The 56,558-nt window shown below is 61.3% G+C and carries 57 protein-coding genes and 1 tRNA gene (2 of these 58 only partly in view); 26 read left to right on the top strand and 32 right to left on the bottom strand.

Annotation, left to right across the window (positions count from 1 at the left end; translation table 11 throughout):
* On the top strand, positions 1-431 hold the end of the coding sequence (gene pncB / locus OIU37_RS18860; RefSeq protein ID WP_180694140.1) for a nicotinate phosphoribosyltransferase. Its footprint begins 874 nt before the window's first position; the window shows 431 of its 1,305 coding nt (coding positions 875-1,305); its start codon lies beyond the left edge, outside the window; the stop codon is at positions 429-431.
* Here pncB and OIU37_RS18855 read toward each other — a convergent pair.
* The 3 genes from OIU37_RS18855 to OIU37_RS18845 form a co-directional block, all read right to left on the bottom strand.
* Complete coding sequence (locus OIU37_RS18855) at positions 413-652, bottom strand: CrpP-related protein (RefSeq protein ID WP_003544454.1); 240 nt, start codon at positions 650-652, stop codon at positions 413-415. The genes pncB and OIU37_RS18855 overlap by 19 nt on opposite strands.
* Positions 653-1,090: 438 nt before the next feature.
* Positions 1,091-1,300 (bottom strand): KTSC domain-containing protein, encoded by a 210-nt coding sequence (locus OIU37_RS18850; RefSeq protein ID WP_129422324.1) that lies wholly within the window; start codon positions 1,298-1,300, stop codon positions 1,091-1,093.
* Positions 1,301-1,541: 241 nt separating this feature from the next.
* Entirely contained in the window at positions 1,542-2,162 is a 621-nt protein-coding gene (locus OIU37_RS18845) for an alpha/beta hydrolase (protein ID WP_264258364.1), read from the bottom strand.
* A 41-nt stretch (positions 2,163-2,203) separates the two neighbouring features.
* On the opposite strand from OIU37_RS18845, the gene OIU37_RS18840 reads away from it, so the two are divergent.
* Positions 2,204-2,680 (top strand): Lrp/AsnC family transcriptional regulator, encoded by a 477-nt coding sequence (locus OIU37_RS18840; protein WP_264258363.1) that lies wholly within the window; start codon positions 2,204-2,206, stop codon positions 2,678-2,680.
* A 101-nt stretch (positions 2,681-2,781) separates the two neighbouring features.
* On the opposite strand, the gene OIU37_RS18835 is transcribed toward OIU37_RS18840, so the two are convergent.
* Positions 2,782-2,871 (bottom strand) — tRNA-Ser (locus OIU37_RS18835).
* A 229-nt stretch (positions 2,872-3,100) separates the two neighbouring features.
* Here OIU37_RS18835 and OIU37_RS18830 point away from each other — a divergent pair.
* The 9 genes from OIU37_RS18830 to deoA all read left to right on the top strand — a co-directional run bounded on the left by OIU37_RS18830 (position 3,101) and on the right by deoA (position 11,809).
* A complete protein-coding gene (locus OIU37_RS18830; RefSeq protein WP_003544459.1) occupies positions 3,101-3,418 on the top strand; it encodes a hypothetical protein in 318 nt (105 codons plus the stop codon).
* A gap of 317 nt (positions 3,419-3,735) precedes the next feature.
* Entirely contained in the window at positions 3,736-4,728 is a 993-nt protein-coding gene (locus OIU37_RS18825) for a BMP family protein (protein WP_029873712.1), read from the top strand.
* Positions 4,729-4,816: 88 nt separating this feature from the next.
* The gene (locus OIU37_RS18820; RefSeq protein WP_264258361.1) at positions 4,817-6,328 is read left to right on the top strand and encodes an ABC transporter ATP-binding protein; all 1,512 of its coding nucleotides are present in this window, start codon (positions 4,817-4,819) and stop codon (positions 6,326-6,328) included.
* Positions 6,329-6,335: 7 nt separating this feature from the next.
* A complete protein-coding gene (locus tag OIU37_RS18815; protein WP_164069448.1) occupies positions 6,336-7,439 on the top strand; it encodes an ABC transporter permease in 1,104 nt (367 codons plus the stop codon).
* A 10-nt stretch (positions 7,440-7,449) separates the two neighbouring features.
* Positions 7,450-8,421, top strand: a complete 972-nt coding sequence (locus OIU37_RS18810; RefSeq protein ID WP_138388476.1) for an ABC transporter permease — start codon at positions 7,450-7,452, stop codon at positions 8,419-8,421.
* A 1-nt stretch (position 8,422) separates the two neighbouring features.
* The gene (locus OIU37_RS18805; protein WP_003544464.1) at positions 8,423-8,812 is read left to right on the top strand and encodes a cytidine deaminase; all 390 of its coding nucleotides are present in this window, start codon (positions 8,423-8,425) and stop codon (positions 8,810-8,812) included.
* A complete protein-coding gene (locus tag OIU37_RS18800; protein ID WP_264258358.1) occupies positions 8,809-9,609 on the top strand; it encodes a purine-nucleoside phosphorylase in 801 nt (266 codons plus the stop codon). Before OIU37_RS18805 ends, OIU37_RS18800 begins: the two co-directional genes overlap by 4 nt.
* 114 nt (positions 9,610-9,723) lie before the next feature.
* Positions 9,724-10,500 (top strand): deoxyribose-phosphate aldolase, encoded by a 777-nt coding sequence (deoC, locus tag OIU37_RS18795; RefSeq protein ID WP_168312735.1) that lies wholly within the window; start codon positions 9,724-9,726, stop codon positions 10,498-10,500.
* 1 nt (position 10,501) lies between these two features.
* Positions 10,502-11,809, top strand: coding sequence for a thymidine phosphorylase (gene deoA / locus OIU37_RS18790; protein ID WP_264258357.1), 1,308 nt, complete (start codon positions 10,502-10,504; stop codon positions 11,807-11,809).
* A gap of 6 nt (positions 11,810-11,815) precedes the next feature.
* Here the strand turns inward: deoA and OIU37_RS18785 are convergent, their stop codons facing one another.
* The 7 genes from OIU37_RS18785 to OIU37_RS18755 all read right to left on the bottom strand — a co-directional run bounded on the left by OIU37_RS18785 (position 11,816) and on the right by OIU37_RS18755 (position 17,421).
* A complete protein-coding gene (locus tag OIU37_RS18785) occupies positions 11,816-12,385 on the bottom strand; it encodes a TIGR02281 family clan AA aspartic protease (RefSeq protein WP_264258356.1) in 570 nt (189 codons plus the stop codon).
* A gap of 125 nt (positions 12,386-12,510) precedes the next feature.
* Positions 12,511-13,140, bottom strand: a complete 630-nt coding sequence (gene upp / locus OIU37_RS18780; protein WP_003544477.1) for a uracil phosphoribosyltransferase — start codon at positions 13,138-13,140, stop codon at positions 12,511-12,513.
* A 149-nt stretch (positions 13,141-13,289) separates the two neighbouring features.
* A complete protein-coding gene (locus OIU37_RS18775) occupies positions 13,290-14,258 on the bottom strand; it encodes an adenosine deaminase (RefSeq protein ID WP_171602018.1) in 969 nt (322 codons plus the stop codon).
* Positions 14,255-15,475, bottom strand: a complete 1,221-nt coding sequence (locus OIU37_RS18770) for a phosphopentomutase (RefSeq protein WP_264258354.1) — start codon at positions 15,473-15,475, stop codon at positions 14,255-14,257. Before OIU37_RS18770 ends, OIU37_RS18775 begins: the two co-directional genes overlap by 4 nt.
* 209 nt (positions 15,476-15,684) lie before the next feature.
* Positions 15,685-16,266, bottom strand: coding sequence for a TadE/TadG family type IV pilus assembly protein (locus OIU37_RS18765; RefSeq protein WP_264258352.1), 582 nt, complete (start codon positions 16,264-16,266; stop codon positions 15,685-15,687).
* Complete coding sequence (locus OIU37_RS18760) at positions 16,266-16,901, bottom strand: TadE/TadG family type IV pilus assembly protein (protein WP_240604322.1); 636 nt, start codon at positions 16,899-16,901, stop codon at positions 16,266-16,268. The genes OIU37_RS18765 and OIU37_RS18760 overlap by 1 nt, the downstream gene beginning before the upstream one ends.
* 115 nt (positions 16,902-17,016) lie before the next feature.
* Entirely contained in the window at positions 17,017-17,421 is a 405-nt protein-coding gene (locus tag OIU37_RS18755) for a pilus assembly protein N-terminal domain-containing protein (RefSeq protein WP_064653455.1), read from the bottom strand.
* 380 nt (positions 17,422-17,801) lie between these two features.
* Here OIU37_RS18755 and OIU37_RS18750 point away from each other — a divergent pair, with 380 nt between their 5' ends.
* The 10 genes from OIU37_RS18750 to OIU37_RS18705 all read left to right on the top strand — a co-directional run bounded on the left by OIU37_RS18750 (position 17,802) and on the right by OIU37_RS18705 (position 27,549).
* Positions 17,802-17,987 carry a Flp family type IVb pilin gene (locus OIU37_RS18750; protein WP_020052412.1) on the top strand — a complete coding sequence of 62 codons (186 nt, stop codon included), beginning with the start codon at positions 17,802-17,804 and terminating at the stop codon, positions 17,985-17,987.
* 124 nt (positions 17,988-18,111) lie between these two features.
* The gene (locus OIU37_RS18745) at positions 18,112-18,624 is read left to right on the top strand and encodes a prepilin peptidase (protein WP_182209123.1); all 513 of its coding nucleotides are present in this window, start codon (positions 18,112-18,114) and stop codon (positions 18,622-18,624) included.
* 110 nt (positions 18,625-18,734) lie between these two features.
* A complete protein-coding gene (gene cpaB, locus OIU37_RS18740) occupies positions 18,735-19,550 on the top strand; it encodes a Flp pilus assembly protein CpaB (RefSeq protein ID WP_264258350.1) in 816 nt (271 codons plus the stop codon).
* 11 nt (positions 19,551-19,561) lie between these two features.
* Positions 19,562-21,061 (top strand): type II and III secretion system protein family protein, encoded by a 1,500-nt coding sequence (locus OIU37_RS18735; RefSeq protein WP_264258349.1) that lies wholly within the window; start codon positions 19,562-19,564, stop codon positions 21,059-21,061.
* Positions 21,058-21,810, top strand: a complete 753-nt coding sequence (locus OIU37_RS18730) for a CpaD family pilus assembly protein (protein WP_264258348.1) — start codon at positions 21,058-21,060, stop codon at positions 21,808-21,810. Before OIU37_RS18735 ends, OIU37_RS18730 begins: the two co-directional genes overlap by 4 nt.
* Positions 21,811-21,824: 14 nt before the next feature.
* Positions 21,825-23,102, top strand: a complete 1,278-nt coding sequence (locus OIU37_RS18725) for a CpaE family protein (RefSeq protein WP_077977208.1) — start codon at positions 21,825-21,827, stop codon at positions 23,100-23,102.
* A 132-nt stretch (positions 23,103-23,234) separates the two neighbouring features.
* Positions 23,235-24,710: a CpaF family protein gene (locus OIU37_RS18720; RefSeq protein WP_264258346.1), complete on the top strand. Its 1,476-nt coding sequence runs from the start codon at positions 23,235-23,237 to the stop codon at positions 24,708-24,710.
* Positions 24,711-24,715: 5 nt separating this feature from the next.
* On the top strand, positions 24,716-25,723 hold the full coding sequence (locus tag OIU37_RS18715; RefSeq protein WP_264258345.1) for a type II secretion system F family protein: 1,008 nt from the start codon (positions 24,716-24,718) through the stop codon (positions 25,721-25,723).
* 15 nt (positions 25,724-25,738) lie between these two features.
* Positions 25,739-26,725, top strand: a complete 987-nt coding sequence (locus tag OIU37_RS18710) for a type II secretion system F family protein (protein ID WP_171602008.1) — start codon at positions 25,739-25,741, stop codon at positions 26,723-26,725.
* A 191-nt stretch (positions 26,726-26,916) separates the two neighbouring features.
* Positions 26,917-27,549 (top strand): LysE family translocator, encoded by a 633-nt coding sequence (locus OIU37_RS18705; protein WP_240604314.1) that lies wholly within the window; start codon positions 26,917-26,919, stop codon positions 27,547-27,549.
* A gap of 109 nt (positions 27,550-27,658) precedes the next feature.
* Here the strand turns inward: OIU37_RS18705 and OIU37_RS18700 are convergent, their stop codons facing one another.
* Positions 27,659-28,495: a tetratricopeptide repeat protein gene (locus OIU37_RS18700; RefSeq protein ID WP_240604313.1), complete on the bottom strand. Its 837-nt coding sequence runs from the start codon at positions 28,493-28,495 to the stop codon at positions 27,659-27,661.
* A gap of 144 nt (positions 28,496-28,639) precedes the next feature.
* Here OIU37_RS18700 and OIU37_RS18695 point away from each other — a divergent pair, with 144 nt between their 5' ends.
* The 3 genes from OIU37_RS18695 (at position 28,640) to OIU37_RS18685 (ending at position 31,428) form a co-directional block, all read left to right on the top strand.
* Positions 28,640-30,031 (top strand): M17 family metallopeptidase, encoded by a 1,392-nt coding sequence (locus OIU37_RS18695; protein WP_171602006.1) that lies wholly within the window; start codon positions 28,640-28,642, stop codon positions 30,029-30,031.
* Positions 30,032-30,208: 177 nt separating this feature from the next.
* Positions 30,209-30,559: a MarR family transcriptional regulator gene (locus OIU37_RS18690; RefSeq protein WP_017962816.1), complete on the top strand. Its 351-nt coding sequence runs from the start codon at positions 30,209-30,211 to the stop codon at positions 30,557-30,559.
* Between the two features lie 11 nt (positions 30,560-30,570).
* Complete coding sequence (locus tag OIU37_RS18685; protein WP_264258343.1) at positions 30,571-31,428, top strand: NlpC/P60 family protein; 858 nt, start codon at positions 30,571-30,573, stop codon at positions 31,426-31,428.
* Here OIU37_RS18685 and OIU37_RS18680 read toward each other — a convergent pair whose 3' ends face one another.
* From OIU37_RS18680 to OIU37_RS18625, 12 genes are all read right to left on the bottom strand, one after another.
* On the bottom strand, positions 31,429-32,820 hold the full coding sequence (locus OIU37_RS18680) for an amidase (RefSeq protein ID WP_264258342.1): 1,392 nt from the start codon (positions 32,818-32,820) through the stop codon (positions 31,429-31,431).
* Positions 32,821-32,856: 36 nt separating this feature from the next.
* On the bottom strand, positions 32,857-33,720 hold the full coding sequence (locus OIU37_RS18675; protein WP_264258341.1) for an ABC transporter permease: 864 nt from the start codon (positions 33,718-33,720) through the stop codon (positions 32,857-32,859).
* 3 nt (positions 33,721-33,723) lie between these two features.
* Complete coding sequence (locus OIU37_RS18670; protein ID WP_182209038.1) at positions 33,724-34,671, bottom strand: ABC transporter permease; 948 nt, start codon at positions 34,669-34,671, stop codon at positions 33,724-33,726.
* 309 nt (positions 34,672-34,980) lie between these two features.
* On the bottom strand, positions 34,981-36,507 hold the full coding sequence (locus OIU37_RS18665; RefSeq protein WP_264258340.1) for an ABC transporter substrate-binding protein: 1,527 nt from the start codon (positions 36,505-36,507) through the stop codon (positions 34,981-34,983).
* 150 nt (positions 36,508-36,657) lie between these two features.
* Positions 36,658-37,578 (bottom strand): LysR substrate-binding domain-containing protein, encoded by a 921-nt coding sequence (locus OIU37_RS18660; RefSeq protein WP_063473505.1) that lies wholly within the window; start codon positions 37,576-37,578, stop codon positions 36,658-36,660.
* A gap of 55 nt (positions 37,579-37,633) precedes the next feature.
* Positions 37,634-38,629, bottom strand: coding sequence for a P1 family peptidase (locus tag OIU37_RS18655; RefSeq protein WP_264258338.1), 996 nt, complete (start codon positions 38,627-38,629; stop codon positions 37,634-37,636).
* Positions 38,630-38,818: 189 nt separating this feature from the next.
* On the bottom strand, positions 38,819-39,013 hold the full coding sequence (locus OIU37_RS18650; RefSeq protein WP_003544544.1) for a hypothetical protein: 195 nt from the start codon (positions 39,011-39,013) through the stop codon (positions 38,819-38,821).
* A 521-nt stretch (positions 39,014-39,534) separates the two neighbouring features.
* A complete protein-coding gene (locus OIU37_RS18645; protein WP_264258319.1) occupies positions 39,535-42,456 on the bottom strand; it encodes an aminotransferase in 2,922 nt (973 codons plus the stop codon).
* A 113-nt stretch (positions 42,457-42,569) separates the two neighbouring features.
* Entirely contained in the window at positions 42,570-43,454 is an 885-nt protein-coding gene (gene purU / locus OIU37_RS18640; protein WP_264258317.1) for a formyltetrahydrofolate deformylase, read from the bottom strand.
* Between the two features lie 218 nt (positions 43,455-43,672).
* Positions 43,673-44,689 (bottom strand): acyltransferase, encoded by a 1,017-nt coding sequence (locus OIU37_RS18635; RefSeq protein WP_264258314.1) that lies wholly within the window; start codon positions 44,687-44,689, stop codon positions 43,673-43,675.
* Between the two features lie 160 nt (positions 44,690-44,849).
* Positions 44,850-46,139: a hypothetical protein gene (locus tag OIU37_RS18630; RefSeq protein ID WP_264258313.1), complete on the bottom strand. Its 1,290-nt coding sequence runs from the start codon at positions 46,137-46,139 to the stop codon at positions 44,850-44,852.
* A gap of 2 nt (positions 46,140-46,141) precedes the next feature.
* Positions 46,142-47,191 (bottom strand): glycoside hydrolase family 5 protein, encoded by a 1,050-nt coding sequence (locus OIU37_RS18625; protein ID WP_264258312.1) that lies wholly within the window; start codon positions 47,189-47,191, stop codon positions 46,142-46,144.
* A 135-nt stretch (positions 47,192-47,326) separates the two neighbouring features.
* On the opposite strand from OIU37_RS18625, the gene OIU37_RS18620 reads away from it, so the two are divergent.
* Positions 47,327-48,934, top strand: coding sequence for a GumC family protein (locus OIU37_RS18620; RefSeq protein WP_264258311.1), 1,608 nt, complete (start codon positions 47,327-47,329; stop codon positions 48,932-48,934).
* Between the two features lie 61 nt (positions 48,935-48,995).
* Positions 48,996-49,328: a hypothetical protein gene (locus tag OIU37_RS18615; RefSeq protein ID WP_180694102.1), complete on the top strand. Its 333-nt coding sequence runs from the start codon at positions 48,996-48,998 to the stop codon at positions 49,326-49,328.
* Positions 49,329-49,368: 40 nt separating this feature from the next.
* Here the strand turns inward: OIU37_RS18615 and OIU37_RS18610 are convergent, their stop codons facing one another.
* From OIU37_RS18610 to OIU37_RS18575, 8 genes are all read right to left on the bottom strand, one after another.
* Positions 49,369-50,526 (bottom strand): class I SAM-dependent methyltransferase, encoded by a 1,158-nt coding sequence (locus OIU37_RS18610; RefSeq protein ID WP_264258309.1) that lies wholly within the window; start codon positions 50,524-50,526, stop codon positions 49,369-49,371.
* Positions 50,523-51,383 carry a phytanoyl-CoA dioxygenase family protein gene (locus tag OIU37_RS18605; RefSeq protein ID WP_264258307.1) on the bottom strand — a complete coding sequence of 287 codons (861 nt, stop codon included), beginning with the start codon at positions 51,381-51,383 and terminating at the stop codon, positions 50,523-50,525. Before OIU37_RS18605 ends, OIU37_RS18610 begins: the two co-directional genes overlap by 4 nt.
* Positions 51,380-52,105 carry a WbqC family protein gene (locus OIU37_RS18600; RefSeq protein WP_180694098.1) on the bottom strand — a complete coding sequence of 242 codons (726 nt, stop codon included), beginning with the start codon at positions 52,103-52,105 and terminating at the stop codon, positions 51,380-51,382. The genes OIU37_RS18605 and OIU37_RS18600 overlap by 4 nt, the downstream gene beginning before the upstream one ends.
* 1 nt (position 52,106) lies before the next feature.
* Positions 52,107-52,646 carry a GNAT family N-acetyltransferase gene (locus OIU37_RS18595; RefSeq protein WP_246812963.1) on the bottom strand — a complete coding sequence of 180 codons (540 nt, stop codon included), beginning with the start codon at positions 52,644-52,646 and terminating at the stop codon, positions 52,107-52,109.
* Between the two features lie 43 nt (positions 52,647-52,689).
* Positions 52,690-53,826 carry a DegT/DnrJ/EryC1/StrS family aminotransferase gene (locus OIU37_RS18590; RefSeq protein WP_264258304.1) on the bottom strand — a complete coding sequence of 379 codons (1,137 nt, stop codon included), beginning with the start codon at positions 53,824-53,826 and terminating at the stop codon, positions 52,690-52,692.
* Between the two features lie 103 nt (positions 53,827-53,929).
* Entirely contained in the window at positions 53,930-55,177 is a 1,248-nt protein-coding gene (locus OIU37_RS18585; RefSeq protein WP_264258301.1) for a glycosyltransferase family 2 protein, read from the bottom strand.
* Positions 55,174-55,716, bottom strand: a complete 543-nt coding sequence (gene rfbC, locus OIU37_RS18580) for a dTDP-4-dehydrorhamnose 3,5-epimerase (protein WP_180694093.1) — start codon at positions 55,714-55,716, stop codon at positions 55,174-55,176. Before rfbC ends, OIU37_RS18585 begins: the two co-directional genes overlap by 4 nt.
* Positions 55,713-56,558, bottom strand: the 3' portion of a protein-coding gene (locus tag OIU37_RS18575) for a class I SAM-dependent methyltransferase (protein ID WP_264258298.1). Its footprint extends 390 nt past the window's final position; the window shows 846 of its 1,236 coding nt (coding positions 391-1,236); the start codon falls outside the window, past its right edge; the stop codon is at positions 55,713-55,715. The genes rfbC and OIU37_RS18575 overlap by 4 nt, the downstream gene beginning before the upstream one ends.

The following is a 56,558-nucleotide window of genomic DNA, read 5'->3' as shown; positions in this document are numbered from 1 at the left end:
GCGACGCGCCGGAATGGGTCGCCGACTGGACCGGCTTCCGTCCGGACAGTGCTCCGCCGATCGAAGGCGGCGAAAAGATCATCGACTGGTGGAAGAAGATGGGCCGTGATCCGCGCCAGAAGCTGCTGATCTTCTCCGACGGCCTCGATGTCGACGCCATCATCGATACCTACCGGCATTTCGAAGGCCGCGTGCGCATGAGTTTCGGCTGGGGCACGAACCTGACGAACGATTTTTCCGGCTGCGCGCCGATCGAGATCTCCGGCCTCAACCCGATCTCCGTTGTCTGCAAGGTCAGCGACGCCAACGGCCGTCCGGCGGTGAAGCTCTCCGACAACCCGCAGAAGGCGACCGGCGACCCGGCCGAAGTCGAACGCTACCTGAAATTCTTCGGCGCCGAGGACAGGATCGATCAGACCGTTCTGGTGTAGGTCTGGGCCAATGTGCCGCTATCCCGGGGCATATTGATGTGCCCCGCCATCGCATCCTCGATCGACCAACCGAAGCGCCAGGCGTCGAACATCGAGTACCATTCCTGAAAATCGGCGATCGGCAGGATATCCGGCTTCGACATCGGATTGTCGGCCAGGCTGCGGCCACGCGCACGGTCCCGTGCGCCACGTTCCTGCATCTCAAGCAGATTCTCGAACATCATCACCCCCGGTCCTATCCGATAGCTTTATGCAATCATGCTAATAAAGCATTGTCGAGTCCGGATGTGATGATTCGGGTTTTTCACAGGATTAGCCCCAATGCGTTAGTCCGTTGATGGAGACCGGAGTCCGCGGAGCATCATGCGATCTCAATTAAACAAGAGGAGCAGAGGGCTCTGAAACCCACTTATGCGTTTCGCCACTACGCTCCACCCAAGCATGCCGTGACGGGGAGGCCCGGCTTCCTGGCTGGGGTCCGCCACCGAGCCTCCCGGCTGGCCGACTTTGAACCAGCCGGCAGCACCGACAAACTGCCGCCTTCCGGCAGGCGTGATCCAACCCAGATGATATCGATGGCTAACAACAAGTTAATATCCACCGGCATCGTCCCGATCTTACGCAATCCTGCAACGTAGGCTGGCGGCATTCCTGGGGTTTCAGGCAGCCAACCTGCGAAACCGGGTTCTGATCCGGTCGAGATAATAATGGCCGGGAGACGGCGCCACCGTCATCGCATGGGCTTCCGAGGAGGGAACGCCTTCAAACAGACGCTCCTCGCCATTCTTGAAACAAATCCTGAGCCGCCCGTCTTCCTGGCTGAAATAGACGGATTTGATGATCTTCGACTGTACCGAAAGTTCTTCCACCTGTTTTACCTCTGTTTTTTTAAATTTGGCAGACGGTAAACCCAAACGTGCAAAGAGGCGGTGAAGCCGCATGGTAAAAATTCAGGAATCTTTCGACGCTTTAGAACTCGCCGCGCCCGAGCGACGGGTTCGATGAGCCTCGAACCCACGCTTGCGAGCGGGCTTTCGTTGCTCCGTCTCGACGCGTCCAGCACAGGAAAAGGCCTGTTTTGGCCGTTTGATCGTGAACTCGAAAACAAGATCAAGCCCGATCAGATCTTGCCAATCCGGCGGAGAACGCCGTCAGCAAGGCCTTTCCCTGGCCCCAGTCCTCAAGGCCACTTTGCCCGTTGACATGGCCGAAAGAACCGATCGCGACAAGACCGCTGCCCCACAGATCGGCTCGCGCATGGGCATGGTCGAGCGTGCCGAAAGGATCATCGGCGCTTGCGATAATCAGAGTGGGGAAGCGCAGCTTTTGCGACGGCGCATCGGCGAATCCGGCCGCCTCCTTGGGGAATGAAGCGGACTGCGGATCCGGGACTGCCACAAGAAACGCTCCGGCAACGGCAAGCGAAGAAACCTGCTGCCAATGAGCGACCAGCAGACAGGCAAGGCTGTGGGCGACCAGCAGGGGAGGGGTTGCCGATGCGCCGACGGCGCGCTCCAGGGCTGAAATCCAGTCCGCCAGGTCGGGTTTTTCCCAATCGGCTGGTTGAAAACGCCGCATTTCCGGGTTCGACCTTTCCCAGCGTGTCTGCCAATGAGCCTCGCCCGAACCGCCGATCCCCGGCAATATGATGATGTCCTTCATGTCTTTTCCTCTGATCATCCGCGCCGGTGAAAATGATGGACTTTCATTTGCTTCGGAATGAATGATCATCGGAAAACCGCGTCCCTCTCCGATGATTTTAAGGTGATCCCATGGTTTTTCAGGAAAACAATCGGGTACTGCTCGATCCAACCGATATCGCCATTATCGAAGCGATGCAGGAAAATGGACGCATTGCGATTTCCGAACTCGGTCGACGGGTCGGACTCTCTCAGCCGGCAGCATCGGAACGGGTCAAGCGGCTGGAAGACCGCGGCATCATTGTCGGTTACTCCGCCCGTATCGACCCCACCGCTTTGGGAATTGGAATGACGGCTGTGCTTCGCTTGCGCACGACGCATGAGCATATCAAGGCCTGTCTGAAACAGTTCGCGGAGATGCCGCAGGTCATGGAAGTATTGCGCCTCACCGGAGAGGACTGTTTTCTTTTGAAGGTGCTGGTTCCGTCGCCGGGAGAACTGGAAACGATCGTTGACACGATCGCGCGTTTTGGAGCCGTGACGACCTCTCTGGTGTTGCGCGGCGAGAATCCGAAGCCGATTGGACGCGCCCTGCTGCAGCGCCCTTGAGAATATGCGGACGACCGGTTTGTTCCAGCGAAGCGTGCCGCCAAAAACGCTTCCGCGTCCCGCTCTCGATACGGTTTGAATCAATATTGAGAATGAGGGTATGGCGGACAGGGTGGGATTCGAACCCACGGTACGCTTTCACGTACACACGCGTTCCAGGCGTGCGCCTTAAACCACTCGGCCACCTGTCCTTTTTTGGCGTTCGCGCCTAGGATAGGAGCAAATCGTCGGAACGGCGCGATATATACCGATGAATTTTTGTCGATCAACCGAAATCTAACAGTTTTTTGACTTCTTCCGATAAAACTCGCCTCGGCCACTCCATTGTGCTTCACCTCATCGATGACTATGTAATTCTTCAAGGTGGAGAATGGCGCGGCCGGCCGGAATTGTCCGGCATATCGAGCGTCGGAGGAATTGATGCGTTTCCTGTTGCGTCTGGCGAGTCTTGTCGCGCTTGCGGCGGCCGTTATTGCCGGGACCATCGATTCGATCCAATCGGTTGCGGCGTCCTCCGTGGTGATGACGCCGATCTCGGATGCCTGGCAGGATGTGAGCCCGACGACGCTGACGTCGCTGCAATCCTCCCTTTCCTATTATATCCACCCGCGTTTCTACACCCTCATCTTCCAGTGGCTGATGCTCCAGCCGGCTTTTGCCGTTTTCCTGGTGATCGCGCTGCTTCTGTGGATGATCGGCTACAAGAAGCCGCCGGTGGCCGGTCGCTTCACCGCATAGCAAGGTGGTTTTGCCGGCACGATCCGGCGAGAAATCCGGGTGGGCGTCACCCGCTCTTCGACCTCGGTATTTGTCGCCGGATTGGCTAGAAAATCCGCATTCGGATGCAAGGAATGTCCAAAAATCAGCCCCGAAGAGCTGATTTTCGGCAATCGCTGCAAATCTTTACCAGCTGAAAAATTTCTGGTGAATTTTTCCGTGAGCCATGCAAGGATGCACGCAGCCAGGCCTCCGGGGGGAGGTCGGTGGTTCCGCAGACATGTCCGAAAAGGACTTGCGGGAGGACCCCTAACGAATAGCAACAACAGGGCTGCACAATGAAAAAATCCCTTCTCACTCTCTTTGCCGTGGCTGCCATGTCGACGACGGCGCTTGCCGCCGATGTCAAGCCGGCGCTGGTTTACGGCACCGGCGGGAAGTTCGATAAGTCCTTCAACGAGGCGGCCTATAACGGTGCCGAGAAGTTCAAGGCCGAAACCGGCATTGCCTATCGCGACTTCGAGCCGACGGGCGACACCCAGGGCGAACAGGCCATCCGTAACTTCGCCAGCCGCGGTTTCAATCCGGTGGTTGCCGTTTCCTTCGCCTGGACCTCTGCCATCGAGAAGGTTGCAGCCGAATTCCCGGATACCAAGTTCATCATCGTTGACTCCGTCGTCGACAAGCCGAACGTCCGCTCGGTGGTCTATAAGGAAGAAGAAGGCTCTTACCTCGTCGGCGTTCTCGCCGGCATGGCCTCCAAGACCGGCAAGGTCGGCTTCGTCGGCGGCATGGACATCCCGCTGATCCGCAAGTTCGAATGCGGCTACGAGCAGGGCGCCCGCTCCGTCAAGGCCGATATCGAGGTCTTCCAGAATATGACCGGCACCACGGGCGCTGCCTGGAACGACCCGGTCCGCGGCGGCGAGCTGGCCAAGAACCAGATCGACCAGGGCGCTGACGTCGTTTATGCGGCAGCCGGTGCCACCGGTCTCGGCGTTCTGCAGACGGCCGCCGACAACAAGAAGCTGTCGATCGGCGTCGACTCCAACCAGAACCATCTGCATCCGGGCTCGGTCCTGACCTCGATGGTCAAGCGCGTCGACCTCGCCGTCTACAATGCCTACAACGACACCAAGAACGACAAGTTCACCGCTGGCGTCCAGGCGCTCGGTGTCAAGGAAGACGGTGTTGGCGCCGCGATCGACGACAACAACAAGTCGCTGATCACACCGGAAATGCAGGCTGCCGTCGACAAGGCCAAGGCCGACATCATCGCGGGAACCGTCAAGGTTCACGATTACACCTCGGACAACGCTTGCCCGAAGTGATCCGCGCCCGAATGTGATCGACGATTGAGATCGGGCGTATGGCGGAGGGGATTTTCGCCATACGCCCTTTTCTTATTTGGAGTCTGCAGTGACAGATAAGCCCGCTATCGAGCTTGTCGGCATCGACAAGAAATTCGGTGTCGTCCATGCCAACAAGGACATCAACCTCACCGTTGCCAAGGGGACGATCCACGGCATCATCGGCGAAAACGGCGCCGGCAAATCGACCCTGATGTCGATCATCTATGGTTTCTACCATGCCGATAGCGGCGAGATCCGCGTCAACGGCAATCCCGTCACCATCCGCGACAGCCAGGCGGCGATTGCCACCGGCATCGGCATGGTGCACCAGCACTTCATGCTGGTCGATAATTTCACGGTGCTCGAGAACATCATGCTTGGCGCCGAAGGCGGCATGCTGCTGGCCAGGGGCGTCGCCTCGGCTCGGGCCGAACTCAAGCGGCTGGAAACGGAATATGGCCTCGAGGTCGATCCCGACGCGCTGATCGAAGAGCTTCCTGTTGGTCTGCAACAACGCGTCGAAATCCTGAAAGCCATGTATCGCGGCGCCGAGATCCTGATCCTCGACGAGCCGACGGGCGTGTTGACGCCGGCGGAGGCCGATCACCTTTTCCGCATCCTCAAGGTGCTGCGCGATCAGGGTAAGACGATCATCCTCATCACCCACAAGCTGCGCGAGATCATGGCGATCACCGATACGGTCTCGGTCATGCGCCGCGGCGAGATGGTCGCGACCCGCAAGACGGCGGAAACAACGGTGGAGGAGCTCGCCGAGCTGATGGTCGGCCGCCGCGTGCTGCTTCGTGTGCAGAAGGGCGAGGCGAACCCGCAAGCCGCCGTGCTGTCCGTCCGCAACCTCACGGTCAAGGACAATCGCGGCGTCACCATGGTCGACAACGTCTCCTTCGACGTGCGCGCCGGTGAGATCGTCGGCATCGCCGGTGTGGCCGGCAATGGCCAGTCCGAATTGCTGGAGGCGATTGCCGGCATCCGAAAACCGACCTCCGGTGAAATTCTTCTCGACGGCCAGACGATCGACAAGGCCGATCCCGCCCGCCTGCGTGATCTCGGCCTCGCTCATATTCCAGAGGACCGACACCATATGGGCCTGGTGCTGAAATTCGAGGAATATGAAAATTCCGTGCTCGGTTATCATCGCCGCCCGGCCTACAGCAAAGGCCCGCTGCTCGATCTCGAAGCGATCCGCAAGGATGCGATGGAGAAGATCGAGAAATACGACATCCGTCCGCCGAACCCGCGGCTGAAGACGGCAAATTTCTCCGGCGGCAACCAGCAGAAGATCGTCGTCGCCCGCGAGATCGAACGCGATCCGAAGATGCTGATCATCGGCCAGCCGACACGCGGCGTCGATATCGGCGCCATCGAATTCATCCACCGCCGAATCATCGAGATGCGCGACGCGGGCAAGGCGATCCTGCTCGTCTCCGTCGAACTCGATGAGATTCGCTCCCTTTCGGACCGTATCCTTGTCATGTTTGCCGGCCATGTCGTCGGCGAGAAGACGCCCGATGCCGGTGAACAGACCCTCGGCCTGATGATGGCCGGCATTGCCGCATGAGGCCTTTATGAGCACTGCTTCCGTTCCGCTGCCAAACTGGATCAACTACGGCCTCATCCCGATTTTGAACCTCGTCGTCGCCTTCCTGATCTCCGGCTTCGTCGTCTGGCTGATCGGCGAGAGCCCGCTCGATGCGCTGTCGCTGCTGATCGAGGGTGCGCTCGGCAATGGCGAATTCATCGGCTTCACGCTGTTCTACGCGACGAGCTTCATCTTCACTGGCCTTTCCGTCGCGGTGGCAATCCATGCCGGTCTCTTCAACATCGGCTCCGAAGGCCAGGCCTACATGGGCGGCCTCGGCTGTGCTTTGGTGGCGCTTTCGCTCGATAATTACGTGCCATGGTATGTGACGATGCCGGTTGCGGTGGTCGGCGCTGCACTCTTCGGCGCGGTTGCCGCCTTCATTCCGGCATGGCTTCAGGCGAAGCGCGGCAGCCATATCGTCATCACGACGATCATGTTCAACTACATCATCGCCTCGCTGATGAATTACCTGCTGGTGCACGTATTGATCGTGCCCGGCAAAATGGCGCCGGAAACACGCACATTCCTCGAGGGTGGGCAGTTGCCGAAGCTAACATGGCTGATGGAGATATTCGGGACAAAGCTGGGTGCTGCCCCGTTGAATGTCTCTTTCATCATTGCGCTGGTTATGTGCTACGTCGTCTGGCTGTTAATCTGGCGCACGAAACTTGGCTTCGAGATGCGCACGCTGGGTGTCAGCCCGACAGCTGCTTCATATGCCGGTATTCCCTACGTACGAATCGTGATGATCGCGATGATGCTCTCCGGCGCGCTGGCCGGCATGATGGCGCTGAATCCGGTTATGGGCGCCTCCGCCCGCCTGCAGGTGGGATTCGTCGGCGGCGCCGGCTTCGTCGGCATCGCCGTATCGCTGATGGGCCGCAATCATCCGCTTGGCATCATCCTGGCGTCAATCCTCTTCGGCATCCTCTATCAGGGCGGCGACTGGATCTCCTTCGAAATGCCGAATATCACCCGCGAGATGATCCTCGTCATCCAGGGTCTGGTGATCCTCTTCGCCGGCGCGCTGGAGTATATGTTCCGGCCGGCGATGGTGCGCCTCTATCAACAGTTAAAGCGAGCCTGAGGAGCGGACGATGGATTATTATGACATCTTCATCAGCGTTCTAGCCTCCACGATTCGCCTGTCGATCCCGCTGATCTTCACCGCCCTTGCCGGTCTGTTTTCGGAACGCGCCGGCATCTTCGATATCGGCCTCGAGGGTAAGATGCTGGGCTCGGCCTTTGCCGCCGCCTGCGTTGCCTATCTCACCGATTCGGCCTGGCTCGGGCTCGGTGCCGGCATCCTCTGCTCGGTGGCGCTGAGCCTGGTGCACGGCTTTGCCTCGATCACCAACCGAGGCAACCAGATTGTGTCAGGTGTGGCGATCAACTTCTTCATCGCCGGCATCACCATCGTGCTCGGCCAGGCCTGGTTCGGCCAGGGCGGGCGCACGCCGCAGTTGGCGCCGGATTCGCGCTTTGCGCCGATCATCCTGCCGGGCGCCGATGCCGCCCGCGACATACCGATCATCGGCCCGCTTTATGCCAATGTCATATCCGGCAACAATATCCTCACCTACCTCGCCTTCCTCGCCGTGCCGTTTTCCTGGTGGGTGCTTTACCGCACACGCTTCGGCCTGCGGCTGCGCGCCGTCGGCGAAAACCCGGGCGCGGTCGATACGGCCGGTATTTCCGTTGCTTGGCTGCGCTACCGCGCCGTCATGTGCGCCGGCATCCTCTGCGGCTTTGCCGGCACCTATCTGGCCATCGCCCAGTCCGCCGCCTTCATCAAGGACATGTCGGCCGGCAAGGGTTATATCGCGCTCGCAGCTCTCGTCTTTGCCAAGTGGAAGCCGGTGCCTGTCATGTTTGCCTGCCTGCTCTTCGGCTTCCTCGATGCGCTGGCAAACTTCATGCAGGGCAAGCAGGTGCCGCTGATCGGCGAAGTGCCGGTTCAAGTCTTCCAGGCGCTGCCCTATGTCCTCACCTGCGTCCTTCTTGCCGGCTTCATCGGCGTCGCAACCCCGCCGAAAGCTGGCGGCGTGCCCTATACGAAGGAGCGTTGATATGTCTCACGATCTGTTCGAAGCCGCCCGCGGCGCCATGGCCTTTGCCCATGCGCCCTATTCGAAATTCCCGGTTGGCGCGGCGATCCGCGCCGAGGACGGCAAGGTCTATACCGGCGCCAACATCGAAAACCTCTCCTTTCCGCAAGGATGGTGCGCCGAGCCGACGGCGATCGGCGCCATGATCATGGGCGGCGCAAAGAAGATCGTCGAAATGGCGGTCATTGCCGAGAAGTTGCCGCTCTGTCCGCCCTGCGGCGGCTGCCGCCAGAAGATCTCCGAATTCGCCTCCAAGGAGACGAAGATCTACCTTTGCGATGAAGCCGGCGTGAAGAAGACCATGACGATGGAAGAGCTTCTTCCCTTCAGCTTCGAGACCGAACTCGGATGAAGGCGACGGTCAACCTGCTCGCCGCATTGCTCGGCGGCATCAAGCCGCGCCACGGCATCGTGCTCGGCTCCGGTCTCGGCTCCCTCGTCGGTGCGCTAGAGGGCGCCGTGCGTGTTCCCTATCGCGACCTGCCGGGCTTTCCCGTCAGCGCCGTCTCCGGCCATGCAGGCGAAGTCGTCGCCGGCCGCTTAGGCGGCGTGCCTGTCGTCATGCTCTCCGGCCGCGTGCATTATTACGAGAAGGGCGATGCCAACGCCATGCGCCTGCCGATCAAGGTGCTGAAGGCACTAGGCGTCGAAGCGCTGATCTTGACCAATTCGGCCGGATCGCTGCGCGATGACCTGCCGCCCGGTTCGGTGATGCAGATCACCGATCACATCAACTATTCCGGCATGAATCCGCTGATCGGCGAGGAAAGCGATCACCGTTTCGTCGGCATGACCAATGCCTATGATGCGGAGCTTGCTGCGGCGATGCAGAGGGCAGCGGCGAAGCTTAAAATCGAGCTGGCGCAGGGCGTCTATATGTGGTTCTCCGGTCCAAGCTTTGAAACGCCGGCGGAAATCCGCATGGCGCGCATCCTCGGTGCCGATGCCGTCGGCATGTCGACGGTGCCCGAGGTCATCATCGCAAGAATGCTGGGCCTGAGGGTTGCGGCCGCCTCCGTCATCACCAACTATGGGGCAGGCATGACCGGCAATGAGCTCAGCCATGAAGAAACCAAGGACATGGCGCCCATCGGCGGCGCCCGTCTCGCCGCCATATTGAAAGATATGATTGCGGCTGGAACAGGATGATTTCAGGCCGGGTCGGCCTAAAATCTGAATCCTGTTCTACATTATAGAGTTAGAACATGATGTCGTTCGAAAACCGCTCATACTTTTCGGCATCATGCTCGAGAGGAAGCGAAGATGAATAGCCATTCCAACCGGGAGACGGCGGCTGTCGCCCTTTCTCTTCTCGATCTCACCAACTTGAAGGATGATTGCACCGAGGCGCAGATCGATGCGCTCTGCGCCCGCGCGCAGACGCCCTACGGCAACAGCGCTGCGATCTGCATCTGGCCGCGATTCGTCGCCCAAGCCCGCAACATCCTCGGCACCGGGCACGCCGTGCGTATCGCGACTGTCGTCAACCTCCCCTCCGGCGATATGGAAGTAGCCGATGTCGCCGCTGAAGCACGCGAGGCGATTGCCGATGGCGCCGATGAGATCGATCTGGTCATCCCCTACCGCAAGCTGCTCGCCGGCAATGAGAAGGCGGTGACCGACATGGTCAAGACCGTGCGCGCCGAATGCGCCGGCCCCGTCCTGCTGAAGGTCATCATCGAGACTGGCGAGCTGAAGGATGCCGCATTGATCCGCCGTGCCTCCGAACTCGCCATCGAAGCCGGCGCCGATTTCATCAAGACCTCGACCGGCAAGGTCGCCGTCAATGCGACGCTCGAAGCCGCCGACATCATGATCCGCGCTATCCGCGAGAGCGGCCGCAAGGTCGGCTTCAAGCCGGCCGGCGGCATCGGCTCGGTGGCCGATGCCGCACTCTATCTGAGCCTTGCCGAAACCATCATGACACCGGACTGGGCGATGCCGTCGACGTTCCGCTTCGGCGCTTCCGACCTGCTCGACGATATCCTGGCGGTTCTGAGCGGAACACAGGCGGCACCCGCTGCAGCATCGAGCTACTGAAATGATTCCGCAGGAGATCATTCGGCGCAAGCGCGATGGCGACGAACTTGACGCCGCCGAGATCAGCTCCTTCATTGCTGCGCTCGCTGCCGGTCGATTGTCGGAAGGCCAGATTGGCGCATTCGCCATGGCCGTCTGGTTCAAGGGCATGTCGCGGGCCGAAATCGTGGCCTTGACGCTGGCGATGGCCGATTCCGGTGACAGGCTGCAATGGGCCGATATCGATCGCCCGATCGCCGACAAACATTCGACCGGCGGCGTCGGCGACAATGTTTCGCTGATGCTGGCGCCGATCGCCGCCGCCTGCGGCCTCGCCGTTCCGATGATCTCCGGGCGCGGCCTCGGCCATACCGGCGGCACGCTGGATAAGCTCGAATCCATTCCCGGCTACATGATCACCCCGGATGCGAACCTGTTCCACAAGGTGGTGAAGGAGGCGGGATGCGCCATCATCGGCCAGACCGGCACTTTGGCGCCCGCCGACGGCAGGCTCTATGCCGTGCGCGACGTGACCGCCACCGTCGATTCCATTCCCCTCATCACCGCCTCGATCCTCTCGAAGAAACTTGCGGCGGGGCTTCAGACGCTGGTGCTTGACGTCAAGGTCGGCAACGGCGCCTTCATGGCCGATCGCGACCAGGCGGAGACCCTCGCGAAGTCGCTGGTCGAGGTGGCGAATGGCGCCGGCGTGAAGACCTCGGCCTTGATCACCGACATGAACCAGCCGCTTGCCGATAGTGCCGGCAATGCCGTCGAGATGCGCAACTGCCTGGATTTCCTGGCCGGTAGAAAGGCAGGCACGCGGCTTGAGACCGTCGTTCTTGCCTTCGCCGCCGAAATGCTGGTGAAATCCGGCATCGCCGCTTCGCCTGATGAAGCCGAGGGGACGGCGCGTCAGGCCCTGTCATCGGGAAAGGCGGCAGAGGTCTTCGCGCGCATGGTATCGATGCTCGGGGGCCCGGGCGATCTCATCGAAAACCCTGACCGATACCTGGCCAGGGCGCCGGTCGAAAAGCCTGTTCCGGCCGCCCGGTCCGGCTGGCTTGCCGCCTGCGATACGCGCGGTATCGGCGTCAGTGTCATTGACCTCGGCGGCGGAAGACGCCATCCGGCGGACCGGATCGATCATCGCGTCGGCTTTTCCGGACTCCTGCCGCTCGGCATCCGCGTCAATGCCGGTGAACCGATCGCGATGGTTCACGCCGCCGACGAAGCCGCGGCGGAAAGGGCGGCTGCGGGACTTGCCGCGCACTACCGCATTACCGAGGACAAGCCGGAGCTGACACCGGTCATTGCGGGCCTGATCTGACGCGGTTTACTGCTTGAGGCTGAGCGAACCGTCGGCGACGGAATAGGAGGCGAGCTTCTGCAGGAAGCTCATGCCGACCAGCGTCGTCGTCAGCGCATCGTCCTTCAGGACGAAGGCTTCGACATTCCGCACGCGGATGCCGCCGATCTCGACCCGGTCGAGCGTCACGTGTGCTGCCTTCGTCTGGCCGTTCGCGGTATTCACCCTGTAGCGGAAATCGAGCTGGTTGGCGGTGTAGCCGAGCCGGCGGGCGAGCGTCTCGTTGAGCGCCACATAGGTGGCGCCGGTATCGATCAGACCCTGCACCGGCTTGCCGTTGATCTTGAAGCTGCCGGTATAGTGGCCCTGCGCATCCGCCTGCAGGCGGATCGCATTGCTGCCGTAGACGGGCTCCGGTGCGACCGGCTGCCCGGTTTCGGTCGATACGAAATTGGCGGAGAGAGCGTCAGCGGGCTGCTGGCTGGTGCCTCCGAAGAAGGAAGGCACCTGTGTGGCGAGCACCGCGGCGACGCTGGCGAATAGGACGGTGCGCACGAGCATGAAACAGAAATCCTTCCTGTATAAACCCGGCTTCATGCAGGGCCTCATGCTCCAAGCTTGCTAAACCTCAAGTGCTGATAAGTTGCTAATATCGACGCCAAAAGGCCCGGAAGGGACCTCCGGGCCGTAAAGTCTTTCGATTTGGTAAAGGAAGGCTGAAATTACTTGGTGCCGTACATGCGGTCGCCGGCATCACCGAGGCCGGGCATGATATAGCCCTTCTCGTTGAGATGACTGTCGATCGATGCGGTAAAGACCGGAACATCGGGATGCGCGGCGCGGAAGTTGCGGATGCCTTCCGGGGCGGCAAGCAGGCAAAGGAAGCGTATATTGTGAGCGCCGCGTTCCTTGAGCTTGTCGATCGCTGCGATCGAGGAATTGCCGGTCGCAAGCATCGGGTCGACGACGATGATCAGCCGCTCGGCCACGTCTTCCGGCGCCTTGAAGTAATATTCGACCGGCTGCAGCGTCTCGTGGTCGCGGTAGACGCCGATATGCGAGACGCGGGCGGACGGCACGAGGTCGAGCATGCCTTCGAGCAGCCCGTTGCCGGCGCGCAGGATCGAGGCGAAGACCAGCTTCTTGCCCTCGAGGATCGGCGATTCCATCGTCTGCAGCGGCGTCTCGATCGTTTCCATCGTCAGTTCGAGATCGCGAGTCACCTCGTAGCAGAGCAACGTCGATATTTCGCGCAGCAAGCGCCGGAAACTTCCCGTCGATGTCTCCTTGCGCCGCATGATGGTGAGCTTGTGCTGCACAAGCGGATGATCGATGACCGTGACGCCGTCCATGGGGAAGCCTTTCATTCTTTCTATCGAATGTTTCTTTCACGGAAATCGGCCCGACCGCAAGAGTGGCGGTCAATTTGCGCCGATCATCCCCAATCTCCGGAGCATTTCCTGGTTAGAATGCTTCAATCTGAGCAGGAAAGCTGTAACCCTCAAATTCGGGCGAGCAGGGCCTTGCGTGTTTCATCGTCGACGAAGGCCGCTTCGATCGCCGTGCGCGTCATGGCATCGATCTCGGCGTCGCTGAAGCCGAAGGTCCCGGCCGCAAGTTCATATTCCCGCTTGAGCGAGGTATGAAAGAAAGGCGGATCATCCGAGCTGATCGTCACCCGCACGCCTGCTTCCTTCAGCCGGCGCAGCGGATGGGACGCGAAATCGGGAAAGACCCCGAGCGCGATATTGGAGCCCGGGCAGATCTCGAGCACGGTGCCGAGGTCGGCAAGCCGCGTCACCAGATCGAGATCCTCGATGGCGCGCACGCCGTGGCCGATGCGCGAGGGGCGCACCGCATCGAGCGCGTCGGCGACGCTGAAGGCGCCGCAGACCTCGCCGGCATGGATGGTGAGCCCGAGGCCGGCATCGCGGGCGATATCGAAGGCGCGGGCATAGTCGGCCACACGGCCCATGCGCTCTTCGCCGGCAAGGTTGAACCCGGTAATCAGAGGATTGCCGGCCTTTGCCGCATATTCGGCAGCGCCAATCACGCTCTCCGGACCGAAATGCCGCTCGCCGGTGACGATCAGTCGGGCCTCGATGCCGCTCTTTTCCCTGGCCCGCCGGATGCCTTCGCAGATACCTGCTATATAGGCATCGGCGCCCAGCCCGATGCGCTTGCCGTGGTCGGGCGAAACGATGAGCTCGCTATAGATCGTATCGATGCCGGCGAGTTCGTCGAGGTAGGTTTCGGTCAGAAGCGCATAGTCCTCCTCGGTCTTGTAGACCTCGGAAACCTTGTCGTAACATTCGAGGAAGCTTGCGAAATCATGCCAGACATAGGCTCCGTCGCGAAGCTCACCGCTGATGTCGACTCCGTATTTCCGCGCCTGCGCCGCGGTCAGAGTTGGCGGTGCCGCACCCTCCAGATGGCAGTGCAGTTCGACCTTCTTCAAATGCGATGTCACAGAAAACTCCTTCCGTGCGATCCGGCCGGGATGCCGAGATGCCGGGCGATGCTTTCGCCGATATCGGCATAGCTGCGGCGCACGCCGATCGAACGCGACCGGATGCCGGGGCCATAGGCGATGACAGGCACGCGCTCGCGCGTATGGTCGGTGCCGCGCCAGGTCGGATCGCAGCCATGATCGGCGGTGAGCACGACGAGATCGCCGGGCTTCAGTTTCTTGTGGACTTTGGGCAAGCGCGCATCGAAGGCTTCGAGTGCCGCAGCATAACCCGGCACGTCGCGGCGATGGCCGTAGATCATGTCGAAATCGACGAAATTGGTGAAGACGAGATCGCCATCCTCAGCCTCGTCGATCGCCGAGAGCGAGGCATCCATCAGCGCCTCGTTGCCGTTCGCCTTGATGACCCTGGAAATGCCCTGATGCGCGAAGATGTCGCCGATCTTTCCCACTGCATGCACGTGCCGGCCGTGCTCGATCAGTCGGTCGAGCAGTGTCGGCTCCGGCGGCAGCACGGAGAAGTCGCGCCGATTTCCGGTGCGCTGGAAAGTAGAGGCGGACTGGCCGATAAAGGGCCGGGCGATGACGCGGCCGATATTGTAGGGATCGAGCAGCCCCCGGGCCAAACGGCAGAAGGCGAGCAGGCGATCGAGGCCGAAATGCACCTCGTGCGCCGCGACCTGGAAGACCGAATCCGAGGAGGTGTAGCAGATCGGCTTGCCGGTGCGGATATGTTCCTCGCCGAGCCGGGCGATGATCTCCGTTCCCGAGGCATGGCAATTGCCGAGAATGCCGGGCACGTCAGCCTCCCGGCATAGCGTCTCGATGAATTCGGCAGGAAAGGCGTCGCCCTCTATCGGGAAGTAACCCCAATCGAAACTGACAGGTGTTCCCGCGATCTCCCAATGGCCCGACGGCGTATCTTTGCCACGGGAAATTTCAGTGGCGGCGCCATAAATGCCGTAGACCTTCTCCGGGACGGGCATGCCGGCCGGAAACCGACCGGAGGCGGACCGCGAGATGTGCATCAGCCCCAGTTCCGACATGTTGGGCAGGGAAAGCGGCCCTTCGCGCAACCCGGCTCGGTCTGCCGCTCCGGCTGCGCAGAACTCGGCGATATGGCCAAGCGTATCGGCGCCCTCGTCGCCATAGGCCGCCGCATCCGGCGCTCCGCCAACGCCGAAGGAATCCAGAACAAAAAGAAAGGCACGCGCCATTTTACACCCGAGAGAGCCGATCGCCGGCCTCTGCAATATCGGAGGCGGCTGAGATCCAGCCATATAATGCCGCGGCCGGCTTGGCAAATTACAGCGCCGCGCGTCTTTTTCAGACGCGCAAAGGACGCTGTAACACTTTGAATTACCGCATAACTCCCCAATCGATTTCGATTGAGGAGTTATGCGGCAGAGAAGAGCGGGAAGGGCCGTCAGCAGTCGCCGCAGGGGATCGAGTCGCCTTGCCGCTGGCGGTAGAAATAACTGCGGCTGATGGTGATCGTGCGCATGCCATCCGGCATGAAGTTCGGGGCGAACAGGAACAATGTATAGGGGATGCTGACCTCAGTGCGGACCAGGAAACTGTTCGCCGTCTTCATATCAGACGGCACGTCGCTCACCGCGGCGTTCTTGGCATAGGGCACCGTCCCGTCTTGCGCCCAGGACCAGAGCACTTTCGCATTGGCGCCGGCGTCGATGCTAATCCCGGTGATCTTCATTGTCAGCGACGTCGTGTTGTAGGGCAGGAAGATTGCATTTGCGACCGATGGCATTTGCCCAAGCGCGCTCTTCGTGACGGATTGCTGCTGGGTGACGAGGTCGGCCACCGTTCCTGCGGCGCGTGTCACGCGCTTGCTGACGCTGAGGCCGATCGTAATCTCGAAAGCGCCGATATAGAGCATGACGAGCACGGGAAAGAGGATCGCGAATTCGATCGCGCCGGCGCCCTTGCGGTCACGGGTGAGCCGCCGCACCGTCTGGACCAGTCTGGTGAACGGGTTGCGTAACGCCATTATGGATACTGCTCGTTCTGGAAGGCCGCGGTCCCGACGATCAGATATTGGCTGGGCATCGAAGCGTCGGAGGGACGTATCGTGGTGATGTAAGGCCGGACCAGATCCGCGGTGATTTCCCAGCGATAATAAGCGCGCAGCATGTTGATCGTGCCGGCGCCGCCCGGCGCATATTTGAAGGCCGCCGTGTTGATGTCGGCATATTTGTCGGTGGAAACCTTGGGGATCGTCGTCGGAATGGCCGAGAAGGTGCTGAACGTCTGCACATCAAGGTAGAGCTTGCTCGGCGTGGCGACTTCGGTCGTCGAGCAGCGGATCAGGATCGAAATCTCATCGCAGAAAGCCTGGCGGAATTGCGCCTGGTTCATATCGGTCGTGCGGCCGAGATTATAGGTGATCTGCCCGGTTCGCATCCGGCGGCTCATCGTATCGACGGCATTGGAGACGAGTTCCTCGGCGGCGAAGGCGACGAACGTTTCGAGGATTGCAAAAATCACCAGGAAATAGGGAATGGCGAGCAGGGCGAATTCGATCGCCGCAGCACCCTCGCGTGAGCGGGCGAGAGCGCGAAACCGTAAGAAACGGAACGGCGCAAAAGCGCGCCCCTTATCCGTCTGCTGATCGATTGTCATCATTGCCTGGACCCGAGCGACATTTTCCAGTCGTCAGACTAAGGTCCGTTCGTTGATTTTCCGTTTCAACCTGACACGACGATTTTAACGAATGGTCGAGGAAGTTGAAAAGAGAGCGTTAGGGTGAGCCGGCGGTCGCTTGCTGCGCATGCTGCTCGCAGTTCGGCGTGCAGGACAGCACGGAGCGCTGGGTCTGCCGGTAGACGCGCACCGTATTGCCCTCGTCGATCGACACCAGGATGCGTTCGTCGAGGATTGCGTTGCCGTCGGCATCGAGGAGAACCAGATTGGTGGTGCCGAAGCTGCGTCCTGTCAGCACGATGGTCTTGGCGTCGGCCACGGTCGCATCGGCGACCGCGGCATTGCCGACAATCACCTTGCTGACCGGGCGATCGAGCTTCAGCACGCGCGCGTGATCCATGTAGACGCGCAACATGTCATCGTCTGCGGCCGCGGAAACTCCCGAAATACCGAAAACGGCGATCATGCCGGCAAAGAAAATGGTTTTGCCGCTCGATGACATTGGGTCCTCTTTCACGATCACAGCGCAATATCCGCATAGAATGGAAAAAAATGGTGAACGAAGCCTTAAGCCTACCGCCCTGTTCCGGGATGAAGCGTAGTGATCCGATTCGGTACGGCTTCGGGGCGGCGTACGCCTCGGTTGGAAACAGAATATGCGCTATTTCCGGGTGAATGCAGCGGTTATTCCGGGAATATCGTTAAATATTGAGCGAAGCGCTTAAGAAAATACTGACTCTACAAAGGCCTGTTGTCTCGTTCACATGTCGTTAACTCTTTTCCTTAAGCCGATGGAAACGGCCATTCGCTAGGTTGCAGTCATCCGATCAACGGCAAACAGTTGGCGGACGTGCTGAACATCAACTGGAGTTAGGAGTTACCATGACCAAGCTTTTTAGCCGTTTTCTGAAGGACGAATCCGGCGCGACCGCAATCGAGTACGGCCTGATTGCTGCTCTCATTTCCGTAGCGCTCATCACCGGCGCCACGACCCTCGGCAACCGGATCGGCACCACGTTCAACAACCTGGGCACCAAGATGAACACTGGCGTTACGGCGTCGAACTAAGATAGGCGCTGCCAGCTGGCGCTGAAATTGATACGGCCGGATTTGCTCTGGCCGATATATCGGGCGGGCTCACAGGCTGAACGGCCGTGAGCCTTTTCGCATCAAATCACGATCGGGTATGAGCATGATCGCAGCCGCAGTCTTCCTGATACTGCCACTCTGCCTTGCGATGGCGGCCTTCTCGGATCTCTTCACCATGACGATCCCGAACCGCATTTCCGTGATCCTGATCGCCTCTTTCCTCGTCCTCGCGCCGTTCTCCGGCTTGGGTCTGGAAATGATCGGCATGCATCTTGCCGGCGCCGCCATCGTCTTCAGCGCCTGCTTTGCGCTTTTCGCGTTCAATGTGATGGGCGGCGGCGACGCCAAGCTGATGAGCGCCACCGCGCTCTGGTTCGGTCTGAACGAATCCCTGCTTTTCCTGATGACCGACATCGCCATGATCGGCGGCCTCATCACCTTGCTGATCCTGCTGGTAAGAGCGCAATCGGACACCATCCTCGCCATCGGCCTGCCGGTGCCGAACTCGGTCCTGCTTGCCAAGAAGATCCCCTACGGCATCGCGATCGCGATCGGCGGCTTCATGGCCTTTCCTTCTTCGCCGCTCTTCCTCGCCGCGCTGGAAAGCCTGAAATAACGGCATTTTAAATGCCCGTTAACTTAAAATGTAAGCGTTCTATTAACCATAATTATACCAATTGCTGAGCATTCTACAGGGCGAACATATCGTGCCCTGAGGAATGATCGATGAAACCGGCCCGCCTTATAATCCTAGCTGTCGCCGTGGCGGCGGCCGGCCTTGCCGGTCTCCTGGCAATGCAAATGGCGGGCAGTGGCGGTGTCGTTACCCAGGTCCGCTCGGTCGTCGAGAAGGAACCGACCGTCAACATCCTCGTCTCGAGCGCCAATCTGGCGGTGGGCGAGAGGCTGAGCGACCAGTCGGTACATTGGATGGCCTGGCCGCAGGGCGGCGTTGTCCCTGGCCTCATCACCGAAGCCGACAAGCCGGATGCGATCAAGGATCTGCAAGGCGCCGTCGTGCGTCTGCCGATCTTCGAAGGCGAACCGATCCGGCCGGAAAAGGTCGCCGATTCCAGCAGCCGCATCCTCTCCTCGCTGTTGCCGGCCGGCAAGCGCGCTGTCGCGACCGAGATATCGGTGGCAACCGGCGCCGGCGGTTTCATCCTGCCGAATGATCGCGTCGACGTCATCATGGTCCGCAAGGGCGCTGAGGCCGACAAGCTCATCACCGAAACCGTGCTGAGCAATGTCCGCGTCCTCGCCATCGACCAGCAGATACAGGAAAAGGACGACGGCTCGAAATCGGTGGTCGGCACGACCGCGACGCTCGAGCTCACGCCCGATCAAACGAAGGTTCTCGCCGTCGCCCAGCAGATGGCGGATCGGCTGTCGCTCGCGCTGCGCTCGGTCGCCGATGCGCAGGAGCAGGATACCAGTGCCGCCGACTATCTGCTGAGCGGCGACAACGGCAGTGCGATCATCCAGGTCATCAAATCGGGCGCTATCGTCACGGATGCCGGCGCCGCGCCGAAGGCGGAGTAAGGGACGTGCAAATGGGCAATTCAACGCGGTGCGCCGGATCTCTCCTGACAGGCTGCCTTTCGCTGGCAGTCGTCGTGTCCGGTATAGTGCCGGCCTCTTTCGCCCCACTTTTCGGTGCAGGCGAGGCACGCGCCGATTCCGATAGCCTGGTCCGGATCTCGCAGACCGGCTCCAATGCTCATCGCCGGCTGAAGCTCGGGCTCAACAAGGCCGTCGTCGTCGATCTGCCGGAGGATGCGCATGATATCCTCGTCTCCGATCCGACTATGGCCGATGCCGTGACCCGCACCTCGCGGCGCATCTACCTGTTCGGCAAGAAGGTCGGCCAGACGAATATCTTCGTCTTCGGCGCCGGTGGACAGGAAATCGTCAATCTCGACATCGAGATCGAGCGCGACGTTTCCGGCCTCGAAGTCAATCTCCGCCGCTTCATTCCCGACTCCAACATCAATGTCGAAATCGTCTCCGACAACATCGTGCTGACCGGCACGGTGCGCACGCCGCAGGATGCCACGCAGGCTGCCGATTTGGCGCAGGTCTTCCTGAAGGGCGGCGAGGCGACGACCAGAACCGAGACGGCATCCGGCACCGGCGGCGACAGCTCGGTGGCGCTCTTTGCCGAAGGTCGCCAGAGTTCGCAGGTCGTCAACCTCCTGCAGATCGAGGGCGAGGACCAGGTCACCCTCAAGGTAACGATCGCCGAGGTTCGCCGCGAGGTGCTGAAGCAGCTCGGCTTCGACAATCTGGTTTCCAATTCCTCCGGCATGACGGTCGCCCAACTTGGCAGTCCGAACGCCGACAGCGCGACAGCGACGGTCGGCGGCGGCCTGGCGGCGCTCTTCAAGAGCTCGATCGGCAAATACGACATCTCCACCTACCTCAACGCGTTGGAACAGGCCAAGGTCGTCAAGACGCTCGCCGAACCGACGCTGACGGCGATATCGGGTCAGGCCGCGACCTTCAATTCCGGTGGCCAGCAGCTTTATTCGACGACCGACAACGACGGCAACGTCACCGTCGTCCCGTTCAACTACGGTATCAACCTCGCCTTCAAACCGGTCGTGCTGTCATCGGGCCGCATCAGCCTGCAGATCAAGACCAATGTCTCCGAACCGGTGGCCGGAAGCGGCAACGCCACTTACCAGCGCCGTTCGGCGGAGACCTCGGTGGAGCTGCCCTCGGGCGGCTCGATCGCGCTTGCCGGCCTGATCCGCGACAATGTTTCCCAGACGATGGGTGGCACCCCTGGCGTCTCGAAGATCCCGCTGCTTGGGACGCTCTTCCGCCAAAAGGGGTTCGAGCGCCAGGAAACCGAGCTCGTCATCATCGCAACGCCCTACCTGGTGCGCCCGGTGGCGCGCAATCAGCTCAACCGGCCGGACGACAATTTCAGCCCTGAGAATGACGGCGCGACCTTCTTCCTCAACCGTGTCAACAAGGTCTATGGCCGCCGCGAGGCGCCCGTCGCCGATGCGCAGTTCCACGGCTCGATCGGGTTCATCTACAAATGAGTGGGGCGCGAGCGGCAGCGATGGCAGAAAACAGAGATCAGGCGATGGCCCATATGAATGCGACGACACCCCGCCTAGGACTCTCGAAGGCGCTTTTTGCCACGCTCGCCATGTCGGCGGCGATACTTTCCGGATGCGCCGGCCCGCATGACCAACTGACGACCGGCGGCATTCCGGACGATTACCGCGCCCGCCACCCGATCATCGTCACGGAGGCGGAGCAGACGGTGGATATACCCGTCGCCTCCACCGATCGCCGCCTGACCATCGCCCAGCGCGACCTCATCCGCGGCTTTGCCGCAAACTACATCTCGCGCGCCTCGGGCCCGGTTTACGTGCTGTCGCCGCAAGGCTCGCCCAATTCGGCGGCAGCCTATCAGCTGCGCAATCAGGTCCGTGCCGAGCTGACATCGAGGGGGATCGCAAGCTCGAAAATCGTCAACACCTCCTATGCCGCGGTCGGTCCCGGCGATGCGGCCCCGATCCGGCTGAGCTTTACCGGCACCACCGCGGTCACCACGCAATGCGGTCAATGGCCGAAGGACATATCGAACGATTTGACCAACCAGAACTACTATAATTTCGGCTGCGCCTCGCAGAACAACCTTGCCGCCCAGATCGCCAATCCGGAGGATCTGGTGGCGCCCCGCGGCATGACCCCGATCGATGCGCAGCGGCGCAACAATGCGATCCAGGAATACCGGACGACGACGACGACGATCGAAGATGCCGGCGACAGCGGATTCTGAGGCGGAACGGAACGATGAGCGCGATCGAATACGAAATCAGGAATCCCAGCGAGCTTCGCAACGCCGAGGAGGCGGTGCGCATGGCGGATCTGGAAAACATGCGGCCGCTGCCGCGCATCTCCGTCCATGCCTTCTGCGAGAGCGAGGCCCTGCAGCATGTCATGGAACGCTGCGCCAATGATCGGCGCGTGGCGAAAGTCAGCATGCGCATCACCAGCGGCGGCATCGCCGCTGCCGCCAATATGTTTTCCGGCGCTCCGACGCCGAACCTCATCATCCTTGAGACCAAGGCGAATGCCGCGAACCTGCTCGGCGAACTCGCGCCGCTCGCCGCCGTCTGCGATCCGACGACCAAGGTCGTCATTATCGGCTATTACAACGATATCGGCCTTTATCGCGAGCTCATCCGCAACGGCATTTCCGAATATATGGTCCAGCCCGTCGCCATGCCCGATATCCTTACGGCGATGGCCTCGATCTTTGTTGATCCGGACGCTGAGCCGCTCGGCCGCAGCATCGCCTTCATCGGCTCGAAGGGCGGCACCGGCGCCTCGACCATCGCGCATAATTGCGCCTTCGGCATTTCCAATCTCTTCTCCACCGAGACGATCCTCGCCGATCTCGACCTGCCCTATGGTACGGCGAACATCGACTTCGATCAGGATCCGGCCCAGGGCATCGCCGAAGCGGTCTTCGCACCCGATCGCCTCGACGAGGTCTTCCTCGACCGCCTGCTGACGAAATGCTCCGAGCATCTGTCGCTGCTGGCCGCACCCTCGCTGCTCGACCGTGCCTATGATTTCGACGGCCAGGCCTTCCAGCCGGTGCTCGACGTCCTGCAGCGCAGCGCGCCCGTCACCGTGCTCGATGTTCCGCATGCATGGTCGGAATGGACGCGCTCGGTGCTGTCGAGCGTCGACGAGGTGGTCATCGCAGCGGTTCCCGATCTCGCCAATCTGCGCAACGCCAAAAACATGCTGGACGCGCTGCGCAAGATGCGGCCGAACGACAGGCCGCCCCATCTCATCCTCAATCAGGTCGGAATGCCGAAACGGCCGGAGATTTCGCCGTCGGATTTTTGTGAGCCGCTGGAGATCGATCCGATCGCGATCATCCCCTTCGACATCAATCTCTTCGGCAACGCCGCCAACAGCGGCCGGATGATCTCCGAAGTCGACCCGAAGTCGCCGACGGCGGAAACCTTTTCGCAGATATCGCACATCGTCACCGGCCGTGTCGCGATCAAGAAGGCGAAGAAGGGCGGCCTGCTGGGCCTCCTGAAGCGCAAGTAGACGATGAGCAATTCCAGCAAAAGCGGGCAGCGGTTTTGCCTCAGGAATTGCGTGAAAACAAAAAGAGAGAGCATTTCCGTGACTCGGAGAGATCGGGAAATGCTCTAGAACGAGCAGATTGGATCGACTGGCATGTTTGGAAAACGCGGAAATGAAGGTTCCGGAAAGGTCGGGGGGGCGATTGCTCCTTCGCCGCCGGTTCCGGCTGCCGCCCCTGCGGCCTCTTCCCCCTCCATTCTGGTCGAACCCGCGCGCGAGTCCGCACGCCAGCAAGTGACGCCACCGCCGATGCAGACGCCGCAGCGCAAGCGCCCGGCCCGCACCGATGAATATTACGACACCAAGGCGCAGGTCTTTTCCGCGCTGATCGACACGATCGATCTCTCGCAGCTCTCCAAGCTCGACGGCGAAAGCGCCCGCGAGGAAATCCGCGACATCGTCAACGACATCATCACCATCAAGAACTTTGCGATGTCGATCTCCGAGCAGGAAGAACTGCTCGAGGATATCTGCAACGACGTGCTCGGCTACGGCCCGCTGGAGCCGTTGCTGGCGCGCGACGACATCGCCGACATCATGGTCAACGGCGCCGGCCAGACTTTCATCGAAGTCGGCGGCAAGACGATCGAATCCGAGATTCGCTTCCGCGACAATGCACAGCTTCTCTCGATCTGCCAGCGCATCGTCAGCCAGGTCGGCCGCCGCGTCGACGAATCGAGCCCGATCTGCGACGCCCGCCTGCCGGATGGTTCGCGCGTCAACGTCATCGCGCCGCCGCTGTCGATCGATGGGCCGGCGCTCACCATCCGCAAGTTCAAGAAGGACAAGCTGACGCTCGATCAGCTCGTCCGGTTCGGCGCGATCACGCCGGAAGGCGCAACCGTGCTGCAGATCATCGGGCGCGTGCGCTGCAATGTCGTCATTTCAGGCGGCACCGGCTCGGGCAAGACAACGCTTCTGAACTGCCTCACCAACTATATCGACAGGGACGAACGCGTCATCACCTGCGAGGATACTGCCGAACTGCAGCTGCAGCAGCCGCATGTCGTCCGTCTCGAAACGCGCCCGCCGAATATCGAAGGCGAGGGCGAGATCACCATGCGCGATCTGGTCAAGAATTGCCTGCGTATGCGTCCCGAGCGCATCATCGTCGGCGAAGTGCGCGGACCGGAGGTCTTCGACCTGCTGCAGGCGATGAATACCGGTCATGACGGCTCGATGGGCACCATCCACGCCAATACGCCGCGCGAATGCCTGAGCCGTATCGAATCGATGATCGCCATGGGCGGCTTCGCCCTGCCGGCAAAGACGGTGCGCGAGATCATCTCCAGCTCGGTCGACGTCGTCATTCAGGCGGCGCGCCTTCGTGACGGTTCGCGCCGCATCACCCAGATCACCGAGGTGATCGGCATGGAAGGCGACGTCATCATCACCCAGGATCTGATGCGCTACGAGATCGAAGGCGAGGATGCGAATGGCCGCCTGATCGGCCGGCACATGTCGACCGGCGTCGGCAAGCCGCATTTCTGGGATCGCGCCCGCTACTTCAATGAGGAAAAGCGTCTTGCCGCCGCCCTCGACGCGATGGAAGCGAAAACGAAGGAATAGGCGAGATGTTCGGGTTCGATCCCATAGTCCTGGCAATCGTCGTCCTCGCCGCCGTTTCCGCGGCGGCGGTCGCTTATGCCCTGTTGTTTTCGAAGATCGAGGCCGACAAGAAATCGGCAAGCCGCATCAATCGCGTCAAATCGGCCGAAAGCGACCGGGTCAAGGTCAAGGCTGCCCGTGACCGGGTGCAGGAGCTGTCGAAGCGCCGTAAATCGGTGCAGGACAATCTGAAGGATCTGGAAAAGCGCCAGCACGAAAAGACCAAGAAGACCGTGTCGATGAAATCGCGGCTGGTGCAGGCCGGCCTGACGATCACGGCCGCGAAATTCTATCTCATCAGTGCCGTCTTCGCCTCCGTGCTGCTGCTTGTCGCCTTGGTCGTCGGCGCATCGTGGATGGTCATCGTCGGTATCGCCGTCGTTGCCGGTCTCGGCCTGCCGCGCTGGGTCGTCGGCTTCCTGATCAAGCGCCGCCAGACCAAGTTTTTGAACGAGCTCCCCAATGCGCTTGACGTCATCACGCGCTCGATCAAATCGGGCCTGCCGCTCAACGATGCGATCCGCCTTATCGCGACCGAAGGCACCGAGCCTGTCAAGAGCGAGTTCCTGCGGGTGATCGAGGCGCAGCAGGTAGGCCTCAGTATCCCCGACGCCTGCGCCCGCATGACGATCCACATGCCGCTCCAGGAAGTCAACTTCTTCGCCATCGTCATCGCCATCCAGTCACAGGCCGGCGGCAATCTGTCGGAAGCGATCGGCAACCTCTCCAAGGTACTGCGCGAGCGCAGGAAGATGAAGGCCAAGGTCCAGGCGCTCTCGATGGAAGCCAAGGCGTCGGCCGTCATCATCGGGGCTCTGCCCTTCATCGTCGCGACCCTCGTCTACATGACATCGCCGAACTACATGATGATCCTTTTCACAGATCCGCGCGGCCATTTCATCATGGGTGTCTCGGCGATCTGGATGTCGATCGGCATCTTCGTCATGCGCAACATGGTCAATTTTGACATCTAGCCGGAAGGAAGCACCATGTCGCAGGATCTTGCCGCAACGCTGACCAATCCGAGCATGCTGATCGCCGTCCTCGTCGCGATCGCCGTCTTCGCCACTTTTTACACGATTGCCGTTCCCTTCTTCGAGCGCGGCGATCTGAACAAGCGCATGAAGGCTGTTTCCACAGAGCGCGAGCAGATCCGTGCCCGCGAACGCGCCCGCATGAACACGGAAACCGGCGCCGGCAAGGCCTCGCTCAGGAGCCAGAACAACCGCTCGGTCCGTCAGATCGTCGAGCGCTTCAACCTGCGCAAGGCGCTGGTCGACGAAAACACGGTCAACAAGCTGCGTGCTGCCGGGTTTCGTTCGGAGAATGCGCTGAATACCTTCCTGGTGGCGCGTTTCCTGCTGCCTTTCCTTTTCCTGGCGCTTGCTGCCTTCTGGGTCTTCGGTCTCGGAAATCTCGCCGAAAAGGGCACGCCGATCCGCCTCTTCGCCGTCATCGGCGTCGGTTATCTCGGCTTCTACGCGCCTAACATCTATATCTCCAACCGCATGGGCAAGCGCCAGCACTCGATCAAGCGCGCTTGGCCGGATGCGCTGGACCTGATGCTGATCTGCGTCGAATCCGGCATCTCGATCGAGGCCGCGATGCGTCGTGTATCGGAAGAACTTGGCGAGCAGTCGCCGGCGCTCGCCGAGGAGATGGTGCTGACCACGGCCGAACTCTCCTTCCTGCCGGATCGCCGCGTAGCGCTCGAAAATCTTGCCACCCGCACCCAGATCGAGCTGGTGCGTTCGGTGACCCAGGCGCTGATCCAGGCCGATCGCTATGGCACGCCGGTCGCGCAGGCGTTGCGCGTTCTCGCCCAGGAAGGACGCGACGAGCGCATGAACGAAGCGGAAAAGAAGGCGGCCGCGCTGCCGCCGAAACTGACGGTGCCGATGATCCTGTTCTTCCTGCCGGTGCTGATCGCCGTCATTCTCGGTCCCGCCGGCATTCAGGTGGCAGACAAGTTCTGACGATGCGCCGGCCCCGGAAAGCGGATGCCGCTTTCGGCAGAGACGATGTTGCCTCGAAGACGGTCCGATCTGCAGCTTCAAACACGCGTGACCGCCGCCGGCATAGCTGGTAAATGGGATGGACGACCATCAGCGCGCGGATGCAACCGCAGTGCCCCTGGCGCGCGTTCAATCCAAGAGAGAGGTCTCCGATGTCTTCTGCCGGCATTTTCATCAGCATCATGGCAGCCCTGGCGGTCGGCGCGATGAGCCCCGGCCCGAGCTTCGTCGTCGTCTCCAGGATCGCCATCTCGCGTTCCAGGCTGGATGGCCTTGCGGCCGCACTCGGCATGGGCGCCGGCGGTGTCGTTTTTGCCGTGCTGGCGCTTGCCGGGCTGACGGCGCTGCTGTCTCAGTTCGAATGGCTCTATGTCCTGCTGAAAGTCGCAGGCGGTGCCTATCTCGTCTATATCGCGGTCAATATCTGGAGGGGCGCCGGTCAGCCGCTCGAAGTCTCTGACGCCGTCAACGGCAACCGCGCGCTGAGATTGAGCTTCATGACTGCGTTGCTGACCCAGCTCAGCAACCCGAAAACCATCATCGTCTATGCCAGCCTCTTTGCGGCACTCCTGCCGAGGACGGTGCCGCTCGATCTCATCGTCGCGCTGCCGCTCGGCGTGTTTGCCGTGGAGGCCGGGTGGTATTCGATCGTGGCCTTCGCCTTTTCGGCCCGCCATCCGCGGCGTCTCTATCTTGCCGCCAAGGGCTGGATCGACCGGGCCGCCGGTGCCGTCATGGGCGGCCTTGGATTGCGTCTCATTCTTTCGGGCCTGAGCGCCCGCTAGAGCATGATGCCGAAAAGTGTGCGCGGTTTTCGGACGACATCATGCTCTAATTCTTTAAATTACATCATGATCTCTCCGAAGGCGTAAGCCTGTCGACGACATGATTCGGTCAATTGGTGCTGCTGTCGCCTGCTGCTTGCGGCGTCTTGTCCTTGGCGGCGAGTTTCTGCCAGGAATTCTGCTGCGAGAGCATGCCTCTGAGATAGGCGACATTGGCATCGGCCTGCTGCGGCGAAAGTTCGCGCCTGGCGATCTGCTCGGCTTCCGGGAAACGCCCCTGCAGACCGACGACGAGGGCAAGGTTCTGCCTGACGCGGCTGTCGGCTGTCGGCTGGCTGGCGGCGGAGCGCAGGTAGGTTTCGGCCGTGCGCAGATCGCCGGTCAGCACGTAGGACATGCCGAGATTGGAAAGGATGGAAGGCTCGTTCGGCTGGATGTCGAGCGCGTCGCGGTAGCGCTGCCGGGCATCGCTTGCCCGGCCCATCTGGTCGAGGATAGCGCCTTGGGCCGAGATCAGCTTCCAGTCCGGACGGTCCGGCGTCTGGGCGCGGCCGATCGTGTCGAGCGCCTGCTGAAACTGGCCGGCCGCCGCCTGCGCCTTGCCGTAGGCGGCCAGCACGTTGCGGTCGCCGGGATTGGCGATCGCCACCTGCTGCATGACGGCGAGCGCCTGCGTGTCGCGGCCGTTCATGCGCAGCAGATTGGCGTAGTTGACGCCGGTGACGGGATCGCGCGGGTTCTTTTCATAGGCCTGGCCGAGCCGGTCCGTCGCCGAGCGCAGCTCGGTCGCGTCCATCTCTTCGACCGGCTTGGTGAGTTTCGGCACCGAGCCCGTTGTCATCCGGTCCTTGGTCGTCGAGCAACCGGCAAGTGCCAAGACGAGCAGCGATGCCGCAGCGCCCTGCAGGATACGATTGGTGAATGTGGTGGTGAGCGAGGCAGGCATGGCGCGTTCCTGGATTCCGAAATCGGCGCCTGACCTCGAAGCGGAACAGGGAAAGGTTTGACGCGTAATCTTCGCTCCAGCAATAGTCTGTTAACCCTAACAGACCGTTAAGGAACGATTCCTTGCGACCGCCGAAGGACAATCATGGCCCCCTATCAGTTCATCGAGAGACCGACCCCTTTCAACACGAAGGGCGGTTCGACGCTGCCGATCTTTGCCGTCACGCCTGCCCATATCGAGACCGGCACGATCGATCCGATCGCGCTCGATTGGGCGCGCAGGGCAGGCTACAAGGCCGAAAGCGGGTCGCTGCTGCTGATCCCGACGGCCGAAGGCCATCTCGGCGGCGCGCTTTACGGCCTCGGCACCAATCCATCCGAGCAGCCCTACATTACCGGCAGGCTCGCCCGTGCGCTGCCCGCCGGTGACTGGCACATCGAGACCGCGCCGTTGACGGCAAATCGCCTGGCCCTCGGCTTTGGCCTCGGCAGCTACCGTTTCGACCGCTACAAATCCGAAAAATCGCCGGCGGCGACGCTGATGATCCCCCGCGATGCCGACGCCGCCGACATCAAGCGCCAGCTTGCCGGCGTCTTTCTCGCCCGCGACCTGATCAATACGCCGACGAATGATATGGGACCGAACCAGCTCGAGGCCGTTTTCCGCGGTCTGGCCGAACATTACAAGGCGGAGATATCGGTTATTACGGGCGACGAATTGCTCAAGCAGAACTTTCCGCTGGTCCATACCGTCGGCCGCGCCAGCGCCGATGCGCCGCGCCTTCTCGAGCTGCGCTGGGGCAAGAAGGGCCATCGTAAGGTGACGCTCGTCGGCAAGGGCGTCTGCTTCGATACCGGCGGTCTCGACATCAAGCCTGCCGCCTCCATGCTGTTGATGAAGAAGGATATGGGCGGCGCGGCGAATGTCATGGGACTTGCCCTGATGATCATGGACGCCAAGCTGAAGGTCGATCTGCGCGTTATCGTTCCGGTCGTCGAAAACGCGATCTCGTCCAATGCCTTCCGGCCCGGCGACATCTACCGCAGCCGCAAGGGCCTGACCGTCCAGATCGACAATACCGACGCAGAAGGCCGTCTGATCCTTGCCGATGCGCTTGCCTATGCCGACGAGGAAGAGCCCGAGTTGCTGATCGACATGGCGACGCTGACCGGTGCTGCCCGCGTTGCCCTTGGCCCGGATCTCCCGCCCTTCTTCACCGATGACGCCAATCTGGCGCATGACCTGACCGAAGCGAGCCTGGAAACCGACGATCCGATCTGGCGCCTGCCGCTCTATTCCGGCTACGAAAAGGATATCCGCACCAAGTTCGCCGACCTCACCAACGCGCCGGCCGGCGGCATGGCAGGGGCGATCACCGCCGCCCTCTTCCTCAAGCGTTTCGTCAGCAAGGCGAAGAGCTGGGCGCATTTCGACATTTACGGCTGGGCTCAGTCCGAACGGCCGCATTCGCCGGGCGGCGGCGAAGCACAGGCGATCCGCGCGCTCTTTCACCATATCCGCGAGAGCCTGCGCTGACGCCATACCAAAGTAGGCGGTGAGGCGCATCGCATGATCCCCATTCACGCGCTGCGCCTCGCTGCCGATCGTTAAAATTTTATTCACCTTGCCGGGCGGCAGTTCCTCGCGGCCCTTGCATGTGCATCGCAACTGCCGGAAAATGGAACGCTAGCGTAACGATCTTCCGGAGGGGCCGTGCCGATCGAACTGACCGCCTCGCAGGCGCTGGGGCTCTGGCATGGCGTGGCGCTCGATCAGGTCCGCCACGACGACCGCGATTTGACGTTGCGCCAGATGGCGATCCTGCTGCATATTTATCTGGTGCCGCCGCCGCACACGGTGCGCGGGCTTGCCGCCACGCTTGATGTCACCAAGCCGGTCATTACCCGTGCCTTGGATACGATGGGCGAGATGGGCCTGGTCGACCGAGTGCGTGACGATGCCGACCGGCGCAACGTGATCATCAAGCGCACCGTCGGCGGTGCGCTCTACCTGGAAAAACTCGGCGATCTCATCCGAGATCAGGCCCGCCGGCTGCCGATCTGAAAGGAATGCGAATGACGATGCTCGACCGCCGCCTGCATGCCTACCGGCCTGATCTGGCGGAAGCGGGGCTTGAAGGCAAGGTAGAGGCGTCGCGTTTTGTCGAAGGCGCCCCGGCCCGTGTCGCCGTTCCTGTCGTGGGCTTGCGCGCCGAACCGGACCTTGCGCGCGGCATCGATACGGAACTGCTTCTCGGTGAGGATGTGACGGTTTTCGATCGCGCCGGTGGCTGGTGCTGGGTGAAGGCCGCCTCGGACGGCTATGTCGGTTATGTTGCGGCGGACGCGCTCTCGGAAGGCCGGCCGGCGCCGACCCATATCGTCACCGTCCAGCGCACCTTCCTCTATCCGGAACCGGAACTGCGCAGGCCCCACCAGGCGATCCTGTCGATGGGAAGCCGCGTTCATGTCGTCCGCGAGGCGGAAGCGCGCGGCAACCGCTACGTCGTGCTCGAGGACGGAAGTGCGATCTTCGCCAAGCATGTCCAGTCGATCGGCGCTCTCGATGGCGCCGATTACGTCGAGATCGCAGCCCGTTTTCTGGAAACGCCCTATCTCTGGGGTGGGCGTTCCGGCCTCGGCATCGATTGCTCTGGCCTCGTCCAGCTGGCGATGCTGATGACGGGCAGAGCTGCGCCACGCGATACGGACATGCAGGCGGCAGGCCTCGGCCAGCCGATCGACCGGTCCGAAATCCGCCGTGGCGACCTGGTATTCTGGAAGGGTCATGTCGCCGTCTTCGAAGATCCGGAAACCATTCTGCATGCCAACGGCCATAGCATGACGGTGGCGCGCGAGAATTTCGAGGCCGCGGTCGAGCGCATCGGTTGGCTCTACGAGCAACCGACCGGCTATCGCCGCCCGATCAGCTGATCAGCGGATCGGAGGCTGCGGCCAGGATCTCACGCCGCCCGTCCAGTCCTCGAAGGCTTTCGACAGTCTCAGCACCCGCATGTCGTCGAAGCGCGGCCCGACGATCTGCAACCCTATCGGCATGCCAGATCCGGAGAAGCCGCAGTTGATCGAGGCGGCCGGCTGCTCCGACATGTTCCACGGCACGGTGAAACCGATATGTTCGAACGGCAGGGCCGGATCGTTGGTCGGCGATGCCCATTCGGCCGGATAGGAGATGATCGGATTGGTCGGCGAAAGCAGGGCGTCGACTTGCGTGAACAGCCGTCCGCAGCTCTTGCGCATCTCGATCGTCTGGTTGAAGCCCCTGACTGCATCGACACCGCTGATGTCGGCGCCGCCCATCGCCCAATCCCTGATATAGGGCAGGATGGTGTCGCGCCGTTCTTCCTCGAGGTCCGCGATATCGCCCCAGAATCGAGACCGCCAGAAGTTGTCGAGGCCATCCAGCATCGCGCGAGTCAGCACCGGCTGGACCGATAGAATGGTCGCGCCGGCCTTCTCGAACCGTTTCGCCGCCGCTTCGACCGCGACCCTGATCTCGTCGTCCACCGCAAGCCCGCAGCCGGCATCGAGCATCAGACCGATCTTCATGCCCGACAGGTCGATGTCGAGATCCATCCAGTTGAAATCGTTTGGCGGCAGGCTGGTGCCGTCGCGCCAGTCCGGCCGTGACAGCGTCGCCATCGAAAAGGCCGCGTCCTCGACGGTGCGCGCCATCGGCCCGACGCAGCGCCCGACATAATAGGGATCGGCTGGAATGCGCCCATGGCTCGGCTTGAAGCCGAAGATGCCGGTCCAGCCGGCGGGAAGGCGTACCGAGCCGCCGATATCGGTGCCGATATGCAGCGGTCCGTAACCGGCCGCCGCCGCCGCGGAAGCCCCGGCGCTTGATCCTCCGGGATTCTGCTTGATGTCCCAGGGGTTGCGGCTGAGAGGATGAAAGCTCGAAAGGCCGGAGGACAGCATGCCGTAATCCGGGCAGGTGGTCTTGGCGAAGATCACCGCGCCGTCTTCCCGCAGCCGCGCGGCGGCCGGCGCATCGGCGTCCGCCGGTTTGAGTTCCACTGCCCTCGTGCCGAGCGGCACCGGCTGGCCCTTCGTAGCGATCAGTTCCTTCAGCGTCACCGGGATGCCATCGAGGCCCCCCAGCGTTTCTCCCTTCGCCCAGCGCTCCGTCGACACTTTCGCCTGGGCGCGCGCCGATTCCGGATCGTAGAGGTAGAGTGCCGAAATCGACGGCTCCCAGGCGGCGATCTGGTCTTCGAGGGCGAGCCAGTATTCGAGGGGGGAGAGGCTTTTATCGGCGAAGTGCTGCCTGAGTTCGCGAATGGTAAGGTCGGTTTCGGTCATGGCATGGTCTTTCGGGCTTTTCGTCTTGGGAGGACATCAGCGGCTCGCCTCGCGCGGGTCGAGCAGATCGCGCAGACCGTCGCCGAGCATGTTGAAACCGAAGACGGTGAGCGCGATGGCAAGGCCGGGCAGGATCGCCAGCCAGGGGGCGAGCGCCAGATAGGTTTGCGCATCGGCAAGCATCCGGCCCCAGCTCGGCGCCGGCGGCGCCATGCCAAGCCCGAGGAAGCTGAGGCCCGCTTCGGTGAGGATCGCCAGCCCCAGCTGGATCGCACCATGCACGATGATCTGGCTGATGATATTCGGCAGCACATGGCGCAGCGAAATGGTCAGGCGCGTATTGCCGATCGCGCGCGCCGCCGTCACATAGTCGCGGCTCCAGGCCTGCAGCGAAGTCGCGAGTGTGACGCGGGCAAAGACCGGGATCATGAAGACGGCGATTGCGGTGATCGCGGTGAACCGCCCTGGCCCGAGAAAGGCGCCGAGCACCATGGCCGACAGGATCGGCGGAAGCGCGAAGATGACGTCGCAGATGCGCATCAGCAGCGCTTCGCAGGGACCGCGGATTGCCGCCGCCGAAATGCCGGCGATCGAACCGAGTGTCCCGCCGATCGCAACCGCGGTGATGGCGATCGACAGCGAATTCCAGCAGCCTGCCATCAGCATCGATAGCACGTCGCGGCCGAACTGGTCCGTGCCGAGTAGGCCGAAGGCAAGCGGCGGCTGCAGTTTGTGGATGATCTGCATTTTCGCCGGCGGCAGCGGCGTCCAGACGAGCGACAGCAGCGCAACGGCGACCAGCAGGCCGATGATGACACCCCCTGAGATCAGGTTCATTCGCCGGCTAAGTCTAAAGACCCGACGGCGGCTGGTGATGGCAGTGGATGCGATCGGTACCATGTCTCAGGCCGCCTTTCTCATCCTGGGATCGATCGCCAGATAGGAGAGATCGACGATGAAATTCATCACGATGACAAGGCCTGCGAAGAACAGCACGACATCCTGCATGACGATGATGTCGCGCTGGGAGAGCGCCTGAAGCGCGAGCCGTCCGAGGCCGGGAAGGTTGAAGACGTTTTCCACCAGCACCGCGCCGGCGACGAGAAAGGTGAATTGCAGCCCGATCATCGTCAGGATCGGGATCAGCGCGTTCGGCACGATATGGCGCCACAGCACTGCACTGCGTGACAGCCCCTTGGCCACCGCGGTGCGGGCAAAATCCTCATGCATCGTGTCAAGCACCGCCGAGCGCGCCACCCGCGTCAACACGCCCGCCTGTGGCATCGCCAGCGCGACGGCTGGCATAACCAGCGCCTGCAATGCCGGCAGCAGGCCGGCGCTCCAGCCCGGGAAACCGCCGGCCGGCATCAGCCCGAGCATCGTCGAAAACAGGATGATCAACAGCAGCGCCACCCAGAAGGCGGGCACGGCGATGCTGATCTGCGAAAACAGCGTCGCGATGATGTCGAAGACACCGCCGCGGCGCGAAGCGGCCAGCACGCCGAGCGGCATGGCGATCGCCACCGAAAGCACGATCGCCATCAGCGCCAGCGGCAGCGTCACCGTCAGCCGCTCGACGATCAATCCCGCCACCGGCACGCCATAGGTTAGGGAATTGCCGAGATCGCCGGAGAGCACGCCGGTCAACCATTGTCCGTAACGCAGCAGCAGCGGCTGGTCGAGGCCGAGACTGTGACGCAGCGCTTCAAGCGTTTCCGGTGTTGCCGAGGTGCCGAGCATGATCGAGGCCGGATCGCCGGGCAGAAGGTCCATGACGGCGAAGATCAGCAGCGAGACGATGACGAGCGTAACGAGGAGACCGGCGAAGCGGCGGGCGAGGAGGGGGATCATGCGCGCCATGCTTTCGACGTGGCTTTTAAGGATATGCGATGGCGGCCCCACGACGTTTCCGAGGTGATGCGACCGCCACCCCACCCACCGTCATTCCTGTGCTTGTCACAGGAATCCAGCCACGGCGCGTCCGCGCCGTGAATGACTGTCTCCCAAGTAAGGGATTCTCCTGCGCCCAAGGACTTGGGCGCGCTGGATTCCTGTGACAAGCACAGGAATGAGGGATGGAGTGGGAAGCGGTCCTGACGTGACTGACTGTTGTATAAATGCTCCTGGTTCATCGCCGCGCCTCACGCATTCAATAATACCTCACTCCTCCCAGGAAACCCCCGACAGCACATTCGACGGGATCGGCTCGTTCTCCCACAGTCCTTTCAGCTTCTTGTCCCAGACGCCGAGTTTCGGCATGACGAAAAGGTAGAGCGCGGGCACGTCCTCGGCGAGGATCTTCTGCGCTTCGCCATAGATCGCATTCTGCGCGGCAGGATCGGCCGTCTCCTGGACCTTCTTCATCAGCGCGTTGAAAGCAGGGTTCTTGTAATTGAAATAGTAGGGATCGCGGGCATAGATGTCGATGTCGAGCGGTTCGGCATGGGCAACGATCGTCATGTCGAAATTGCGGTCCTTCATGATGTCCTGGACCCACTTCGCTGGAAATTCGGTCGGCTCGATATTCATCGTCACGCCGATCTCGGCAAACATCGCCTGCATCACCTGGGCGCTGCGCGGCGCATAGGCCATCTGCGGCGATTTGATCGTGAAGGTGAAGCCGTTGGGGTAGCCGGCTTCGGCAAGCAGCGCCTTCGCCTTCTCGACGTCGTAGGACAGCACGCCAGTCATGTCCTGATAACCCGGATCGTTCGGCGTGTAGTGGCTGCCAATCGGCGTGCCGAGGCCGGACCATGCGCCGTCGATCACCGTCTTGCGGTCGATTGCCATCATCAGCGCCTGGCGGACGCGCTTGTCGTCGAAAGGCTTCTTGGCAGTGTTCATGCCGGCAACGACCTTGAGTTCGGTATTGCCGATCCTGGTGACGAGCCTCGCATCGCCGTCGAAGGAACTCATCAACTCGGGTGCTGCAAATTCCGGAAAGGCATCGAGATCGCCGGATTTCAGCGCAGCCGCCTGCGCCTGCGGATCGGCGATGAAGCGAAAGGTCACCTTGTCGAGCTTGGCGGCCGCATCCTTGCTCCAGTAATCGGCATTCCTGGCGAGTTCGACCTTGTCGCCCTTCGCCCAGCTGGCGAATTTGAAGGGACCGGTGCCCACTGGCGTCGTCTTGCCGTCGGCAGCCGTCTTCGGGGCGACCATCACCGAGGCCGGCCAGCCGAGCCAGTAGATCAGGCTGCCGGTCGGTGCCGAGAGATGTAGTACCAGCGTTTCGGCATCGGGCGTATCGATCGAGGCGATCGAGGCGAAAAAGCGTTTCTGCGGATTGACCGAATCCGCGCCGCGGGCGCGGTCGAGCGAAAACTTGGCAGCAGTGGCATCGAAGGCCTCGCCGTCATGGAATTTGACCCCGGTCTGCAGCTTGAACGTATAGGTCAGGCCATCGGGAGAGATCTCCCAGCTTTTCGCCAGCTGCGGCTGGATCTTGCCGGCCTGGTCGATCGTTACCAAGCCCTCGAACACGTTCTGCCAGGTCACCTGGCCGATTGCGACGGGTGCCGCGATCGTCGGGTCGAGACCGGTCGGCTCGACGCTCATGCCGAGATTGAGGGTGGTCTTCGCCGCCTCCGCCGGCGTCATCGCAGTCATCGCGAGACCGGCCGAAAGCGCAGCACCGAGGGAAAGCCGCCGGACGAAACGCGAAGGCGCAAACGAAAGCTTGATCATCATGTTCCCTTGTCTGGCCGCGCGTCGATGACGAAGGCCCATTGCGAGTAGATTGACACCATGCCAGTGCACACACAATGACGATTTTGTGTGCTCAGTGTAGCCGAAAAAGCTACACCTGAAATTCGTGGGCAATGCAAGCTTGAAGCGTCAGTCTTTCGTCTCGCCCCGGCGGTTCGTGCGCTCGCGCATGAACCTCTCGATGAAGTCGAGCAGTTTCGTCGCGGCGAAGGACAGCTGCCGGTCCGGGGCGACGCAGAGATCGACATGGGTGCGGATGCCGGTCTTGCCGGCAAGCGGAATGGCGAGGAGCTGACCCGCTTCGATCTCGCGGCGGACGGTGAGCGCCGGCAGCAGCGTCGCCGCAGCCCCGCTGAGCACGAGCTCCTTCAGCATTTCGAGTGAGCTGGTGACGAAGACGGGATCGAGGCTCAACCCCTCCTTCTCGAACAACGCGTCGAAGGCTTGGCGAAAGCCGAAGGATTGATCCGGCAGCGCCAGCGCATGGTCGGCGAGCTCCCGCACCGCGATCTCGGTATGCGCGGCGGCTGGATGCTGCGGCGTGACGATGAGATCATAGGCGATCTCGGAGCGCAGCCGCACCTTGGTGCCGGACATGGGAGGCGCAAACAGTGTCACCGCAATATCCGCCTCGGCGCTGTTGACGGCATCGACCGCCTGCCGCGCGCTGGTGATCGTCACGGTAAAGCGCAGCTTCGGATATTTCAGACTGAATTCGGCAAGCGCCGGCGCCAGCAGATTGGCGACGGTGGCGCCATTGGCATAGATGCTGACACGGCCGCGCTGCAGGCCTTTAAGATCTTCGATCAGCTGCTGCACGTGATCGAGTTCGCGCAGCGTCCGGCCGGCGCGGGCGGCGAGCAGTTCGCCGGCGGCCGTCAGCTTGACGCCGCGGGCGCTACGTTCGACAAGCGGCGCGCCGAAATGATATTCGAGGTTCTCGATCTGCCGGCTGATCGCCGTCGGCGCGACATTGAGGTTCTCGGCCGCCTGGCGCATCGAATTGGTCCTGACCAGCTCGTCGAAATACATCAGCGCCCGGATCTGCATTCACGTCTCTCCGCCATTCGGCATATTCGGTCTGGCCGGTTAAGACCCTATTCAATCAATGACTATTCGGATAGCGGTCGCGCCATGCCTTTTGTGCGCCCTCGACCGGCAGCGCGGTCGCCGCGTAGACGCCACGGGCGATCGCCCGCGCCATGACGATAGTGGCGAGATGGCAAAGCTCCATCAGGCTCGCCATGTCGTCTCGTCGATGTTTGGCCGTCGCAGCGGCAAATACGGTATCGCCGTCGAGCGGCAGGTGCGCCGGCAGCAGTGCTCGGGCAAACCCGTCATGGCCGGCGAGCGAAAGCCGGTGCGCCTCGGCCTTCGTCAGCTGCGCGTCGGTCACCACAGCGCCGATCGTCGTTGCCGGCGTGTTCATGCCCTTGAGTCGCATCTGGTGGTCGGCCACATGAGGCATGCCGAGCCCGCCGAATTCCGCATCTTTTTCGAAAGGTGCTGCCCAGAAATGCGGCCCGTCGCCGATCGTCGCCGAGCCCAGCGCATTGACAGCGACGATTGCCGCGACGCGATGCCCGGCACTGCTGACGGCGCTGGCCGAGCCGACCCCGCCCTTGACGGTGGCCGTCGTCGCTCCCGTCCCGGCACCTGTGGTGCCGAGCGCGAATGTGCCCTTAGTGGCGGCCTTCAATGCCGCGTAGCCCATGTCGCGATAGGGCGAGTGAAGGCCCCAATCCTTGTCGCCGCCATTCAGCAGGTCCATCAGGATTGCCTGCGGCACGATCGGGATGCGCACCGACCCGACGGCAAAGCCGCGGCCGAGCTCGCGCAGGCCCGCCTGCACGCCGCCGGCGGCATCCAGCCCGAAAGCCGAGCCGCCGGAAAGCACGAAGGCATCCACGGCATTGACGGTCATCGACGGATCGAGCAGGCCGGTGTCGCGCCCGCCCGGCGCGCCGCCGAGCACTGTGCCGGATGCGACGGCCGGCGCGTCGAAGACGATGACCGTGACGCCGGAACCGAGCGCAAGGTCGGTCGCATGGCCGACGGAAACGCCTTCAATGTCGGTGATGAGGTTGAGAAGATCGGGCAAGGGCGGATCCTTAGAGCAATTCCAGCATAACTGTGCGCGGTTTTGCGTCCGGAATTGCGTGAAACAAAGAGATAGACGCAAAGGCCGCCGATAGGACTGCAATTGTCCTCAAAAAACAAGACCGGCCCCATTTGGCGGGACCGGTCGGACATCGGGAAAAGCCGTGAATTCTAATCGCGGCCTCATGCCTCAGGCATGAAGCGGCTTCGGATGACGGCGGGTCATCAGGTCATGGATGGCCAGCCGCACCTCGTCCGGCGAGCCGAAACGCTGCTCGTCGAGGTCGTGGACATGAAATTTCACGGCGATGAACTTCAGCCGGTCTTCATCGGGAATGACGATCCCGACGGGAACGCCTGCATATTCGATAACTTGCTTCTTCATAGATAGAACTCCTGCCGCGCGACATGCGCAGCCATGGCGAATTGACTTGTCTGGTACCGTTGAAAGGAGGACGAACGTCACATTCGACAGTTCGGGCGGGAGAGGGCGCCCGGACGGTCATTGCCAAGCACAGATCGCCCAAGGAGATCGGCGAGAATATCGATGTCTATCATGCTCGTTCCTTGTGTTGGCGTTGCACTTGAGGGGTCCCGGTAGAGCCCGGGGCCGGTGAAGGCTGTCTTCTATAATCCACTAACTTGGTAGAGATTACCCGATAGCCTGTCAGAAACATATTCCGAAACGTGTCAAAATATCGACGATCCGAAAAAATTCATTCCGTCGCAGCCCGAACTTGCAGAAAGAAACATATCAGCTCTTCGTTAAATTCGCATGACAGAATCGAAGTTCGATCGATCACCGCGGCAGACATAGGAAGCCTTGCCGATTCCGGCAATGGCTCGTTTCACGAAAAATCGAAATGCCTCGAAATGACCGATTTGGTTAATGCTGGAGCCTCTGGGTCACCAGCCCTCTTCGAGCACCTTCTCCAGCATGTCCGCGAAGAAATCCGCGCTTTCGATGCTGAGGCAGAGCGGCGGTTTGATCTTCAGCACATTTTGGTGATCGCCGGTCGGCTGCATGATGACGCCGAGTTCGAGAAGCCGGTCGCAGATTGCAGCCGTCTCTTCCGTCGCCGGCTCCAGCGTCGTTCTGTCGCGGACGAATTCGAGGCCGAGATAGAGGCCCATGCCGTGCACGGCGCCTGCAATCGGATGGCGGTCGATCAGCGCGGCAAGCCGTGCCTTCAGATGATCGCCGACCGTCCGGGCATTTTCCTGCAGCTTTTCCTCGGCCATGATGTCGAGCACCGTCATGCCGGCGACGCAACTGACCGGGCTGCCGCCGGTGGAGGAAAAGAAATAACCCTCCTTCTCCAGCGATTGCGCGATCTCCCGCGTGGTGATGACGGCGCCGAGCGGATGGCCGTTGCCCATGCCCTTGGCGATGGTGATGATATCGGGCACGACCCCTTGCTGCTCGAAGCCCCAGAAATAATGTCCGAGCCTGGAATAGCCGACCTGCACCTCATCGGCGATGCAGAGGCCGCCGCGGGCGCGCACCTGCGCATAGATTTCCCTGAGATAACCGTCCGGCAGTGGAATGCCGCCGGCATTGCCGTAGACCGATTCGCAGATGAAGCCCGCAAGGCCGTTGCCGCCGGCGTCGATCGCCTCCAACACCGGCGTTACCGCACTGAGATAGTTTGCCGCGGTATCGGGACCACGAAATGCGCCGCGATAGGTATTCGGTGAAATGACGGCATGCACCCAGTCCGGCCGGGTGGTCGGTGCCTGCGGATTGTCGGCGATCGAGGTGGAGACGGCATCACTTGCCGCCGACCACCCATGATAGGCTTCGAGCAGGCAGAGCATGTTGCGCGCGCCGCTATGGGCTTGCGCCAGGCGAAGCGCCAGATCGTTCGCCTCCGAGCCGCTGTTGACCAGGAAGACCGCGTCCAGCCCATCCGGCGACAGGGCGGCGAGGCGTTCGGAAAATTCCGCGATCGCGGTATAGTGGAAGCGCGAATTCGTGTTGAGCCGCAGCCATTGCGCGCTGATCGCCGCCGCGAGCTTGGGATGGCCATGGCCGAGGATGGTGACGTTGTTGACCATGTCGAGATAGGCGCGGCCCTCGACATCGAACAAATGCTCCTTCCAGCCGCGCTCGATCTGCGGCGGTGCCGCATAATAATTCTTCTGCGGCCTTGCGAGGTGCGCCCGCCGCCTGGCGAAGAGCGCGGCGGTTTCAGCTTGCGGCGCATCCGCTTGCGGGCTGAGAAGCAGCGAGGGCGAAGGGCAGAGCACCGACCAGGCCGCCGCCGCGCGCGGCGTGGCAAAGAGCGGCGGTTCGAGACCGGCGACGCTGCAAAGCTGGACGCGCAGCCCGCCGAGCGACGACGCCTCTCCGAAAACCGTGCCGAGCGAATCGCCGGCGGCAATCTCGGCTCCATCCTCGACCGAGAGGTCGAGTCCATCGAGATGCAGGGTCATGCTGTCGCCGGCGAGCGTCAGATGCTGCTCCTTCCAGCCGATGCGGCCGGCAAAGGGCGCGGCAATCGCGCTGCCTGCGGCAAGGCATATGTCGACATGCAGGGCGCAGGTCGCCTGTCCCTTCGCAGTTCCCGCGCGGGAAAGCCGATATTCGCCGTAGCGCGTCGCCGCCGTACCGTTTTCGGTTGCCATGCGGGCAAGCAGCCGCCAGTCCATGTCGGTATTCAGCCAGTTGCCGGCGGAAAAATGCGGGCTCCGCACTCCAAGATCGACATAGGCGATCCCGGTGGGATCGATGTCGGGCAGCAACGGCAGCCATCCCGATGTTTCCGGCGCGGCGACATCTGCGCCGGCTGCCTTGAGGATGGCGGCTTCCATGAGTTCGAACGGAACAGACATCGCCGTATCGAAGATCGCCCGCTCGCGGTCGAGATTGTCGCGGACATAGTCATTGTCGGGATCGACCGAAATCTGCTGCTCGCCGCTGGCGACGAGAATCACCGTGCGTGCGACGATCAGCGGCCAGAGCGCCTTCAGTTCCTCGTCGCTTAGCGGATAGATCGACTGATAGGCGGTGACGGCGGGCAGGATATGAAAAGGGTCGCCATCTGCCTGATGCAGCAGTGAAGCGCAGGTGACGGCGAGGTCGCCGACCAACCAGCCGCGGATGATGTCGCCGAAATCGATGACCCCGTCGGGGATGATATGGCCACGGGCGTCACGGTGGCCGACGACATTGTCGCCGGTGACGTCGTGATGCACGGCCTGCAGCCGAAGCGATGGCGCCAACGGCTGGATGCGGCGAACGGCCATCACCATGGTCTTGGCGATCCGGTCGCGCGCCGCACTGTCGGTGATGGCCGAAAGCAGCTGCACGGCAACGGGACCTGCCCGTCTGAGATCCCATTGCAGGCTGCGGTCGAGACCGGGATGGTCGAAATCGGCAAGTGCCTGCGCCAGCCTGGCGCAGAGCGCGCCGAGGGCTGCAACGGAAGCCGGCGCCAGATAGGTCAGCTCCGTCAGCCCCTGGCCTTCCAGATATTCCAGCAGCCGGACCTGATAGCCCTGCCCACGCACGGTCAGGACGACGATCTCCCGCCCCTCATTGGTGGTGATCACCTTCGGGACGCGCGGTGCACCTTGCCTGCTTTTGAGGTGATGGATCGCCGCATTCTGTGCTTCGAGCTCGCGAATCTCGTAGGCGGCATGGCAGATCTTCAGGACATAGCGACCCCTGTCGCTATCGACGCGATAGTTTCGATCCTGCTGGCTGCCGAGTTCGGCAAGCGTGCCGGAGAGGCTGTAATGAGCAAGGAGGATCTCTTCCGCATCAGTGGCGGTCACGTCGGGGCGCGGCAGCGCCATGCGATCAACAAGCGCCTCGTCGGTCATGACACCCCTCCCGCAGCATGATTCGATTACCTATTGAACGAGATAATCAAGTACTTGCCGCTGGCAGGCAACGGGGATTGTCGTTTGCCAGCAAAAGAGATGCAGGACTGCGCTCAGCCCATGCGTTCGGAGGCGTAGCCGCCGGGGCTGGCCGGGAAGACCACGGTGCGGTTGCCGTTCAGGAAGGTGCGGTGATGGATATGGGCGTGGATGGCACGCGCCAGCACCTGGCTTTCGACGTCGCGGCCGATCGAGACGTAATCGTCGGGCGACTGCGCATGGGTGATGCGTGCCGTATCCTGTTCGATGATCGGGCCTTCGTCGAGATCGGCGGTGACGTAATGCGCCGTCGCCCCGATCAGCTTCACGCCGCGGCCGTAGGCCTGCTTGTAAGGATTGGCGCCCTTGAAGCTCGGCAGGAAGGAATGGTGGATATTGATGATCTTCCCGGACATTTTCTGGCACATCGCATCCGAAAGCACCTGCATGTAACGCGCCAGCACGATCAGCTCGGTGCCCGTCTGTTCGACGATATCCATGATCTGGCCTTCGGCCTGCAGCTTGTTCTCCTTCGTCACCTTGATGTGGTGGAAGGGAATGTCGTGGTTGACCACGACCTTCTGGTAGTCGAAATGGTTGGAGACGACGCCGACGATGTCGATCGGCAGCGCACCGATCTTCCAGCGGTAGAGCAGATCGTTGAGACAATGGCCGAAGCGCGACACCATCAAGAGCACCTTCATGCGGGCACCGCCGTCATGGATCTCGGCATCCATGGAGAACCGCTTGCGGATCGGCTCGAAGCCTTCCTTGAGTTCGGCAAGCGGCACGCCTTCCTCGGAGATGAAGCTCACCCGCGTGAAGAACCTGCCGGTATCGAGATCGTCGAACTGCGAACTATCGACGATGTTGCAGCCCTTTTCGGCCAGATAGCTCGAAATCGCCGCCACAATGCCGCGCGTCGACTTGCATGATACCGTCAATACGTAACTTGTCATGTCTTTCCCTCTTCCCTCTCCAAGGCCGCCGCTGTGCTTAGATCAAAGCCCGGACCGCGAATAGGCCGGCGCACTTTCATTCATGCGACAAATTGCAAGATAAACCATCACGTTCGTGCAAGTTCTGTCATTGCTCAGTCTGAAGCTTAAGAGAAGTTGCGCGAAAAACTGTACCGTCAGCGCCGCTTGGATGCGTATTCTCGCCTTCGGTGCTGAAGTTAGGCCGGCGGGCGGCTCGCGACGGCCGCTTTCCGGCGTGGCGTGGTGATCTCATGGATAATGGCGCCGCCGATCGAGGAGAGCGCCAGCGACACGATCACGAAGAGCACCGGCTGCTGCAGGATGCCGATCGGCAGGCGATCGGCGGCGACCCTCAGAAAAGCCAGCGTGAAGGCGTGGGTGATATAGATGCTATAGGAGCAGTCGCCGAGATAGTTCAGCCATCCGATCACCGGCAGCCTGGAAAAGTCGATGGAGATCGCGCCGTAGACGATGAAGATCGCCGGGATTCCCCAGGCATAGAACCGGCTTTCCGGTGGCATCAGCGCCTCGTTGATGACGAGAAACGCAAAGCCCATGGCAAGCGCCGCCCAAGCCCAGCGGTTCGGCAGAAGCACCTTCTGCCCATAGAGCCAGCCGAGCACGACACCGGCGAGGAACTCCAGCATGATCGGTTCGCCGTAGAACCGGGTCACGGTCGTTTCCGGCAGCAGTCGGCAGGCGATCAGGATGACGGCAAAGACGGCAAACATCACCGGGATGCGCCGAGCTTCCTGTAGCGGCAATAGCAGCGCGAAGACGAAATAGAAGAACATTTCGTAATTCAGCGTCCAGCCGGGAACGACCACCGGCGTGATCGTGCTGGGATCGGCGGGATTGATCCATGGCAGGAAGACCAGCGAGGCGAGGAGATGCGGCAGGTCGAACACGGTCGATTTCAGCAATGACGGGGCGACCAGCGCCACGACAGCCGAAAACAGCGTCGCCAGCCAGTAGAGCGGCACGATCCTCTTGATGCGCCGGCGGGCGAAATCGATCGGGCTCATCGTGCGTCCGCTCGTCGTCAGCCACATCACGAAACCGCTCAAGACGAAGAAGATGTCGACGCCGGTTTCGCCATAGACGATGGCGGTGGCGTCGACGGCGGGATTGACCTTGGCAAGCTGCAATACCGCGTGGAAATAGACGACCATCAGCGCCGCGATGGCGCGCAGATATTGAAGCTGGACAAGCATCGAGCGTCTTGCTCCCTAGAGCATGATGTCGAAAAGTGTGCAGCGGTTTTCGGACGACATCATGCTCTAACTCTTTAATTGAGAACAGGATTCAGATTTTAGGCCGATCCGGCCTAAAATCATCCTGTTCTAGGGCTCGCGCGGCGAGGTGCCGCTGCGGTCAACTTACATCTGCCGGACGACCCTGCCGGATGCGCGGGCTGTCGTGGAAACGCATATATCCGACGACGAACCACAGGAGACCGGCAATCTTCATCGAGAAGACCGCCGTTCCTCCGATCATCATATTCAGAAAAATGAAAAGAGAAAGTGAATGGGCGCAGCGCCGCTGCGCCGCCGTGCGCCCGGCGGGAAAAAGGCAGACGAACAGCCACAGGGCGATGACGCCGAAGATTGTCGCCGCATAGATCAGGTAGACATAGCCGCTGTCGGCGAATTCGGCGACCCGGTCGACCGAAAGCCCAAGGACGGCGAGCGGATCGAGCTCCATGATCTTCTTCATCGTCAGGTTGATGCGGCCGGTGAAGTTGTCGCCGGTCGCGTTGGGTTTCAGGACGTAGACGAGGAAGCCCGCGGCGACGATCAGCGGCATCAGCGCCAGATTGAAATTCTTCGGGATCTTCGGAAAGACGAAATAGCCGACGATGCAGGCAAAGCAGAAGATCAGCATCGTGCGCGTGTCGTTCGTCACCAGGATCAGTACGGCCGTACCGATCATCAGCAGCCGGTCCCAGCGGCTGAGCTTTTCCCACATGGAAATCAGGTAGACGGCGATCACGCCGCAGAAATTGGCAAGCGACACCTGCTCGAGAAAGATTGAGGAGGAACGGTGGTCGATGATGCCGAAGGAGAAGCGCTCGGGAAAGCCAAGCGCGTTCTGAAACAGGCCCGTCGTATTGTAGCTCAGCGGCAGCAGCCCGCGCGTATTGGCGAAATAATCGGACGGATGGACAATGCTGACATAGAACGGCACGCTGACGATCTCGAAGATCAGGAAGATCAGGACGGCAAGGCTTGCCCAGCGAAAGGCGAGCTTCATGGTTTTCTCATTGCTCCAGCCGCCGAGCCCGGTAAAGCAGAAGATGATCAGCACGTTGCGGAAGTGATCGATGAACAGCATGCGGTTGAGCACGCTGACATAAATGGTCACGATGAGCGTGAACAGCAGGAACAGGAAGGCCGGAAGGTCGGTCTCGTAGATCCCCTTGTGCAGGATATAGATGATGGCGCTCGCCATGATCAGGCCTTCGCTGGCGGCGACATGCGTCATCGACAGCGGCACGATGTTGTGGTTGATGAAGGCGAGAATGCCGTTGTAGAGCACGGAGAGCAGGCCAAGCCAGAGCACCGTATGATCGGTACGCGATGCCTCGTGGACGGCATCGAGCCGGTTGCCGGCCACGGTGCCGGCTACAGTGAATGTTGCTGTCCTCTGATCGACCACCGCCATCCTCATTTCCCCGCAGGCTTGACGGCGGAGCAAGTGCCGGCACCGGCTTTTGCGACCTCGGCAAGAAGCCGCATCTGCGGCCGCTCAGGACCCTTGTGCGGCTGGACGTTGAACGGCTCGTTCGCCGGCCACCAATCGCCGGCCGCCCAATAGGACCAGCCGAGCCAGACGTCGCTGTTATCAGACATGGTGGCATAGATCTTCGTCAGCCCGCTCATGCAGTCCCTGTCGGTGGAGGCGCCGAATTCGCCGAGGAAGCCGCGCTTGTGGTTCCGTTTGAGCCAGGCGGTCACGCCGGCGATCGCCTCGACCGCGGCGTCAGCGCCTTCGCAGGTCGGATGAGTTCCGGAAGAATCGATATCGAGATACTGGTGGACCTCGAAGGCGTAGAAGTCGAGCGGATCGCGCACGCCGAGCATGATGGTGCCGTTGGCGCCGCCGATCACATCTTTTTCCCAGCTGTGAGCCCCGCTCCATGCAGTGCCCGGCACGAGAATGAGATTGCGCGCGCCCGCCGCGCGGATGCTCCGGATGGCCGTATTGGCGGCATCGAGCCAGTCCGTCGCCTTGATGTCGTGCGGCTCGTTCATCAGGCCGAAAAGAATGCCCTCCTGGTTGGCGAATTCGACGGCGAGTCTCGCCCAGAAATCGGCGAAGGCGGAGTCCGTCGCCGGCGCCGTGCTGACCTGCACCTTGTCGTAATAGCCGAAATTATGCGGATCGAGCAGAACGGCCATGCCGTGCTTGCGGATCAGGCCGACGGTATCTTTGATCCGCTTGAGCTCGTCATCGTCGAGCCGCCCGCCAAGTGCGGGCTGCAGCCGTTCCCAGCGGAAGGGCAGCCGGATGATCGTCATGCCCTTTTCGGCGAAATAGCCAATCGTGTCTTCGCTCGGGTAGGTATAGTTGGTACCGTAGATGCCGTCGCGTTCGCCATATTCGCCGCCGGACAAATTGACGCCACGGTAGCAGGGCGCTTCAGTCGCAAGGGCCGGCGACGCGATCAGAGCGGCGGCAAGCAGCAGCGCTGTCAGATGTCGTGTCGTCTTCATGGGCATCCTCGCTATCGCGGCAAATCGCAACATCGGCGTCGCTGAGCTTATCTTAACGGTCCGTTAGCTAAGAATTTCTAAAGTATCGGCACCTCGGCTTCAGTCTTTCACGCTGGGCAGGACACGAGTGCGCGTATGAACCAGTATGACAGGAACAGGGTAAGCCGGCTCCCTGGCTGGCGCAGTTTTGAGCCATCTCAGACTGCGCCGGAAGGCGTGCGAATGCGCAGTCCTGTCGTCCGCCCGGATGATTTCGTCCGGCCATCGCCCGAACCCGTCCCGCCCCCCTTCGTGCCGCCGGCAAGCCTTGCGGAAACCCGCCCATATGAGCGCCCGGCGCCTCCGCCTGAAAAACAGCCTGTCGTGGATGCGCGGCCGAAGGCAGAGCCCGCGTCTGCCGCACCGCTTCTCGACCTCCGCTCGAGTATCGCCGCGATCTGGAGCCGGCGGCTGATCGTCTTTGGCCTGGCGCTTCTTGGAGCCCTCGCCGGTGGGGCGCTGGCGCCGCTCATCGCCCAGAAATTCACCGCCGTCAGCAGTCTCTATTTCGATCCGCGCCAGATCGGCCTTGCCGATGCCGGCGCGCAATCGTCGGGGCCCTCGCCGGAAATGATCTCGGCTCTGATCGACAGCCAAGTGCAGATATTGACCTCGGGCAATGTGCTCCGCCGCGTCGTCGAGGCCATGAAGCTCGACCAGGATCCCGAATTCACCGGCGGCCGGACGGATGGCGCTGCCGTGATCGGCACTCTGCAGAAGGCGCTGGTCATCACCCGTGAGGCCAGCACCTATGTCGTCTCGCTTGCTGCCACGACCAACGATCCCGAAAAATCCGCAAGGCTTGCCAACCAGGTCGTCACCTCCTTCACCGAGGAGGAGAACAGCGCTTCGAACGGCATTTACGAAAACACCTCCACGACGCTCGACGGACGCCTCAACGATTTGCGCCAGAAGGTGCTGGAGGCCGAACAGGCCGTCGAGACCTTCCGCGCCGACAATGACATGGCCGCGACCGAGGGCAATCTGATTTCCGACCAGCGGCTCGTTTCGCTGAACACGATGCTGGTGACGGCGCAGGAAAAGACCATCCAGGCGAAGACGCGCGCCGATGCCGTCGCCAATCTCCGCGTCGAGGACATCGTCGCCGGCAACCAGACGGAGGGCGGCGTCACCTCGCCGCTCGTCAGCCTGCGTCAGCAATATGCTACCCAGGCCGCCGCCGTCGGTAGCCTCGAAAGCCAGATGGGCACGCGTCATCCGCGCCTGCAGGCGGCCCGCTCGTCGCTGCAGAGCATATCAGGCGAAATCAGGGGCGAATTGCAGCGTCTCGCCACATCGGCAAGGGGCGAATACGAGCAGGCTAAGGCCGCCGAGGACAGCATCGCCAAGGAGCTTGCCGTGCAGAAGGCGCTGCACGCCAGTTCGTCGGACAAGCAGGTGGAATTGAACGAATTGCAGCGCAAGGCGACTGCGGCGCGCGATATTTACGAGACGGTGCTGAAACGCTCCAGCCAGACGAGCGAGGAGCAGAACCTCAACCAGAGTAACATTCGCGTCATCTCGCCGGCCGAACCGCCGGTCAAGGCCGACGGTCCGGGAAAGAAAATCCTGCTGGTCGCCGGCGTCATCGGCGGTTTTCTTGCCGGTTTTGTCGTCGGCGCCGGCTTTGCGATCCTTGCCGGCCTCTTCGGTCATCCCGTGATCAGAAGTTATTTCAGGAAACCGCCCGCTGCGGCAACTTGATGACGATGCTGAGCTTTCCTACATCGTCAGAGCGGCCACCAACGCCGGCAGGAGAGTTGCCATGCGGCTTGTGATGATGCTTCCGATATTGCTCGTTGCCGTGTCCGGCCTTGCGCCCTCGTCCGCGCTTGCCGTCGACTGGACGAAATCGGTCGATTCGGGCGTTCAACCCCTCTATCCCTACAAGGGTCTTCCCGGCGTCAAGGCGCAGCCGGACAAGAAGGAGGAGGAATCCTACAATTGCCGCACGCAAACCGTCCAGGTCCGCCGTCGTTATGACGAGATCTTCCGCTCGGGCGGCATGCCGACGCTGATGTATGTCTGCGAACGCGACGGCTTCGTTACCTCGGGTGGCAAAGTTCCGCTCCGCGGTCACTACCAGCCGGTGCGGTGAGGCCGGCGACGGGGTCGGGCCTGTTGCCGATCTGTTTGTTTCAGGCCTCCAGCCAGACCAATTCCAGCCCGGGCCTCTGCAGATAGGGCATGCTGCCGATCGCGGCGCGGGCCTTGAGAGGATTAAGGCCGATGAACAGCGCTTCCGCGTCGTGCGCCAATGCCGCCGGCGCAATCACTGGATGGCCGAAATGTTCGGTGTTCTGCAGCCCCGGATTCTGGTCGAGGAACGCAGTCACCGCAACATGTTCGCCGATACGGCTACAGATCCAGCTCCCATAAGCGCCAGCCCCGTAAATCGCCGCCCTCTTCCCGGAGAGCCGCCTTGCGGCATCGTCGAGATGCAAGGTGGCTTTCGTCCAGAAGTCGCAGATCTCGCGGGCGCGCGCCACCGCTTCGGCGACCGCCTCTCGATCCTCGAAGAGTGCGACAGGCACCGCGCACTTCTCCGCAACGGCAAAGAAGGCCCCGGGAAAAGAAGTGTCATCGATCGTCTTCAGCGTAAAGCCTGCGGCGGCGGCGGCGTAGCGAAGCGAGGCATGGCTGAAGTGGTTGAGGTGATCCGCAACAGTCATATCACCCGGATTGGCCGAAACGTTGGGCAGCGACAGAAGCAACAGACCGCCCGGCCGCAGCAGCGCACCGATATCACGGATGAAGCCGACGGGATCGGCTACATGCTCGATCACGAAGTGGCTCATCGCGGCGTCGAAGAAGCCTTTCCAGCTCTCGGGTGCGTTGTAGATGGCCTGCGCGTCAGCTGGCACCCAACCTTGCCAGGCGGCCTGGTAGTCAGCGCTAACGTCAAAGACGTGCGCCTTTAGATCCGGACGCACTACGGTCATCTTGCGGAGTGTATCGGCCTTTGCCGCCCCGTAATCCAGCAGCGTTGCGCCCGCAGGCAGGTCAAGCAACCGCAGCGAGATATCTGTCTGGTGATCGGTTCGGTAGATGACGGAGCCATCGGGCTTCACCGCGAAAATCTGGTCGTGATTGTCGCTGTTCAGCGAGATGCGGTAGCCGGTGTCGTAGAATGCCTGGATATCCGGAATGTCGTCGCATTGTGCGTGGCCGCAGCCGTCGCATATGAAGACGCGCGTCGGAATATCCAGAAACGTCATGATGGATGTGAGAGCTGGCGCCGGCGTTTCATAGGCCGGCGTCGCGATCACTCCACCGCAAACGCGGCAGTTTTTCATGCAGCTTCCTCGCGCGTCGCAACGAGCTCAGGCAGAACGACCTTGAAGTCGACGCCTGCCATGAAGGAGCCCTGCCAACCGATGCGGATGCCGAGCGGGTCCGCATAGTTGAAGAAGCGGAACTGGATGCTCCAGCGCGGCATCTTGGAAACATTATGGCCCGACTGATGCAGCGTGAGGAAATCCATGAGGACGAGATCGCCGGGATTCGTCAGCGGCGCGACATGCTTATAACGGGCGAGCCTCTCTTCGGCACGGTCGAGATGCAATGCATATGCACCGGTCTTGCTGGCGCCTGCGTCGTCGGAATAGACCGGAACGAGGCCTTCGGCATGCGAACCTTCGGCGATCTGAACCGGGCCCATGTCCTCGCTCATCGGCAGAAGCGGCGTCCAGAAGACGATGCCATCGACGCTGCGAAGTTGCGAAGGAAATTCCTGGTGCCACTGTGCGCGGAATTTTTCTTCGCCGGGATTGTCGATGCGCATGCCGTAGCCAGTGGTGGTGATGCCCGGCACGCTGCCAGGACGAAGCCGCTGGAAGATGTCTTCGTTACCTGCGTCGGAGACCAGACGCAGGAAAGCCGGAATATGCTTGATGGCGTCGTAGATTTCGCCGCCCCAGGCGCGGTTCTGAGCAATGACCTGCGGATAGGCGATGGTCATGGCATCGAAGGCGGTGTCGGTCGGTGCATCGATATTGTACTTCTTGCAGACGAACTCGACGATCTTGCGGATGCCTTCATGAATCGGCGCGATGAAAGTTGCCGGGTCGTAAAATTGCTTGAGAAGGATATAACCTTTCGAAGCGAATTCCTCTGCTGCATTGTCGGGCACGTTTTTATTGATCATTGTCATGATGTTACCGTTTCCTCCTTCAGGAAGTCTTGCCACGCGACGGTGGCCGGGATGAGACAGTTACGCGCCTCTGGACCCATTCGTGCGATAAGGTCTAGGATCGACACATAAGGTGTTGACGCACCTCCCGGCTGGGGCCATGTCGTCCGGCTGTAGTTCATGTATTTGACCTGCACGCCTTCAGCGTCGAATACGTTGTGGTCGAGATAGTTGGCTGCTCCGTGGCCCGTCAGATATGCATCACCACCGGCGTGCAGGACGATATCGAGAACGCGCCGCCAGGATGTGCCGGGAATTTCCATATCGCTTGTCCTGGAAATCTTGCGATTGGGGCCGATGCCCATGTAGCGGGCTGGCTCTTCGATGCTGGCGATCAAAAGATCGATCAGCGAAGACTGGTTGTAGGCCGTATCAAATATGGACAGTGCATCATTGATATAGGGGGCTCCCAGCAGGGATTGGCGCAGAAGTTCGCGATGGCTTTTTTTCCAGTCGTCGCCAACTGCCTGCAGTTCGGAGATTTTTTGAAACGTACCCTTCCCCGCAAGAGGAACTGTCATCCAGCAGCGGTCGCTACCGCGCAGAAGCTGTATCCGGTTGGTAAAGCTACCCTTCGAGAACTGGATGTCGTCGAGATAAATATAGCTGTCAGCCAGCATCAACTGCTCGAAGAAACCCGGCCAGGGAAAGAGCATCGGTTGGGTGATGACGACGGTTGTCATGTCATTCCCCACCTAGTACGCATTCGAGCAGGAACACGTTGTATAACTTGCCCTTGCTGTCGGTAAAATGGTTCTCAAGCGTCCCGACAAGGCGATAACCGACAGACAGGTGGGCACGGAGTGCAGCGAAGTTGTCGGCCCGCACCTCAGACAGCAGTTTGATGAGGCCGAGTTCGTCCCCGGCAACCTTGATGAGTTCACGCAGGGCCGCTTGGCCGAGGCCCCTTTTGCGCGCTTTTGCTGCAAGGCAGATACCGCCATAGCCTGTCCGGTTCTTGCGATGGACACTGTTGACCTGGATAAACCCTACGGCCTCCCCACAGGCGGTATCGACAATAATCCGGAACATGCCGCCGATCTCAGCTTTCCGGCGCGCCACCCAAGCACGCAGCGTGGTCTCATCAAGACCGTCAGGGATTGTGAGCAACAAAGCCTGCAAAGACAGGTCGCGCCGCATTTCGAAAAGCTGCGGTAAATGCTCTTCAGCAATATCTCTGAAAGTGATCACGGGAGAAGGCGCTATAACCAAAGGTGGATTCATGGCATGAGCCCTCATTGCGAAATGACTGAGCACGTGCCGCATTTCATGCCGATTGCCGGACGCGGCTGGCGCCGCGTACTGCGGCAACAAGGACATCGGCGACACGGTCGATGTCCGCTTCGCTCATATCATGATAGCTTGGCAGATTGATCGCGCGTTCCGGAATGCTCCAGGCGTTGACATTTTCCGGTCGGTCTTCGAACATCGAAAGGCTGGAAAGCGGATGGAAGAAGACACGCGCGTCGATGTCGGCTGCGTTGAACGCAGCCTGAAGTATCTCGCGCGAGACGCCGGTTGCGGGATGAAATACGGCAGTCGGCATCCAGGCTCCATTCAGTGTACCCGTGTATTCTGGATTCATGCTGATGCCGTTCAACGCAGAAAGCCGGACCATATAGGAGGCGAGGATTTCGCGCTTTCGGGTGACAAGCTCTTCGATACGCTCCAGCTGGGCGCAGCCGATCGCGGCCTGGATGTTCGACATCTTATACTTGAAGCCAATGTTATCGGGCCAGAATTGCTTGGTCTGTCCGCGTGCGCGTCCATGATTGCTGAGCGTTAGAACTCTTTCGTAAAGTGCCGCGTCGCTGGTGACGAACATGCCGCCTTCGCCTGTCGTCAGCGTCTTGGTGCCATGGAAGGAAAATGTTCCGAATACGCCGATCGACCCGGCACGACGTCCGTGCCAGACCGAACCGATTGCTTCGGCTGCATCTTCGATGACAGGAACTCCGGTTCGCCGGCTGATGTTCATCAATGCGTCCATATCGCACAGATTGCCGTAGATATGCGTCGTGATGATTGCTTTCGTGCGTGGGGTTATGGCACGCTCGACTTCAAGCGGGTTGATACACCAGGTATCGGGCAGCACGTCGACCAGCACCGGCTTGGCGCCGAGATGCACGATCGGTGCAACTGTGGCAACCCAGTTCGTGTCGGCAAGAATGACCTCGTCGCCGGCCCCGACGCCGAGGGCCGACAGGCCCATATGCATGGCGCCGGTGCAGCTCGATGTCGCGATCGCATGTGTGCTGCTGCCGAGATAGGCCGCGAAATCGCGCTCGAACCGAATGATGTAGTCATAGCAACGCGCGCCCCAGCCATTGGCCGCGGCATCTGTCGCGTACCGTGTCTCAAGCTCGGTAATTGAGGGCTTTGTGTAGAAAATTCTGTTGCTCATGCCTGGTTCTCTGAATGTGCGCCCGAAACTCGCAACTGAGGCAGATTGGATCTGGTTTAACTAATGAAACTGGCGCGAGGCTTAGGCGCGCCGGTCTCCCCGCTTAGATGATCACGTGCTGGGTCAGGTCCTGCTCGCTGAAGATGAGATTGGGCTTGTAGCCAAGCCCCACGAACTGCTGATGGCGCGCCGCATCCGCCAGGAAGACAACCGTCTTCTTGAGCTGGTCGGGATTGTGCACCTTCGGCTCTGAGACCACTCTTATCTCGGTCGCCAGTCCGAGTTCGTAGAGCATCTCTTCCAGGGCCTTCTTGTCGGCCACGCCGCAGAGCATGAGATGTGTGATCCCCGCCGTTGAGGTGGCATGGTAGGCGAGTGTCTGCAGCGCCACCATCAGTGGCAGCTGATCCTTCAGGGCCGTCAACTCCGGATGGTTCGGCATGCCGCCGATCGACATGCGGGTGTAGAGTTCATAGGCTTTGATGAAGTCTTTGCGTTGCGCCCAGAAGCGGATCGCGACCGACATACGGTTCAGTGTGAAGGCTCTGCAAAGCTCCTCAAAGACCAAGCGCGACTCCTTGGTAAGAGATAGATTGCCCCGCTTCGCAGCGATATGGAGGAAGTATTCCAGCCCCCCGCGATACTTATCCCAGGATGTCATGACGTCGTCGTTGCCAGCCTGTTGCCGGTTCGGTGCGATCTTTGAAACCGCGACGGACCGGTAAAACGGTTTTGGAAGGAAGACGACGGAGCCCTGATCGAGGAAATGCGCAAGATAGGAGAAAGCCCAGAAGCAGAATTCCCGTGGAACCCAGGACGAGCGCAGGGCCGAAGCCCGATAGAGACCAATTTCAGGAAAGATGTGGCGCTCGCACACGAACTGGAAGACTTCCACGAAGCTGCGGCGGGCGAACTTTACTTCCTTTTGTATCGTGTAGAACTGATACAAATCCTGATCGTTGACTTCGTCGTAGAAATGCCAGGGTGCCTGACAAACGGAGACGTCGGGATTGGCATCCATGTATTTGACGGCTTCGATCAAGCCTTCGGGCGCTAGGAAGTCGTCATCCGCATGATAGATAGCATACTGGCCGACGGCATGATGGAAGGCGCAGATCGTGTTGGCAAGCGATCCGCCATTGGTCTCCCGCCGGTAGTAACTGATCGGAACACCCTTGGCGATGTACTCCTCCACGACCTGCGTCGTATTGTCGGTCGAGGCATTGTCCGAAATTACGACCTCATAAGGGAAATCGAACTTGTAGTGCGTCAGGAAACGGTCGAGCGCGCTTCGCAGATAGGGTTCGCGATTATAGGTTGGGATGCAGACGCTGAGTTTAATCTCGCTCAAAGGCTCGACTCCTGGCTATAACTCTCAAGCGCGGCGTCGCGCTCGCTGATGACGCTCGGCGTGAACGGCCAGGCGATGGAAAAGGCGGGGTCATTCCAGCGAACACCGCGGGCAAGCTCCGGTACGTAGACTTCCGACATCTGGTAGAAGAGCTCGCAGTCTTCTTCGAGCGTCAGGAAGCCGTGTGCGCATCCGGCAGGTATATAGAAGGCGTTGTGACTGATGGCATCGAGCTCGACGGAGGCCCATTTGAGATAGCTCGGCGAATCCGGCCTCAGATCGACCGCCACGTCGAAGACCCTGCCACGCGTGGCGCGCACCAGCTTGATCTCCGGTCGCGGCTCGGCCTGGTAATGCATGCCCCGCAGCGTCCCGCGCTTGTGGTTCTGCGAGACATTGCACTGCGGGTAGACGGGCACGAGACCCTGCGCCGCGAAGGTCTGCGCGTCGAAGGTTCGTGCGAACATTCCCCGGTCGTCGGAGCGTGCGTCGACTTCCACGACAAAGGCACCCGAAACCGCGGTCGGAACGAATTTCATCCGAGCACCGTCAGTTCCGGCACGGCGACCGCGAAGCGTCCCCCCCAGGCGCCGACCCTGCTGTTGGCTGCAACGACCTCATTCTTGATGTTCCAAGGGAGGATGAGCACGTAATCCGGCTGCGTCTCGTCCATCTTCTCCGGCGCGTAGATCGGCAGTTTGCTCCCCGGCAGGAAATGCCCCTGCTTGTGCGGATTGCGATCGACGACATATTCGATGAGATCCGTGCCGACGCCGCAGAAATTCAGCAAAGTGTTGCCCTTGGCGGCAGCGCCATAGGCGGCGACCTTCTTACCGCTGCGTTTGGCTTCCGCGAGGAAGGCGAGCAGGCCATCCTTGATCGGCGCCACGCGGCTCTGGAAGGCCTCGTAGGTCTCGACCTTGTCGAAGCCGGCGGCTACCTCGTCGGCGTGGACCTTGGCAAGGCCGTGGCCGGTTGCGTGAGCCGTGGATGTTGCGCGGCAGGCAAGCACGCGGAGACTCCCGCCATGGGTCGGCAGTTCTTCCACGTCGAACACTTTGAGGCCGTGCGCCGCGAAGACTTTTTCGACGGCAAGCAGTGACAGATAGTAGAAATGCTCGTGATAGACAGTGTCGAACTGGATGTTTTCCATTAGCCGCAGCAGATGCGGGAATTCGACGCTGACGACGCCGTCCGGCTTCAGTACGGCCGAAAGCCCGCCGACGAAATCGTTGATGTCAGGCACATGCGCCAATACGTTGTTGCCGATGACGATGTCTGCGGCGTGCCCGCGCGAGACGAGATCCTGAGCCGTCGCTGTGCCGAAGAACCGCGCTTCTGTCGGCACGCCGATGGCGCGCGCGACCTCGGCGACGTTTTC

This window comes from Rhizobium sp. BT-226 (assembly GCF_025847085.2).
Lineage (GTDB): Bacteria > Pseudomonadota > Alphaproteobacteria > Rhizobiales > Rhizobiaceae > Rhizobium > Rhizobium sophorae.
Note: the sequence above shows the minus strand (reverse complement) of the source record. Positions and strands in the feature narration are given on the sequence as shown.

Coding starts and splice junctions, on each gene's coding strand:
- OIU37_RS18625 (WP_264258312.1), bottom strand. CDS start 47,191: ATGAAGACGACACGACATCTGACAGCGCTGCTGCTTGCCGCCGCTCTG.
- OIU37_RS18735 (WP_264258349.1), top strand. CDS start 19,562: ATGGGCAATTCAACGCGGTGCGCCGGATCTCTCCTGACAGGCTGCCTT.
- OIU37_RS18645 (WP_264258319.1), bottom strand. CDS start 42,456: ATGACCGACGAGGCGCTTGTTGATCGCATGGCGCTGCCGCGCCCCGAC.
- rfbC (WP_180694093.1), bottom strand. CDS start 55,716: ATGAAATTCGTTCCGACCGCGGTTTCGGGTGCCTTTGTCGTGGAAGTC.
- OIU37_RS18660 (WP_063473505.1), bottom strand. CDS start 37,578: ATGCAGATCCGGGCGCTGATGTATTTCGACGAGCTGGTCAGGACCAAT.
- OIU37_RS18615 (WP_180694102.1), top strand. CDS start 48,996: ATGCGGCTTGTGATGATGCTTCCGATATTGCTCGTTGCCGTGTCCGGC.
- OIU37_RS18720 (WP_264258346.1), top strand. CDS start 23,235: ATGTTTGGAAAACGCGGAAATGAAGGTTCCGGAAAGGTCGGGGGGGCG.
- OIU37_RS18685 (WP_264258343.1), top strand. CDS start 30,571: ATGACGATGCTCGACCGCCGCCTGCATGCCTACCGGCCTGATCTGGCG.
- OIU37_RS18590 (WP_264258304.1), bottom strand. CDS start 53,826: ATGAGCAACAGAATTTTCTACACAAAGCCCTCAATTACCGAGCTTGAG.
- OIU37_RS18650 (WP_003544544.1), bottom strand. CDS start 39,013: ATGAAGAAGCAAGTTATCGAATATGCAGGCGTTCCCGTCGGGATCGTC.
- OIU37_RS18620 (WP_264258311.1), top strand. CDS start 47,327: ATGAACCAGTATGACAGGAACAGGGTAAGCCGGCTCCCTGGCTGGCGC.
- OIU37_RS18730 (WP_264258348.1), top strand. CDS start 21,058: ATGAGTGGGGCGCGAGCGGCAGCGATGGCAGAAAACAGAGATCAGGCG.
- OIU37_RS18765 (WP_264258352.1), bottom strand. CDS start 16,266: ATGGCGTTACGCAACCCGTTCACCAGACTGGTCCAGACGGTGCGGCGG.
- OIU37_RS18635 (WP_264258314.1), bottom strand. CDS start 44,689: ATGCTTGTCCAGCTTCAATATCTGCGCGCCATCGCGGCGCTGATGGTC.
- upp (WP_003544477.1), bottom strand. CDS start 13,140: ATGGACGGCGTCACGGTCATCGATCATCCGCTTGTGCAGCACAAGCTC.
- OIU37_RS18695 (WP_171602006.1), top strand. CDS start 28,640: ATGGCCCCCTATCAGTTCATCGAGAGACCGACCCCTTTCAACACGAAG.
- OIU37_RS18745 (WP_182209123.1), top strand. CDS start 18,112: ATGATCGCAGCCGCAGTCTTCCTGATACTGCCACTCTGCCTTGCGATG.
- OIU37_RS18670 (WP_182209038.1), bottom strand. CDS start 34,671: ATGATCCCCCTCCTCGCCCGCCGCTTCGCCGGTCTCCTCGTTACGCTC.
- OIU37_RS18785 (WP_264258356.1), bottom strand. CDS start 12,385: ATGAAGCCGGGTTTATACAGGAAGGATTTCTGTTTCATGCTCGTGCGC.
- OIU37_RS18725 (WP_077977208.1), top strand. CDS start 21,825: ATGAGCGCGATCGAATACGAAATCAGGAATCCCAGCGAGCTTCGCAAC.
- OIU37_RS18630 (WP_264258313.1), bottom strand. CDS start 46,139: ATGGCGGTGGTCGATCAGAGGACAGCAACATTCACTGTAGCCGGCACC.
- OIU37_RS18700 (WP_240604313.1), bottom strand. CDS start 28,495: ATGCCTGCCTCGCTCACCACCACATTCACCAATCGTATCCTGCAGGGC.
- OIU37_RS18810 (WP_138388476.1), top strand. CDS start 7,450: ATGGATTATTATGACATCTTCATCAGCGTTCTAGCCTCCACGATTCGC.
- OIU37_RS18710 (WP_171602008.1), top strand. CDS start 25,739: ATGTCGCAGGATCTTGCCGCAACGCTGACCAATCCGAGCATGCTGATC.
- OIU37_RS18610 (WP_264258309.1), bottom strand. CDS start 50,526: ATGAAAAACTGCCGCGTTTGCGGTGGAGTGATCGCGACGCCGGCCTAT.
- deoC (WP_168312735.1), top strand. CDS start 9,724: ATGAATAGCCATTCCAACCGGGAGACGGCGGCTGTCGCCCTTTCTCTT.
- OIU37_RS18800 (WP_264258358.1), top strand. CDS start 8,809: ATGAAGGCGACGGTCAACCTGCTCGCCGCATTGCTCGGCGGCATCAAG.
- OIU37_RS18705 (WP_240604314.1), top strand. CDS start 26,917: ATGTCTTCTGCCGGCATTTTCATCAGCATCATGGCAGCCCTGGCGGTC.
- OIU37_RS18760 (WP_240604322.1), bottom strand. CDS start 16,901: ATGATGACAATCGATCAGCAGACGGATAAGGGGCGCGCTTTTGCGCCG.
- OIU37_RS18750 (WP_020052412.1), top strand. CDS start 17,802: ATGACCAAGCTTTTTAGCCGTTTTCTGAAGGACGAATCCGGCGCGACC.
- OIU37_RS18830 (WP_003544459.1), top strand. CDS start 3,101: ATGCGTTTCCTGTTGCGTCTGGCGAGTCTTGTCGCGCTTGCGGCGGCC.
- OIU37_RS18715 (WP_264258345.1), top strand. CDS start 24,716: ATGTTCGGGTTCGATCCCATAGTCCTGGCAATCGTCGTCCTCGCCGCC.
- OIU37_RS18680 (WP_264258342.1), bottom strand. CDS start 32,820: ATGACCGAAACCGACCTTACCATTCGCGAACTCAGGCAGCACTTCGCC.
- purU (WP_264258317.1), bottom strand. CDS start 43,454: ATGACAAGTTACGTATTGACGGTATCATGCAAGTCGACGCGCGGCATT.
- OIU37_RS18600 (WP_180694098.1), bottom strand. CDS start 52,105: ATGACAACCGTCGTCATCACCCAACCGATGCTCTTTCCCTGGCCGGGT.
- OIU37_RS18845 (WP_264258364.1), bottom strand. CDS start 2,162: ATGATCATTCATTCCGAAGCAAATGAAAGTCCATCATTTTCACCGGCG.
- cpaB (WP_264258350.1), top strand. CDS start 18,735: ATGAAACCGGCCCGCCTTATAATCCTAGCTGTCGCCGTGGCGGCGGCC.
- deoA (WP_264258357.1), top strand. CDS start 10,502: ATGATTCCGCAGGAGATCATTCGGCGCAAGCGCGATGGCGACGAACTT.
- OIU37_RS18770 (WP_264258354.1), bottom strand. CDS start 15,475: ATGGCGCGTGCCTTTCTTTTTGTTCTGGATTCCTTCGGCGTTGGCGGA.
- OIU37_RS18605 (WP_264258307.1), bottom strand. CDS start 51,383: ATGACAATGATCAATAAAAACGTGCCCGACAATGCAGCAGAGGAATTC.
- OIU37_RS18805 (WP_003544464.1), top strand. CDS start 8,423: ATGTCTCACGATCTGTTCGAAGCCGCCCGCGGCGCCATGGCCTTTGCC.
- OIU37_RS18825 (WP_029873712.1), top strand. CDS start 3,736: ATGAAAAAATCCCTTCTCACTCTCTTTGCCGTGGCTGCCATGTCGACG.
- OIU37_RS18755 (WP_064653455.1), bottom strand. CDS start 17,421: ATGTCATCGAGCGGCAAAACCATTTTCTTTGCCGGCATGATCGCCGTT.
- OIU37_RS18595 (WP_246812963.1), bottom strand. CDS start 52,646: ATGAATCCACCTTTGGTTATAGCGCCTTCTCCCGTGATCACTTTCAGA.
- OIU37_RS18840 (WP_264258363.1), top strand. CDS start 2,204: ATGGTTTTTCAGGAAAACAATCGGGTACTGCTCGATCCAACCGATATC.
- OIU37_RS18665 (WP_264258340.1), bottom strand. CDS start 36,507: ATGATCAAGCTTTCGTTTGCGCCTTCGCGTTTCGTCCGGCGGCTTTCC.
- OIU37_RS18675 (WP_264258341.1), bottom strand. CDS start 33,720: ATGGTACCGATCGCATCCACTGCCATCACCAGCCGCCGTCGGGTCTTT.
- OIU37_RS18855 (WP_003544454.1), bottom strand. CDS start 652: ATGTTCGAGAATCTGCTTGAGATGCAGGAACGTGGCGCACGGGACCGT.
- OIU37_RS18815 (WP_164069448.1), top strand. CDS start 6,336: ATGAGCACTGCTTCCGTTCCGCTGCCAAACTGGATCAACTACGGCCTC.